We start from the raw sequence: 56,955 nt of genomic DNA, 5'->3' as shown, positions 1-56,955 counted from the left end.
CGATCCTGCTGAAGGTCTGTTACTGGAACCGCTGGCTGACGCCATCCGCTGCCACCGTCCCGCGGCCGTCCTGGCCTCGCCCACCGTGCAAAACCCATTGGGTGCCAGCATGCCCGTCGCGCGCAAGCAGGAACTGGTTGCTCTGCTTGAAGAAGCCGGTATTCCTCTGATTGAGGACGACGTTTACGGTGACCTGGTCGGTGACGGACAACGTCCTCCGGCCTGCAAAGCCTTCGACCAGAACGGGAATGTGATTTACTGCAGCTCCCTGTCTAAAACGCTTGCACCGGGGTGGCGAATCGGCTGGATTGCCGCCGGACGCTATTACCCGCAGGTCTTGCAGGCCCGCATGGCCGGAGACTGGGCCGGCGCGCCGCTGCTGGAAGCCGCGACGAGCGAGATGCTGGCAAACGGCGACTACGACCGTCACCTGCGGCGGCTAAAGCGGCGGATCGCAGAGGGAATCGCCGCCGTCGTGGCGCGGGTCAAGGCCAGTTTTCCCCCCGGTACCCGCGTAAACGTCCCCGCAGCTGGCTTTCTGCTGTGGGTCGAACTTCCTCCGCAGGTCAACGCGCTGGAGGTGCATCGCCGCGCGCTGGCGCGGGGTATTGGCGTCAGCCCCGGCCCCCTGTTTTCCCCTGGCGCAGAACTCACGCACTTTCTGCGGCTAAACTGTGCAAACGAACCGACGCCCCGCCTGCTCAATGCCGTGGAGCAGATTGGTGCGCTATGCCATGAGCTGGCCGCTTTCACACCAGACTCTCCAGCCATTCGGTAAATACCCGTACCTTGCGGGAGAGATGGCGGTGTGGGTAGAGCAGTGACAGTTTGCGGTCCGGCGAACGATATTCAGGCAGGACCTCAACCAGCAGGCCGCGGTCAATGTAAGGCTGGAGAAAAAGATTCATTCCCTGCATTATCCCCAGCCCGGCCAGACCTGCCGCGATGTAGGCCTCGGAGTTATCCACCACGAGCTTACCGGGTAGCGCGATCTCCGCAACGCCCTCTGGCGTGGTAAACGTCCACGGCTGAACGTGCCTGCTGCTGTTGTTAATCCAGTTAATCGCCTGATGCTTGCGTAAATCCTCCAGCGTTTCTGGCGTACCGTGTTCAGCCAGCCAGGCCGGGCTGGCGCAGGTCGTGATTTTAATGTTCCCGATTTTACGCGCGATATAGTCGCCGTCGTCCAGCTCGCCCACCCGCAGCACGCAGTCCAGACCGTCCCGCAGCATATCCCGACGGCGGTCAGAGCTGCTCAGGATGATGTCGATCTCAGGATGCTGACGATAAAAATCAGGCAGGTTGGGTATCACCCGCAGTGCCGCAAAAGAGATGGGCATATCCACACGCAGCTGGCCGTGTATCGGTCGATCGGCGCCAAACGACTCCAGTAATTCGTCCGCCTGTGCCAGCAGGGGTTTACTGCGGCGATAAAAGGCTTCCCCATCCGGCGTCAGGCTAATCCGACGCGTGGTGCGCTGCAGGAGCCGCGTGCCGCTGTGTTGTTCCAGAAGCTGCAGCGCTTTGGTCACTGCCGGGCGATGGACCTGCAGATTTTCCGCCGCCTGGGTAAGGCTCCCCGAGTCGACAATTTCAATAAAAATCCGAATAGATTCAAAGAGGTTTATTTGCATAAGGGATGTCTTGCCGCGAGCGGGAGAAAATGATTGTTATTAATTTTATAACAGTGATGAATCTTTCTGGCTATTTTTCCTAACAATCTTCCTCTCTACACTCTCCCTCATTCAAACGTAAGGGAGAGTCTGCTATGAAAAATAACCGTATCTGTCAGATCCTGGGTATCGAAAAGCCCGTTATTCAGGGGCCGTTATCCTGGCTTACTGATGCCCGTTTAGTGGCCGCGGTCAGCAATGCCGGAGGACTCGGTGTGCTGGGTCCCAACGCAGGGTTAACCGCCGATACTGCGGTCTCCACGCCGGAAGCAACCGCCGAAAAAATGCGGGAAGAAATTCGTAAAACCAAACGGCTGACCGAAAAACCCTTCGGCGTCAACCTGATCCCCACCGCCGTTAATGACGTCTGGACCGGGCCAATTCTTAAGGTGGTAAAAGAGGAAGGCGTCAGGGCCGTGGTGTACACGGGCTATGGGGAAGGCAGCATTATTCCCGCGCTGTTTAGTGAGTTAAAAGAGGCGGGTATCGCCATTATCTACCGCGACATCAATCCCACGCCGGAAAACACCCTTCTTGCTGAAGAGATGGGGGCAGACATCATCGTCGCCACCGGTTTTGACGAGGGTGGGACGCTACCCGCGACGGCGCTGGGTACCTTTTCCATCGTGCCGCTGATTGCCGATGCCGTGAAGCACGTCCCGGTGATGGCCGCGGGCGGTATTACCGATAATCGCACCGCCAGAGCGGCGCATGCATTGGGGGCGGAAGGCGTGTTTGCCGGTTCGGTCTTTATCAGTACCGAAGAAAGCCGCGTGCCGCAGGGGGTCAAAGAGAAAATTGTTGCCGCCAACGGTCTGGACCTGCTGCTTTTCCGCACAGTCCCCCACTACTATCGTTCTCTCCCCGGCAAGCTGGCGGAAAAACTGGCGGCGATGGATAAAGCGGGCGCAAGCAACGAAGCGCTGGGCAAGGCGATGGGCGGATTACGGGGCCTGCGCCTGGGCATGCTGGAAAATAACACCGATGAAGGGTATATCGCGCTCGGCACGGGGATTGGGAATATCCGCAGCGTGAGAAGCGTGGCCGAGGTTGTCGATGCGTTAACGGTTGAGTAAGCCCTTAACCCTGATGCTATGGACGCTGCACAGGAGCAGCGTCCGCAAACCGTCTGCGGTCCTTTTTCATAGATTGAGGATTGCGCGTTCTTTAACCACAGCGTCAGGATTGGCACGTTTTACCGCTGCCAGAAAAGCCGTGAAGTTATGATTCCAGAGGGTAAGATTGTTATAAAACTGCACCTGCTTTTCATTAACACCGTCGCGGTAAATAACAATCCAGACCCGTCTGCTATTTATCTCGGTATTCCCCGGTCTGATTTTAATGATGTTAGCCAGCGCAATTTTACGGGTGGCGTTGTTTTTAACTTCATATAAAAACTGGTCATCATAAAACCAGGTTTTACCTCCATTCCCGCCAAATATTGAGGGACTGGCAGAGATCTTTTTCATCCCGTTACGGTCTGAAATGATACGTTTTGCCTGGCGAATGCGTCTGACCAAAAAGCTTAACAGAATGAGAAGCGCAATGAGGGGCAGAGCGACTGATATCATTTTTAGACTTTCGTGCATATCCCTGCCCCACAATACATTCATTTTAACGCGTGAGTATAACGCGCCGATCGTTGATGACAACAACCCTTACGGTCAGGGAATAATCCGCGCGGCTCTCAACTGCGCAAACAGGTGGAAAAACATCTCATCCGTCGCCTGCATTTGCGTAAAGCCCGCCCTGCGCAGCTTGCTCCCGTCACCAAACATGTCGTAATTCCAGCTTAAGACAAAATCGGCAAACCGCCCGTCGCTCAGCTGCAGAATATCCGCTTCCACCAGCCGCTCTCCGGCAAGCTCGCGCCATACGCCGCGATAGTCCGTAAACAGCTGATGAAATGACAGCCTCACCGGCGGTGCAGAGTCCAGGTCAAACCAGCGTGCGATGCGCGGCCAGAGCTCGCTCCAGCGCCAGATATCGCCATTATTCACGTTGAACGCCTGATTCTGTGCCGCAGGTGACGCGGCGGCCCACAGCGTTGCCTCGGCCAGCAGCCCGGCGTCGGTATGGTCAACGATACTGTGCTAGGTCTGTTCCGAACCGGGAAAACGCAACGGTAAACCCAGCGCCTTGCACAGGGAGGCGTACAGGGCAATGCTCAGCGCAAGGTTCATGGCATTGCCCGGTACCGCACTCCCTACCACGCCCGGCCTGATGGCATTCCAGTGCCAGCGCTTTCCCCGCTGAAACTGGCTGAGCCACGCAAGCTGCGCGGCGTTAAATTCGGCACCCGGTACGACGGGATCGCTTTCGCGCGCCGGGGTTTTAAACGGCCCCAGATGCGCGCCGTAGACCTTGTACCCCTGCATCAGGCTTACCGTCTGCAAAGGTGCCGTTTTTTCGAGGATGCTGACCAGATTACGCAGCATGGTGACGTTCGGCTCAACCATGTCTTCCCAGTTCGCCGCGTTCGCCCAGGCGCTGTAAAAGAGATGGGTGGCACCGTCCAGGGAGCGCAGCGCCCGGGCGCTGTCCTTTTCATCCAGTAAATCGATCTTGACCATCGGAATGCCGTCAGGATGCGACCCGGCATGGCGGCTAAGGCCGATCACCTGCCACTGATGGTGCAGGAGCGTGTTGACCATCTGTCTGCCGACAATGCCGCTGGCGCCCGCGACCAGGGCGACGTTGTGTTGCTTCCTATTATTCATGGTATTTCTCCGGAAAGGGTGACAGACGCAGTGTGATATATTATTTTTTCTGGAGATATCCCATGAAACCGATGGCACTTATAAGCAAAATCATTAAATGAATAATAAGCTCAATGCCATTTCTACCTTTCTGCGCGTCGCTGAAGCGGGCTCGTTTTCAGCGGCTGCCCGTCAGACCGGTATTAAGCAGTCCGCCGTCAGTCAACAGATCGCGGCGCTTGAGGAAGAGCTTGGCGTGGTACTGCTGCACCGTACGACGCGTACGATGAAGCTGACCGAACAAGGGGAGCGCTACCGGCATGATATGCAGCTCGTGCTGGACGCCATGGGGGAAGCGGAGAGGCGTTTACATCCTGTCGATCATAGCGTTCAGGGACGCGTCCATGTCCAGTTGCCGAGCGGCCTGGGGCAGATCATTTTGCCGCATCTGCTGGCGTTACAGCGCCTGCATCCCGAGCTGCAGCTGATGCTTTCCCTGGATGACCGCCTTGCCGATCTGGTGGCGGAGGGCGTGGATGTCGCGATACGGCTGAGCAGCGAGCCTCCGCAGGCGCACGCGGCTCGCGTGCTGGGACGGATTGAAGCTGCACTGTTTGCCGCTCCCGGTTTTCAGGCGGTACACGCGGTCAGCGAACTGGCGACGCTGCCACACGTACGGTTCAGCGGCATTCCGCCGGATGCTCCCCTGCGCCTGATGTCTGACGCGGAGACGGTCGAGGTCAACGTGAATACCGTTTTCCGTGCCAACACCAGTGAGGCGCTGCTGCAGGCGCTGGAATCCGGCATGGGTATCGGCGGCATGCAGCGACCGCTCGTGGCCAGGGCTCTGCAGGCGGGCACGCTGGTACCGGTGCTGCCCGACTGGCGGTTACCCGATCGCTTCCTCTATGCCGTTTATCCTGATGCCCGCTTTATTCCGCAGCGCGTCAGAAAGGTCGTCAGCGTGATTGAGCAATTACTGCCTGAGATCGCGACCCACAACGCCACAAAATAACCGCCTTTTACCTCGCCACCGGTAAATCCGCGTACCGCGTCGTATAGGCCGGTGACAACATCTCTCGCTTCATGGCCCACGGTTTCTCAATCCCCTGCCCGGCGAACCATATCTTCCCTTTGCCGGAGTGATTGACGCTGTCGATCATCTCCATCAGCGCCGCGCTGTTGGCGCGCAGGCGATTGTCGTCAAACAGATTAAGCTGAGCGACGCCGCTGCTGAAAAAGTCCGCCAGCATGACCCCAGCCTTCATATAGCGATACCCGTCGAGCCATATCCGCCCCAGCGCCTCCGTGGCGGCACGGATGATATCCCGCGAGTCATTGGTGGGCGTCATCAGGGTGACCGAAGCCTGATTACCGTAATAAATTTCGTTGTCCGCATGCGGGCTGGTGCGCACAAACACGCTGATAAAACGACAGTATTGATGCTCGCCGCGCAGTTTCTCTGCGGCGCGTTCCGCGTAGGCGCAAATCGCCTGGTGCATCTCTTCATATTGCGTAATGCGATGACCAAACGAACGGCTACAGATGATTTGCTGCTTCGTGGGGGTGTACTCTTCCAGGTCAAGACAGGGCTCACCGCGAAGCTCGCGCGCCGTACGCTCCAGCACCACGTTAAAATGTTTGCGAATGACCCACGAGGAGGCCTCCGCCAGTTCCAGCGCCGTGGTAATCCCCATCGCGTTCAGTTTTTTCGTGATGCGCCGCCCTACGCCCCATACCTCCTCTACCGGAACCTTTGCCAGCAGTTTACGCTGCCGCTCGCGGCCCGACAGATCGACCACGCCGCCGGTACTGGCCCAGCGTTTCGCCGCATAGTTGGCCAGCTTCGCCAGCGTTTTTGTCGGGGCAATGCCGACGCCAACGGTTAAACCCGTGTTTTTAAAGACCTGCGTGCGCATCTGGTGTCCGAACGCGTCCAGCGACATGCAGTTACCGATCCCTGAAACGTTCACGAACGCCTCGTCAATCGAGTAAATTTCTATGGCCGGAGCCAGATCCGTCAGCGTCTGCATCACCCGACTGCTGAGGTCGGCATACAGCGCATAGTTCGAACTGAAGACGTAAACCCTCGCCGGAAAAAGCTTCTCTTTGAATTTAAAATAGGGCTCACCCATTTTTATGCCGAACTGCTTTGCCTCCCGCGAGAGTGAAATTATGCAGCCGTCGTTGTTGGACACCACCACGATGGGCTTCCCCTCCAGATCGGGGCGGAATACCTTCTCGCAGGAGGCATAGAAGCTGTTCACATCAACCAGCGCGAACATGTTTATGCGTTTTAAGCGTGTGGGTGACGACGCCGAAGATCTGCAGCTCCTCTTCGGACTGAAAGGTAATCGGCTGATAGCGGGCGTTATGTGGCAACAGCCTCAGAACCGGGCGCGTCTGTAGCTCTTTCACCGTAAACTCACCGGCGACCGACGCCACGACGATATCCCCATGTTCGGCATTTAACGAGCGGTCAACCACCAGCAGATCGCCGTCGCCAATCCCCGCGCCAATCATGGAGTCTCCACTCACCTTGATAAAATAGGTCGCACTGGGGTGCCTCACTGCCAGCCGGTTAAGATCGAGACGATCCTCCACATAATCCTGCGCCGGGCTGGGAAACCCACAGGCAACACGTTCTAAAAACAAAGGTAGTTCAATGATTTGTTTTGGTTGATAAGAAAAGAGAGTGTCCATGATGCCTTTCTCGCCATATACTGTATATAAATACAGTATTACGGATTATGGTCAGGGATCAAGGTCATTTCCGGAAGCGAACCCAAACGCGTTGAAGTGTCAGAAGATTTAAAACGCGCAAAGCCCGGAAGCACATGTCGGGCTTTGCGCCTGTGACGATCAGTCCATCAGCGTATTCAATGTTTCCAGCGCGTCAGGCGGCAGCTGCAGTTCCCCCGCCGCGAGGTTTTGCCGCAGATGCGCCACGGAAGAGGTGCCCGGGATCAGCAGGATATTCGGAGAACGCTGCAGCAACCATGCCAGCGCAACCTGCATTGCCGTGACGCCCAGTGAATCCGCGACAGCCTTCAGCCCGGACGATTGCAGCGGCGTAAAGCCGCCCAGAGGGAAGAACGGCACATACGCAATCCCCTGCTGCGCGAGCAGATCCACCAGCGCATCGTCACCCCGGTTCACAATGTTGTACATGTTCTGCACGCACACCACCGGCACCATCTTCTGCGCTTCCGCGACCTGGGTGGCCGTGACGTTGCTCAAACCAATATGCCGCACCAGCCCCTGCTGCTGTAATTCTGCCAGGGTGGAGAGCGGTTCAGCAATCGACCCTTCCGCTGGCCCGTGCGCGCTAAACATGATCCGCAGGTTCACCACGTCCAGCACGTCCAGCTGCAGATTACGCAGGTTGTCATGCACCGCCTGCGTCAGCTCCTGCGCAGAAAAGGCCGGCAGCCAGGCGCCTTTGTCGTTGCGACGGGCGCCAATCTTGGTGACGATCGTCAGATCGTCCCGGTAAGGATGAAGCGCCTCGCGGATCAGCTGGTTCGTGATATGAGGACCATAAAAATCACTGGTATCAATGTGGTTCACTCCCGCCGCCACGGCCTCGCGTAACACGTCCAGCGCGGCCTGCTTATCCTTCGGTGGCCCAAAGACGCCCGGCCCGGCCAGCTGCATCGCGCCGTAGCCCAGCCGTTTCACCGTCCGCGTCCCGAGCGCGTATGTCCCGCTTTTATCAATGCTGCTCATGTTGACCTTCCTCATAAAAATGATCCGGATTTACAACAGGTTCCCAAAAGGGCCCCTTAGTTAAGCGCGAGTTAATTAAAGTTTACATTCTCTACGACGATAGTAATGAAGTAACCCTGCATCTTCTCTAACGGACGACCGCTATGCTGAAAAATCTGCACGTGATTACCGGTATTATCTTTGCCCTCACCATATTCTGCCTGCTGCAAGTTGTCACGGGAGGGTTGTTCTACTCTGCCGTCAGTAACGATCGCCATAACTTCCAGAACTCCGGCGTGCTCAATGCCCAGCAGGAAAGCCTGAGCGACAGCGTGAACACGCTGGTGAAAACGCGCGTCACCGTCACCCGCGTGGCGATCCGCTACCTGAAAAACCAGCGTGACCCGGCTTCCCTGGCGGCGATCAATAAACTGCTGGGCACCGCAGGCGACTCGCTGGCAAAAGCCGAAGCCTATAACAAAGAGTGGCAGAAACTGCCGCAGGTTAAGGGCCAGGAGGCGGCATTGACCGACGAGATGCAGAAATCCTGGAACCAGATGCACGAAGTCATGCGTTTATCGATTGAGTATCTGCGCGCCGACAACTATCAGGCCTATGGCGATCTGGATGCGCAGCAGGCGCAGGACGATATGGAAGCGGTCTATAACCGCTGGCGCGCCGAAAACAACACCCTGCTGAAGGCCGCAACCGAAGAGAATCAGAGCAGCTTCACGCAGATGCAGTGGACGCTGGCGGCAATTCTGCTGGCCGTTATCGCGGTTCTGGTGGTCATCTGGCAGGGTTTACAGCACCTGCTGTTAAAACCACTCCACTCCATTATGGACCATATTCGCGCCATTGCAGGAGGCGACCTGACGCAGGAGATCGCTATCTCGGGCCGCAATGAGATGGGTCAGCTGGCCGCGGGCCTGCATGAGATGCAGCAGTCGCTGGTGACCACCGTCAGCGCCGTACGCGGAAGTACCGATTCCATCTACACCGGCGCAGGCGAAATTGCCGCAGGAAGCAACGATCTTTCCGCCCGCACCGAGCAGCAGGCCGCCTCGCTCGAAGAGACCGCCGCCAGCATGGAAGAGCTGACCGCGACGGTTAAACAGAACTCCGATAACGCCCGTCAGGCCACGCTGCTGGCGAAAAACGCCTCTGAAACGGCCGCGCGCGGCGGTCACGTCGTGGATAACGTGGTTCGCACCATGAACGAGATCGCCGACAGTTCGCAGCAAATTGCGCATATTACCGGCGTGATTGACAGCATCGCGTTCCAGACGAACATTCTGGCGCTTAACGCCGCGGTGGAAGCGGCACGCGCCGGGGAACAGGGGCGTGGCTTTGCGGTTGTCGCAGGGGAGGTCCGGACCCTGGCGAGCCGCAGCGCGCAGGCGGCGAAAGAGATCAAAGGGCTTATCGAGAACTCCGTCAGCCGCGTGAATACCGGTTCTGAGCAGGTTAGCGAGGCAGGCACCACCATGAAGGAAATCGTCGCCGCCGTGACCCGCGTGACCGATATCATGGGCGAGATTTCCTCTGCCTCTGACGAGCAGAGCCGCGGCATTGAACAGGTGAGCCTGGCCGTTTCGCAGATGGACAGCGTGACGCAGCAAAACGCCGCGCTGGTGCAGGAGTCCGCCACGGCGGCAGCGGCGCTGGAAGATCAGTCCGAACAGCTGCGCCAGGCGGTGGCCGCGTTTCGTCTGAACGGCAAAGAAAAAGCGGTAGCTCCACGTCCGGCCAGCGTGAAAACGCCTCAGCTGTTGCGCCCGGCAACCGCAAACGCCGCCACCGACAGCAACTGGGAAACCTTCTGAATCACCGGCGGGCGAGGAGATCGCCCGCTAGCGGCTGCGCTTGGCGTGCCGCTCCCAGTTCTCCTGTTTTGCTTCATCGGATTTACGCAGTGAAACGTAGCATGCCCCGCTGCCGCCGTGATGCGGCAGCGCCACGCAGAAGGCCTGCACTTCCTCGAACTCCGTTAACCAGCGCGCCAGATAGCTGCGCACCACATTAGGATGCGAGTTCTGCTCGCGCCCTTTTCCGTGAATGATAATCAGATTGCGTAACCCGTCACGTCCGGCCTGGCGAATAAAAGAATAGAGCATCTGACGGCAGCGTTCGGCGGGCTGACGCAGGAGGTTTAAGCTGGCCTGGCGGGCATATTTACCCGAGCGCAGCTTCTCGATAACGCCCTGCTGCACCCCTTCGCGCTGGAACGCCAGCGGTTCTTCCAGGGGAAGAAGGTCAAGAAAGTCCAGCGTCAGGAAGTTATCCAGCTGTTCACTATCCACCTCCTGGCGCGCCCGCGTATTGCGGCTGGGCTGCCAGTGAATATCCGGGCCACGCTTCAGCGGCTGGACATCTTCCATGGCGTCAAGAAAAAAGGATTTGTCGTCAGGGTTCATGGATATCCTCCGGCTACAACTGAGGACGGTACTATACCTGTGCCCGAGACAGGCCTCAATCACCGTTACAGGCCGTCGTGCGCAACAAATATTAACCTGATGAATATATATAGTATTTATAAAATGGATTTAAATACAACTTAACTAAAATTTCAGCAAAGATGAAATAAGTGATTTGTGTTAAATTTTCGTAAAATCAAACACTCGACATCCTTTCTTTTTGCGGAAAAGGTGTTATACCTAAATATACCTGCTTCATGGATATAATATTCAGGATTGGCGAAAGGACGCACTGCTGTGTGTACTGGAGGATCTGTCTGATGTCGGGCAGATCCTGTTTTTTTATTATCTCACTTTCACGCCACGATTATTTTTCTCGCTTCCCGTCTGAACTGCGTAATTAATGATTCAGCCAGGGGCGTCTGACGTGAATCACGGCGCTGAATTAAATAATATGCTGCTTTTGGAAGCGATTCGACAACCGGCAGCATGACCAGACGGTGCGCCAGAAGCGGGTCACAGCCTAACTCCTGCGGCAATATGCTTAGAAAATCACTTTGCGCAACCAGGCTTATGCAGGAAGAAAAGGTTTCGCAGACCACACCAATTCGCGGTATTTGCGAGCGATGGCTAAATACCTCTTCTAACTGCTTATAATAACTTCCCCGCGGCGTCGGCATTGTCCAGTTATAATGCAGAAGTTCGTTAATCGACGTTGCCCCCGTTGCCGGATGCCCTTCGCGACAAAATACCGCAAATGGCTTCTCAAAGAGTTTTTCAAGCGTAAATTCCTGATCGTAAGGTCCCTGATAATAAGTATTGATGGTGAAATCCAGCTCTCCCTGCCGTAATTCGTTGATCATCGACACCAGCTGCCCTTCCATTATCCGCACTTTGACCTGCGGATGTTGGGCATGAAAGCGGGTAATAACCGCGGGCATCAGGCTGCGCGAAACGCTGGCCCCCATCCCGATGTTGATCTGCCCGGCCTGTTCCCCCTGCCGCTGACGAATGTCATCCTGCGCCGCGCGCAGCTCTTCCAGAATTAACCGGGCGCGCTGGTAAAAGCCCTCACCGCATTCGGTCAACGCCACGCCCTTACTCCTGCGCACGAAAAGCTGCGCCGCCATGCCCTCCTCCAGCTCTTTGATGGATTTGGTCAGCGCCGGCTGCGAAAGATTCAGCGTCCTGCTGGCACCGCGAATGCTGCCCTGACGTGCGACTTCAACAAACGCCCGGAGATGATGGAATTTAACCTGAAATGACATAGCCCGACCGATAACCGTTGTTTATCAGAGTAAAGAAACTGTCATCTACTTTACTGGAAAGGGATGTGCGAGGGTAATTCCTGAACGGTTAAAACTGTGAAAAATCGGTTAGTGATAAGTAAAAACTATCACAGCGTGAAGCAGTTCACATATTTTCATGATGACAGGAACAGATATGGACACACTGGCGCAGTACATCCAGACGTTAACCCCGCAGCTGAGCGCGTGGCGTCGCGATTTTCACCATTTTGCGGAATCCGGCTGGGTAGAGTTTCGTACCGCCGCGAAAGTTGCGGAGACCCTGAACTCGCTGGGTTACGAACTGGCGATGGGGCGTGACGTGGTCGATGCCGAAAGCCGGATGGGGCTGCCCGACGAGGCAACCCTGGCGCGAGAGTTTGCCCGCGCGCGGGCGCAAGGCGCGCCTGAGAAATGGCTGGCGCCGTTTGAAGGCGGCTTTACCGGCATTGTCGCCACCCTGAATACTGGCCGCCCTGGCCCAACCCTGGCGTTTCGCGTGGACATGGACGCCCTTGATTTAAGCGAAGCGCTCGACGACAGCCATCGCCCGTTCCGCGACGGGTTTGCCTCCTGCAATCCGGGCATGATGCACGCCTGCGCGCACGACGGCCACACCACCATTGGTCTGGGACTGGCACAGGTGCTTAAGCAGAATGCAGCCCGGCTCAACGGCACCATTAAGCTGATCTTCCAGCCTGCTGAAGAAGGCACGCGCGGCGCGCGCGCCATGGTTGCCGCCGGGGCGCTGGATGACGTGGACTATTTCACGGCCATTCATATTGGTACCGGCGTCCCTGCCGGTACGGTGATCTGCGGCAGCGATAACTTTATGGCCACCACCAAGTTCGACGTGAGCTTCACCGGCGTGGCCGCACACGCGGGCGGTAAGCCGGAGGACGGGCGTAACGCCCTGCTCGCCGCCGCGCAGGCCGCCCTCGCCCTGCACAGCATCGCCCCGCACAGCGACGGCGCATCCCGGGTGAACGTCGGCGTGATGCAGGCGGGCAGCGGGCGCAACGTGGTGCCCGCGAATGCCCTGATCAAAGTTGAAACCCGCGGCGAAAGCGAAGCGATTAATCAGTATGTCTTTGAACGCGCGCAGGCCGTCATTACCGGCGCGGCGGCGCTCTATGGCGTGAGCGCGGAGATGCGCCTGATGGGGGCTGCCACCTCCAGCGCGCCGACACCGGCGTGGGTGGATTATCTGCGCGAACAGGCGAGCCAGGTTTCCGGGGTTGTTCATGCCATCGATAAGGTGAAAGCGCCAGCGGGTTCCGAAGACGCCACGCTGATGATGGCCCGCGTGCAGCAGAACGGCGGCATGGCGTCCTATATGGTGTTTGGCACGGATTTGAGCGCCGGACATCACAACGAAAAATTCGACTTCGATGAGCAGGTCATGACTATCGCCATCGAAACGCTGGCGCGAACAGCGCTCAATTTCCCGTGGACGCGAGGTGTGTGATGCAGGAGAACTACGCTTTTATTGCCGATGCGATCGACACGCGATGTCGGACGTTAACCGATATTGCCGACGCGATCTGGGATCGTCCCGAAACCCGCTTTGAAGAGTTCTGGTCCGCCGAACGGCTGGCCAGCGAGCTGGAAGCAGAAGGCTTCACGCTGACCCGCGAGGCAGGCGGTATTCCCAATGCCTTTATCGCCAGCTTCGGCAGCGGGAAACCGGTTATCGCCCTGCTGGGCGAGTACGACGCGCTGGCCGGGTTAAGCCAGCAGGCACACTGCGCGACCGCGCAAACCGCCACGCCGGGGGCTAACGGCCATGGCTGCGGACATAACCTCTTAGGCACCGCGGCGCTTGCGGGCGCGGTGGCGGTGAAAAGCTGGCTGGAGCAGCACGGCGGCAGCGGAACGGTGCGTTTTTACGGCTGTCCCGGTGAAGAAGGCGGCTCCGGGAAAACCTTTATGGTGCGCGAAGGGCTGTTTGATGATGTCGATGCCGCCGTCACCTGGCACCCGGAAGCCTTTGCCGGGATGTTTAACGTCAGCACGCTGGCGAATATTCAGGCCGCCTGGCGTTTTCACGGCGTGGCGGCGCACGCGGCCAACTCTCCTCACCTGGGACGCAGCGCCCTGGACGCCGTGACGCTGATGACCACCGGCACCAACTTCCTTAACGAACACATCATCGAGAAAGCGCGCGTCCATTACGCCATTACCGACACCGGCGGGATTTCGCCCAACGTGGTGCAGGCGCAGGCCGAGGTGCTGTACCTGATCCGCGCCCCGGAGATGGCGGATGCGCAGCAAATCTACGAACGCATCGAGAAAATCGCCCAGGGCGCGGCGATGATGACCGAGACCACCGTCGAGTGTCGCTTTGATAAAGCCTGCTCCAGCTACCTGCCGAACCGCACGCTTGAGGCGGCGATGTATCGCGCCCTGCAGCACTACGGCACGCCGGAGTGGACCGACGAAGAGCGAGAGTTTGCCCGCGAGATCCGCGCCACGCTGACGCCCAACGATCTGCAAAATAGCCTGAAAAATATTGCCGCCACGGGTGGTGAAGCGGGTAAAGCCTTTGCCCGTCGTCATCAGGCGACGCTGCTGGTGGATGAAGTCGCGCCTTATGCCGTCACCGACAACGTGCTGGCAGGCTCAACCGACGTGGGTGACGTCAGCTGGAAAATGCCGGTCGCCCAGTGCTTCAGCCCCTGCTTTACCGTCGGCACGCCGCTGCATACCTGGCAACTGGTATCTCAGGGGCGAACCTCTATTGCCCACAAGGGCATGCTGCTGGCCGGGAAAGTGATGGGCGCGACCGCGCTGAATCTGCTGCAGGACGCGGCGCTGCTGAAAAAATGCCGTGAAGAGTTCGAACAACAACTAGAAGAAAAACCGTACGCGTGTCCGATCCCACCGGGCGTGACACCGTCACCTTTAAAATAAAAAAACACAACACAACAACACTCCCGAGGAACGCCCATGAGTATGTCATCCATACCTTCGCATTCCCCATCCGGTAAGCTCTATGGCTGGGTTGAAAGGATCGGCAATAAAGTGCCGCACCCTTTCCTGCTTTTTATCTATCTGATTGTGATTTTGATGGTCGCCACCGCCGTGCTCTCCGCCTTTGACGTCAGCGTGCGCAGCCCGGCCGACGGCAGCCTGGTGGCGGTGAAAAATCTGCTGAGCATTGAAGGGCTGCACTGGTTTTTACCCAACGTGATTAAAAACTTCAGCGGCTTCGCCCCGCTCGGCGCCATTCTGGCGCTGGTGCTGGGCGCCGGGCTGGCCGAACGCGTGGGCCTGTTGCCCGCATTGATGGTGAAGATGGCTTCTCACGTCAGCGCGCGCTACGCGAGCTACATGGTGCTGTTTATCGCCTTCTTCAGCCATATCTCCTCCGACGCCGCGCTGGTGATCATGCCGCCGATGGGGGCGCTGATCTTCCTCGCCGTCGGGCGCCATCCCGTGGCGGGCCTGCTGTCCGCGATTGCGGGGGTGGGCTGCGGTTTTACCGCTAACCTGCTGATCGTGACCACCGACGTGCTGCTCTCGGGCATCAGTACGGAGGCGGCGAAAACCATTGATGCGGCCATGCACGTCAGCGTGATCGACAACTGGTACTTTATGGCAAGCTCGGTCATTGTCCTGACGATTGTCGGCGGGCTGATTACCGATAAGATCGTCGAGCCGCGGCTGGGTAAATGGGAAGGCCGCAGTGATGAAAAGCTGGAAACCCTGAGCAAAGAGCAGCGCTTCGGCCTGCGCGTGGCGGGGATTGTCTCGCTGGCGTTTATTGCCGCGGTGGCGCTGATGGTGGTACCGGAAAACGGCATATTGCGCGATCCGGTTAAACATACGGTCCTGCCCTCGCCGTTTATTCAGGGCATCGTGCCGCTGATTATCCTCTTCTTCTTCATTGTTTCGCTCGCCTACGGTATCGCCACCGGCAAAATCCGCCGCCAGAGTGACCTGCCGCAGCTGATGATCGAGCCGATGAAGGAGATGGCGGGCTTTATCGTGATGGTGTTCCCGCTGGCCCAGTTTGTGGCGATGTTTAACTGGAGCAACATGGGCAAGTTTATGGCCGTGGGCCTCACCGACGCGCTGGAGGCTGCCGGGCTAAGCGGCGTGCCGGCGTTTGTCGGTCTGGCGCTGCTGTCATCCCTGCTGTGCATGTTTATCGCCAGCGGCTCCGCCATCTGGTCGATTCTGGCCCCGATCTTCGTGCCGATGTTTATGATGCTGGGGTTCCACCCGGCTTTCGCGCAGATCCTGTTCCGCATCGCGGACTCTTCGGTTATCCCGCTGGCGCCGGTTTCGCCGTTTGTTCCGCTGTTTTTAGGCTTCCTGCAGCGCTATAAACCCGAGGCCAAACTGGGTACCTACTATTCGCTGGTTTTACCCTACCCGCTTATCTTTTTAGGGGTATGGCTGGTGATGCTGGTGGCGTGGTATCTTGTCGGCCTGCCGATTGGGCCGGGGATCTACCCGAGGCTGAACTAAGGGAATGAGGATGCTGAGATTACTCGAAGACAAGATTGCGACGCCGCTTGGCCCGCTGTGGGTGATCGCGGACGAGCAGTTTTGCCTGCGCGCCGTTGAGTGGGAAGAGCACAGCGACCGCATGGAAGAACTGCTTGCGATTCACTACCGCTCACAGGGGTATGAACGTATCCGCACCACCAATCCGGGTGGACTGAGCGACAAGCTTGCGGCGTACTTCGAAGGCGATCTCAACATCATCGACACGCTGCCCACCGCCACGGCAGGCACCCCTTTTCAGCGCGAAGTGTGGCAGGCGCTGCGGGCCATTCCCTGCGGACAGGTGATGCATTACGGCCAGCTCGCGGCGCAGTTAGGTCGCGCTGGGGCCGCACGTGCCGTAGGCGCCGCGAACGGCTCTAATCCGGTCAGCATCGTGGTGCCCTGCCATCGCGTTATTGGCCGCAACGGCACCCTGACCGGCTATGCCGGTGGCGTGCAGCGAAAAGAGTGGTTGCTGCGTCACGAAGGGTATCTCTTACTCTAGTTCCCAGGCTTTTTGTGCTTAATTTTCTTCCGGTTAGGCTAAAAATCCATAATCAAGCTGTGGAATTTCAAGAAGATGGCGACACATTGCCGTCTCTTGTCCTTATTGAGGGTTTGTCAGGCTTACGTACTTACCAAAAAGATGTTAAAATTGACCAATATCAATTAAGGCTTGAGCAAACCTATGATCCCGGAAAAGCGAATTATACGACGCATTCAGTCTGGCGGTTGTGCTATCCATTGCCAGGATTGCAGCATCAGCCAGCTCTGTATCCCGTTTACCCTGAATGAGCATGAACTCGATCAGCTTGATAATATTATCGAGCGTAAAAAGCCTATTCAGAAAGGGCAGACGCTGTTTAAAGCGGGAGACGAACTGAAATCGCTCTATGCTATCCGTTCTGGCACCATCAAGAGCTACACCATTACCGAACAGGGCGATGAGCAGATCACCGGCTTCCATCTGGCGGGTGACCTGGTAGGCTTTGATGCCATCGGTACGGGCCACCACCCGAGCTTTGCTCAGGCACTCGAAACCTCGATGGTTTGCGAAATTCCGTTTGAAACCCTGGACGATCTGTCCGGCAAGATGCCTAACCTGCGTCAGCAGATGATGCGTCTGATGAGCGGTGAGATCAAAGGCGATCAGGACATGATTCTGCTGCTTTCTAAAAAGAACGCAGAAGAGCGTCTGGCCGCGTTTATCTACAACCTCTCCCGCCGCTTCGCCGAGCGTGGCTTCTCGCCGCGTGAATTCCGTCTGACCATGACGCGTGGCGATATCGGTAACTACCTGGGTCTGACCGTGGAAACCATCAGCCGTCTGCTGGGTCGTTTCCAGAAAAGCGGGATGCTGGCCGTTAAGGGTAAATACATCACTATCGAAAACGGTGAAGCGCTGGCCGTTCTTGCCGGGCACGCCCGCAACGTGGCGTAAACGCCATACGTATACTGCCAGACCGATAAATTTTCCTGATTTATGGGTCTGGCCTGTTACCCCGTCTTATATCTGCCCTTTTCACCGTAGCACGTCCCCACACAGCACCCAAAAGGGTCTCGTTGAGGTTATGAATTGAGAGAAAGTTTGTTTTTCGTTTCAGTCGTGATTGCCTCAGTGACCTTTATCTTCATCTGGATCATGCTTGTCGGCCCAATGAAGGGGGAGGAAAAAACCTACGTTCAGGACTCCACGACCTTTGCGATAGCGGTGATGGTGCTGCTGTTTATTGCGTTTATCGCGGTAACGACCACGGTGCTTTTCCTCTGATAAATTTTCATGAATTATTGATCTGGCAAAAGCTCTCCTCTGTTTCATTCAGGATATATAGGTTACTCTTTTAATTACAGACTGTGGTGACAGTAGTAAGGAGACCTGTATGGCCAAGTATCAAAACATGCTGGTAGCAATCGATCCGAATCAGGACGATCAGCCGGCATTACGACGTGCTGTGTATTTGCATCAACGGATTGGTGGCAAAATCAAAGCGTTTTTGCCGATCTATGACTTCTCGTATGAGATGACCACCCTTCTGTCGCCTGACGAGCGCACCGCTATGCGTCAGGGCGTCATCAGCCAGCGTACCGCGTGGATTCGCGAACAGGCGAAGTATTACCTGGAAGCGGGCGTGCCCATTGATATTAAAGTGGTCTGGCACAACCGACCTTTCGAAGCCATCATTCAGGAAGTCGTTGCCGGTGGGCACGATCTGCTGCTGAAGATGGCGCACCAGCACGACAAGCTGGAATCCGTGATCTTCACCCCGACCGACTGGCACCTGCTGCGTAAATGCCCTTGCCCGGTCTGGATGGTGAAAGACCAGCCGTGGCCTGAAGGCGGGAAAGCCGTTGTGGCGGTAAACCTCGCCAGCGAAGAGGATTACCATAACTCGCTGAACGAGAAGCTGGTGAAGGAGACCCTCCAGCTTGCCGACCAGGTCAACCACACCGAAGTGCATCTGGTAGGTGCCTATCCGGTTACCCCGATTAACATCGCCATTGAGCTGCCGGAATTTGACCCGAGCGTGTATAACGACGCCATCCGCGGTCAGCACCTGCTGGCCATGAAAGCGCTGCGCCAGAAATTCAGCATCGATGAGAAGATGACCCACGTGGAAAAAGGGCTGCCTGAAGAGGTGATCCCGGACCTGGCTGAACACCTGCAGGCGGGGATTGTCGTGCTGGGTACCATTGGCCGTACCGGTATTTCTGCCGCCTTCCTCGGCAACACCGCCGAGCAGGTGATCGACCATCTGCGCTGCGACCTGCTGGTTATCAAGCCGGATGAGTACCAGACGCCGGTTGAGCTTGACGATCCGGAAGACGATTGACCCGCAAGATGAAAAAAAACCGTCGGCGAACCGGCGGTTTTTTTTGCCGGGTGGCGGCTACGCCTTACCCGGCCTACGGGTTTGGTAGGCCCGGTAAGCTTGCGCCACCGGGCTTTACCCTGTCAGAGCGCTTTCAGAATCGCATCCACGCTGGCTTTGGCATCGCCAAACAGCATGTGGGTGTTCTCTTTGAAGAACAGCGGGTTCTGCACCCCGGCATAGCCGGTATTCATTGAGCGCTTAAACACGATCACGTTCTGCGCCTTCCACACTTCCAGAACCGGCATCCCGGCGATTGGGCTACGCGGATCGTCCTGCGCCGCCGGGTTAACGGTGTCGTTAGCCCCAATGACCAGCACGGTGTCGGTGTCGGCGAAATCATCGTTGATCTCGTCCATCTCCAGCACGATGTCGTAAGGCACTTTCGCTTCCGCCAGCAGGACGTTCATGTGGCCTGGCAGACGCCCCGCCACCGGGTGAATACCAAAGCGCACCTTGATGCCGCGCGCTCGCAGCTTCTCGGTGATTTCCGCCACCGGATACTGCGCCTGCGCCACCGCCATGCCGTAGCCCGGGGTGATAATGACCGAGTGAGAGTTTTTGAGCATCTCGGCGGTATCTTCCGCACTGATCTCACGGTGCTCACCCACTTCCTCATCGGAACCGGTAGACGAGCCGTCAGAACCAAAGCCACCGGCGATGACGCTGATGAACGAGCGGTTCATCGCCTTACACATGATGTAAGACAGGATCGCACCCGAAGAACCCACCAGCGCACCGGTAACGATCAGCAGGTCGTTGCTCAGCATAAAGCCCGCCGCCGCCGCCGCCCAACCGGAGTAGGAGTTCAGCATGGAGACCACCACTGGCATATCCGCACCACCGATGGACGCCACCAGATGCCAGCCGAAGGCCAGCGCGATGATGGTCATCACCAGCAACGCCAGCACCTGCAGACCGACGCTTTCGGTACGCACGAAGACCACCAGCAGCACAAACGACACCACCAGCGCCGCCAGGTTCAGCTTATGGCGGTTTGGCAGCATCAGCGGCTTAGAGGAAATCTTCCCGCGCAGCTTGCCGAACGCGACAATGGAACCGGTGAAGGTGACCGCACCGATGAAGATACCGAGGAACACTTCCGTCAGGTGAATATTCACCAGAATCGGTTCCAGACCAGGCGTGTGGTACAGGTAGCTGTTGAAGCCCACCAGCACCGCGGCCAGACCCACAAAGCTGTGCAGAATCGCCACCAGCTCCGGCATCTCGGTCATTTCAACGCGTTTCGCCAGGCGAATACCAATCGCACCGCCGATGATCATCGCCACCAGGATCCACGCCACGTTGCCGGTGTCCGGCCCGAAGATGGTGGCAATCAGCGCAATCGCCATCCCGGCGATACCAAAGTTATTCCCCTGCTGAGACGTTTCGTGTTTGGAAAGCCCCGCCAGACTGAAAATAAACAGGATTGCAGCAACAATGTATGCGGCTGTCACTAATCCTCCAGACATATGCTACCCCTTAGCCTTTACGAAACATTTTCAGCATGCGCTGAGTCACGGTGAAACCACCGAAAATATTGATACTGGCGATCAGCACCGCGATAAAGCTCAGGAAGCTGATCCAGCCGCCGTGGCCAATCTGCAGTAACGCCCCCACCACGATGATCCCGGAGATGGCGTTGGTTACCGACATCAGCGGCGTATGCAGCGCATGGGAGACGTTCCACACCACGTAGTAGCCCACGACGCAGGAGAGCGCGAAGACGGTAAAGTGGCCGAGGAACTCTTTCGGCGCGACGTCAGCCAGCCAGCCGAACAGAATAATCACCAGCGCCATGATCGCGTATTTGCGCCACGGGGAAGCCGGTTTGGCAGGTTCTTTTGGTTCAGGCGCCGCTTTAGGCGCTGCCTGAGGCTGGGCCGAAACCTGAATCGGTGGCGCAGGCCAGGTAATTTCACCTTCACGCACCACGGTCACACCGCGCACCACCACGTCGTCAAAATCGACGGTGATGTTGCCGTCTTTCTCTTTGCAAAGCAGCTTCAGCAGGTTGACGAGGTTGGTGCCGTACAGCTGAGACGATTGCGTCGGCAGGCGACCCGGCAGATCGGTATAGCCGATCACCTTCACGCCGTTTGCGGTCGTGGTCACCTGATTCGCTACGGTATATTCGCAGTTGCCGCCGTTTTGCGCGGCCAGGTCGACAATCACGCTGCCCGGCTTCATGGAGTCCACCATCTCACGGGTAATCAGCTTCGGCGCCGGTTTACCCGGGATAAGCGCGGTGGTCACAATGATGTCGACATCTTTCGCCTGCGCGGCGAAGAGTTCCATTTCGGCTTTGATAAAGGCTTCGGACATCACCTTCGCATAACCATCACCGCTGCCCGCTTCTTCCTTGAAGTCCAGCTCAAGGAATTCGGCCCCCATACTCTGGACCTGTTCCTTCACTTCAGGACGGGTATCAAACGCGCGAACGATAGCGCCCAGGCTGTTTGCCGCACCGATGGCAGCAAGTCCCGCCACGCCCGCGCCAATCACCATCACCTTCGCCGGAGGGACTTTACCCGCCGCGGTGATCTGACCGGTAAAGAAGCGACCAAATTCGTGGGCCGCTTCAACGATGGCGCGGTAGCCCGCAATGTTTGCCATCGAACTTAAGGCGTCCAGCGACTGGGCGCGCGAAATACGCGGCACGGAGTCCATCGCCATCACGGTGACGCCGCGCGCGGCCAGTTTTTCCATCAGCTCAGGATTTTGCGCAGGCCAGATAAAGCTCACCAGCGTGGTGCCCGGATTCAGCAGCGCAATCTCACTCTCTTCCGGTGCGTTGACCTTCAGAATAACCGGCGACTGCCACACGTCGGCACTGTCCACCACTTCCGCGCCAGCCTGAATAAAGGCCTCGTCATCGAAACTCGCCAGTTTGCCCGCGCCGCTTTCAACTGCGACGGTAAAACCCAGCTTAAGCAGTTGCTCCACCGTTTTCGGTGTTGCCGCTACGCGGGTTTCATTGGCTAACCGTTCTTTTGGTACCCCAATACGCATAGTTTTCCCTTCCATCGGTTTTTGATGATGGTTTAACGATAAGTGCCCGCGGTTTGTATCATTTTTCGCCATCACGCAAGCAATGAGACACAATTCACCCCGGAAAATAAAACAGTAACAAACTGTCTATAACCTACTGAAAATAGCGGCCGTGATCTACCGCCAGAAAACACTATTTCTTACTTTATCTGTGAAAAATAAGCGATCGGCGTCACTGACAGTGATATTTACCTTAAATTCATCGCCAGAACCGATAATTCGCGCAAGCGAAGCGGTAAAAACATGATATAGCGCCATAAGAGAACAACTTATTAACATTAAATTAACTTGTAAAAGTCATAAGCTTTATCAGTTTTACTTGTCAAACGCGTGTTTTTTCAACATATCACTAAATGTTATCGAATAAGGTGATTCAGTGAGCACAGGCAGTGAAAAATGGCGCAGACAGCGACGGGTTTTAAATGCCATAATCGGGACCGTCTCAAATTAACAACAATACCAGTACATGGTTTGCGCAAGGCGAAGGATCATTTTTATGAAGCTTAAGAACACACTCCTGGCGTCCGCACTTCTCTCCGCGACCGCCCTGTCTGCGAATGCCGCAACAGAGTTAACGCCGGAGCAAGCGGCAGCGTTAAAACCTTTTGACCATAAGGTCATTGTGGGTCGTTATAATTCTATTGGCGACGCCGTCGCCGCTGCATCAAAGGCCGCTGATAAAAACGGGGCAGCCTCGTTTTATGTTGTTGACCAGTCTGATAACGGCAACAGCGGTAACCAGCGCGTGACCATTGCGCTGTATAAGGACAACGCGCCAAAAGCTGACGCGCCGAAAAACCGCGTGATCAACGGTGTTGTTGAACTGCCGAAAGATCAGGCAATTGCGCTGGAACCGTACGACACCGTCACCGTTCAGGGCTTTTACCGCAGCCAGCCTGAAGTGAACGATGCCATCACCAAAGCCGCGAAAGAGAAAGGGGCCTACTCTTTCTACATCGTGCGTCAGGTCGATGCTAACCAGGGCGGCAACCAGCGTATTACCGCGTTCATCTATAAAGAAGATGCGAAGAAACGCGTTCTGCAGAGCCCGGATGCGATTCCGGCAAACTCAGAAGCCGGTCGCGCGGCGATAGCGAAAGGCGGCGAAGAAGCGAAGAAAGTGGAAATCCCAGGCGTCGCAACGACGGCTACGCCAAGCGCTGAAGTGGGCCGTTTCTTTGAAACGCAGTCCACGAAAGGTGGCCGTTATTCGGTTACGCTGCCAGACGGTACCAAAGTTGAAGAGCTGAACAACGCCACTGCCGCGCAGATGGTGCCGTTCGACAGCATCAAATTTACCGGCAACTACGGCAACATGACGGAAGTCTCTTACCAGGTCGCGAAGCGTGCGGCGAAGAAAGGGGCGAAGTTCTACCACATCACCCGCCAGTGGCAGGAACGTGGTAACAACGTGACCATCAGCGCCGATCTGTACAAGTAACAAAATCGTTTAAGAAAGGCGGCGCAATGCCGCCTTTTTTGTTACTTTTTTTGAATTTCTGCCACACGTCATTGCATGCTTTCGTTACACTCCGTAAAATCCCGCGCCTTAGTGTGATCCACCATTTTTATGCGCCTGAGCGAAATAATTATTCTGGATTTTGACCTTTCATAACAGGAAGCCAATGGAAAAGAAACTTGGCCTGAGTGCTCTGACTGCACTCGTTTTAAGCTCAATGCTGGGTGCAGGCGTATTCAGTTTGCCGCAAAATATGGCGGCCGTCGCCAGCCCGTCTGCCCTCATCATTGGCTGGGGCATTACGGGTGTCGGAATATTGCTGCTGGCCTTCGCCATGCTGCTGCTGACGCGCATTCGCCCGGATCTGGACGGCGGCATTTTCACCTATGCCCGGGAAGGTTTCGGCGAGCTGATTGGCTTCTGCTCCGCCTGGGGATACTGGCTGTGTGCGGTGATCGCCAACGTCTCCTATCTGGTGATCGTTTTCTCGGCCCTCAGTTTCTTTACCGATACGCCTGAGCTGCGCCTGTTTGGCGACGGGAATACCTGGCAGTCTATTGTGGGCGCCTCGGTGTTACTGTGGTTCGTCCACTGGCTGGTGCTGCGTGGCGTACAAACGGCCGCCAGCATTAACCTGGTGGCGACGCTCGCGAAACTGGTTCCGCTCGGCCTGTTTATCGTTCTGGCCTTCATTGCATTCCGCATGGACGTGTTCACGCTCGATTTCAGCGGCGTTGCGCTGGGCGTCCCCGTCTGGGAGCAGGTGAAAAACACGATGCTGATTACCCTGTGGGTGTTCATCGGTGTTGAAGGCGCGGTTGTGGTTTCTGCCCGGGCCCGAAATAAACGCGATGTGGGCCGCGCCACGCTGCTGGCGGTACTGGCCGCGCTCGGGGTCTATCTGCTGGTAACGCTGCTGTCGCTGGGCGTAGTGGCGCGTCCTGAACTGGCTGAAATGCGTAACCCGTCAATGGCGGGCCTGATGGTGAAAATGCTCGGCTCCTGGGGCGACGTGGTGATTGCGGCGGGTCTTATCATCTCCGTCTGCGGAGCCTACCTGAGCTGGACCATCATGGCGGCTGAAGTGCCCTTCCTGGCCGCGACGCACAAGGCGTTTCCACGCCTGTTTGCGCGTCAAAACCAAAACAGCGCGCCGTCTGCCTCACTCTGGCTGACCAACATCAGCGTTCAGGTCTGTCTGGTGCTGATCTGGCTCACAGGTTCAGACTATAACACGCTGCTGACCATCGCCTCGGAGATGATTCTGGTACCCTATTTCTTAGTAGGTGCGTATCTGTTAAAAATTGCCACACGCCCGGCGCATTATGTCGTGGGTGTCGGAGCCTGTATTTACGGCCTGTGGTTGTTGTATGCTTCCGGACCTATGCATCTGCTGCTGTCGGTGGTGCTGTACGCACCGGGTCTGCTGGTGTTCATCTACGCCCGCCGCACGCATCAGCTGGAGAACGCGCTGAAACGCCGTGAGATGGCCTTAATTGGACTGTTACTGGTTGCTGCCGTGCCGGCAACCTGGATGTTAGTGGGATAGCATCGCCTTTCCCATTGTTGAACTGTAAAGGAGAATACGATGGGAAATGCACCGCTTCGCCCCATACTGATCACCGGCGGAGGCCGCCGTATCGGCCTCGCCCTCGCCCATCATTTTCTCAACCTTCGCCATCCGGTCATTGTCAGCTACCGCACGGAATACCCGTCGATTGAAGGGCTGCGCAAAGCCGGGGCGGTTTGCATTCAGGCTGATTTTTCAACCGATGAAGGCATTCTGGCCTTTGCGGAAAAGGTGAAATCCACCACAACGGGTCTGCGCGCCGTGCTCCATAACGCCAGCGCATGGCAGGCCGAAAAGCCGGGTACCTCACTCAGCGAAACGCTCTCCGCCATGCTGCAGATCCACGTCAATGCCCCTTATCTGCTTAACCACGCTCTGCAGGATCTGCTCCGCGGCCACGGGCATGCTGCGGGCGACATCATTCACTTCACGGATTATGTGGTGGAGCGCGGCAGCGACAAGCACATTGCCTATGCGGCCAGTAAAGCCGCGCTGGATAACATGACCCGCTCGTTTGCCCGCAAGCTCGCCCCCGAAGTGAAGGTGAACGCCATCGCCCCGGCAATGATCTTATTCAACGAAAACGATGATGCGGAGTATCGCCAGCAGGCGCTGAATAAATCGCTGATGAAAATTGCCCCAGGCGAGAAAGAGGTCATCGACCTCGTGGATTACGTGCTCACCAGTTGCTACGTCACCGGCAGAACCTTTGCCGTGGACGGCGGCCGACCGCTGCGCTAGTGAAAGCGGCTCCAGAAGAAAATTAACACCCAGGCGCTGAGCCCCCAGCAGACCACCGCCCCGCCCAGCGCCAGGGGAAGACGCAGAAAACCGGTGAAATACCACAGCGAAAGCAGGTAGAGAAAATACGGGATGATTGACCACATGCCAAACACGATGGTCGTGCGTAACGCTTCCGTGCCGCGTTCGGACGCCACAATATAGTGGGCAATGAGTGCAAAAGTCGGGAAGAGAGGGATCAGCCCGGCAATATAGTAGTTTTTCGTTTTTGCCAGAATGCCAATCAGCAACACCACCAGCGCACCCAGCGCGGCTTTGATCACCAGAGCCATCGTTTTCCTTATAATAATCAACTCACCCTATGGGCCAGAATAACGGAACCGGCGTTAATTTTGAAAGATTAATGGAAGGTTAAGGTTTCGCGGTGTATGTTGGCTTTTTTCACGAAAACAGACGCTGTATGAATAAGATTGTTTATGTTGAAGACGAACCCGAAGTCGGGCAGCTGATCGCCGCCTATCTGGGTAAACATGATATGGACGTCATTGTTGAACCTCGTGGCGATCGTGCCGAAGAGGTGGTCGTCCGTGAAAACCCGGATCTGGTGCTGCTGGATATCATGTTGCCGGGCAAAGACGGCATGACGCTCTGCCGCGACCTGCGCGCCCGGTGGGAGGGCCCTATCGTCCTGCTCACCTCACTGGACAGCGATATGAACCATATTTTGTCGCTGGAGATGGGTGCCAATGATTACATTCTGAAAACCACACCGCCTGCCGTCCTGCTCGCTCGCCTGCGCCTCCATTTACGCCAGCACGCCAGCATCGAACGCGAAGCACCGGCGCCGTCTCTGACGCCGCACAAAGCGATGCGCTTCGGTACGCTGTCTATTGATCCGATTAACCGTCAGGTGCTGCTCTCTGGCGAGCTTATCGCCCTTTCCACCGCAGATTTTGACCTGCTGTGGGAGCTGGCAACGCATGCCGGGCAGATCATGGATCGTGACGCGCTGCTGAAAAACCTGCGTGGCGTAAGCTATGACGGAATGGACCGCAGCGTGGACGTGGCGATTTCGCGTCTGCGCAAAAAACTGCAGGATAACGCCACCGAGCCCTACCGTATTAAAACCGTGCGTAATAAGGGCTATCTGTTTGCCCCACATGCGTGGGAAACCTGATCGCCGGACAGGATAACCTGCGCGAAATAAAGGCATTACGCGACAATGCCCTTCTTTCGCGCGTTTATTTTTACGTTTGCGCAACAATTAACTTGCTAAGCACGCAAACTATTCCATAATTACCTTCTCGACTCTCCTTTCTTCAGCTCGCCCCGCTCTTGCGATTGTTTTACTCATTTTCGCCGTGAAGCTTTCACGACATCTCTCCAATAAATCTTGAAATGAGGATTTAAGCTCATGAATTATGTATAGCTACGGTCAGGTAGAAGCGATAAAAACCAATCTTGAGTGGATTGTTAATCAGGCAACCCTGAACCACGCCTCCCCCTCACGCACCGATCAAAAAGCGCTCTTTGACCTGCTGGAACTCATCCAGTCTTACGAAATACTGCTGGATCTCATCAGCGAATACGGAACGGATGTGATTGATACGCACATTGCAGAAGGCCTGGCCATGACGGAAAAATTCATCGCCAAGGTAAAAAACAGCGCGAAAGCCGTCTAACACGCTCGACAGACGTGAAAAACTCGAAGGGTTTTCATGTATATTCTGCACATAGCGTTTTTGCGGTGAGATCCAATGAAAAAGCTGTTTGTGCAGTTTTATCTTTTGCTGTTTGTCTGCTTCCTGGTGATGACCATGCTGGTCGGGCTGGTGTATAAATTTACCGCCGAACGTGCGGGCAGGCAGTCTCTGGACGACCTGATGAAAAGCTCGCTCTATCTGATGCGCAGCGAGCTGAGAGAGATCCCGCCACACGACTGGGCGAAAACCCTGAAAGAGCTGGATCTCAATCTGTCATTCGATTTACGTATCGAGCCGTTGAAAGATTTCGATCTGGACCCGCCCGCCATGCAGCGTCTGCGCGACGGGGATATCGTCGCGCTGGATGAGAAATACACCTTTATCCAGCGAATTCCGCGCAGCCATTACGTGCTGGCCGTCGGGCCGGTGCCCTATCTCTATTATCTGCATCAGATGCGCCTGCTGGACATGGCGCTGATGGCCTTTATCGCCATTTCACTCGCGTTTCCGGTTTTTATCTGGATGCGCCCGCACTGGCAGGACATGCTGAAACTCGAATCCGCCGCGCAGCGTTTTGGCGAGGGGCATTTTACAGAGCGTATTCACTTCGACAGCGGTTCCAGCTTTGAACGTCTGGGCGTGGCCTTTAACCAGATGGCCGATAACATCAATGCCCTTATCGCCAGCAAGAAGCAGCTGATCGACGGAATTGCGCACGAGCTGCGCACGCCGCTGGTGCGCCTGCGCTATCGTCTGGAAATGAGCGAGAACCTGACGGAAGCGGAGTCTCAGGCCCTTAACCGCGATATTGGTCAGCTTGAAGCGCTGATTGAGGAGCTGCTGACCTACGCGCGCCTCGATCGCCCGCAAAACGAACTGAACCTCAGCACGCCGGACCTACCCGCGTGGCTGCAAACCCACATTGACGACGTTCAGAGCGTGAACCCGCAGCGTACGCTGTTGACGCGCGTCACGCCGGGTGACTACGGCGCACTCGATATGCGCCTGATGGAACGCGTGCTGGACAATCTGATGAACAACGCCATGCGCTACAGCGAAAGTACGCTGCAGATTGGGCTGGATCTGCAGGGCAATCAGGCCCGCCTGACGGTAGAGGATGACGGACCGGGGATTGCCCCGGAAGCACGCGAAACCGTGTTTGAACCGTTTGTCCGCCTCGATCCCAGCCGCGATCGCGCCACCGGCGGATGCGGTCTGGGGCTGGCAATCGTCCACTCTATCGCGCAGGCGATGGGCGGCACGGTGCATTGCGAAGAGAGCGAGCTCGGCGGCGCGCGCTTCTGCTTTAGCTGGCCGGTGTACCATAACATCGCCCTTCCCGTCCCTGCCTGACTTCAACCGCACGCTGGCCTGACCCGGCGTGCTGTGCTATATGATAAGTATGTTGTAACTAATGAGAGTGCTTATGGCGACCTACGATCTTATCGAACGGCTGAACAGCACGTTTCGGGAAATAGAACACGAGCTGCTGACCCTGACAGAACGTTTGCAGACCTGCCGCCTGCTGGCCGCGCGCGTCTTTACCCTGCCCGAGGTGGCCAAAGGGGCCGAGCACGATCCGCTGGACACCATCGACGTGAAGCAGCACATCGGCAAGGTCGCACTGGAGCTGGCGATGAAGCACTATCGCCATCTTTTTATCCAGCAGCAGTCTGAACAGCGCAGCAGCAAGGCGGCCGTGCGGCTGCCGGGCGTGATCTGTCTGCAAACCGATGCAGTAGCGCGCGAGGCGCTGGAAAGCCAGATTGCCCATATCAACAGTCTGAAAGCGGCATTTGAGAAGATCGTTACCGAAGAGTCGGGCCTGGCCCCCGCCGCCCGGTTTGAGTGGGTGCACCGTCAGCTTCCGGGGTTAATTACCCTGAATGCCTATCGCACGCTGACGGTTCTGCGCCATCCCGCCACGCTGCGCTTCGGCTGGGCGAATAAGCACATCATTAAAAACTTCACCCGGGATGAAATTCTGGCGCAGCTGGAAAAGAGCCTGAAGACGCCGCGCACCGTCGCGCCGTGGTCGCGTGAGCAGTGGATCGAGCGCCTGGAGCAGGAGTACCACAGCATCGCCTCGCTGCCAGCGGATACGCGCCTCAAAATTAAGCGCCCGGTGAAGGTGCAGCCTATCGCCCGCGTCTGGTATTCCGGCCAGCAAAAACAGGTGCAGTATGCCTGTCCAACGCCGCTGATTGCGCTCTATGATGCCGATCAGGGGGCTATCGTGCCGGATATTGGTGAGTTGCTGAATTACGATGCTGAAAATGTCCAGCACCGTTACCGACCTCAGGCGCAGCCGCTTCAGCTCATTATTCCGCGGCTGCACCTGTACGTGGCGAGTTGATTATTTCAGACTGCCAACCATCGCCTCAGGGCGCACCCAGGCATCAAACTCCGCCTCCGTCAGATAGCCCAGCGCCAGGGCGGAGGCTTTCAGCGTCAGCCCCTCCTTATGCGCTTTTTTGGCGATCTCGGCGGCTTTATCGTAGCCGATATGGGTATTGAGCGCGGTCACCAACATCAGCGACTCGTTCAGCAGCTGGCTGATGCGCTCGCGGTTTGGCTCGATCCCCACCGCGCAGTGTTCGTTAAAGCTCTCCATGCCGTCCGCCAGCAGACGAATTGATTGCAGAACGTTGTGGATCACCATCGGGCGATAGACGTTCAGCTCGAAGTTGCCGGATGCACCGCCCAGGTTGACGGCCACGTCGTTGCCCATTACCTGACAGCAGAGCATGGTCATGGCTTCGCACTGGGTCGGGTTGACTTTACCCGGCATGATGGAGCTGCCCGGCTCGTTTTCCGGAATGCTGATTTCACCGATGCCGCAGCGCGGGCCCGAGGCCAGCCAGCGCACGTCGTTGGCGATTTTCATTAGCGACGCCGCCAGCCCTTTCAGCGCGCCGTGGGTGTGGACCAGCGCATCGCAGGTCGCCAGCGCTTCGAACTTGTTGGGCGCCGTGATGAACGGCTGTCCGGTTATGGCCGCAAGCTCCTCCGCCACGCGCACCGCATACTCCGGATGAGTGTTTAACCCGGTGCCGACCGCCGTGCCGCCGAGCGCCAGCTCCGCCAGGTGCGGCAGGCTGTTTTCAATATGCTTCAGGTTGTGTTCCAGCATCGCCACCCAGCCGGAAATCTCCTGGCCGAGCGTCAGCGGCGTGGCGTCCTGCAGGTGCGTACGGCCAATTTTGACGATGTCGCGGAAGGCCTGCGCTTTCTCGTTGAGCGTGGATTTGAGGACGTTGAGCTGGGGGATAAGCTGCTCGCGGATAGCAATCACCGCCGCCACGTGCATGGCCGTGGGGAAGACGTCGTTAGAACTCTGGCTCTTGTTGACGTCATCGTTCGGGTGGACCTTGCGCTCCATGCCGCGCACGCCGCCCAGCAGTTCGCTGGCCCGGTTCGCCAGCACTTCGTTCATGTTCATGTTGCTCTGGGTGCCGGAACCGGTCTGCCAGATGGCGAGCGGAAATTCGTCGGGATGCTTGCCCGCCAGCACTTCGTCGGCGGCATTTATGATGGCGGTGGCCTTGTCTGCCGCCAGCAGGCCTAAATCCTGGTTTACCTTCGCGGCTGCGCGTTTGGTGAGCGCCAGCGCCTGAATCAGCGAAACGGGCATTTTTTCAGTCGAGATACGGAAATGCTCCAGCGAACGCTGGGTTTGCGCGCCCCATAGCTTGTCGGCCGGGACGTCGATGGCGCCCATCGAGTCTTTCTCATGGCGTACCGTGGTCATTACTTTCTCCTTGATAACACTGTCGGGATTGCTCACATGCTTAAGGGATAAGTATTGATGACTTCTGAGAAACGGTATGGCGCTTTGTGCGCTCTTTTTGGTGTCGGGTGGCGGCTTCGCCTTACCCGACCTACGAGAATGTAGGCCGGGTAAGGCGAAGCCGCCACCCGGCATTTTCTTCAGACTACTTCACACACGCCGAACACTGAGAAGACTGGATCTGTTTGAAGAAGTCGTTGCCTTTGTCATCCACGAGGATAAACGCCGGGAAGTCTTCCACCTCAATTTTCCAGATCGCTTCCATGCCCAGTTCCGGGTATTCCACGCACTCCAGGCTCTTGATGCTGCCCTGCGCCAGCACCGCAGCCGGGCCGCCGATGCTGCCGAGGTAGAAGCCGCCGTGCTTGTGGCAGGCGTCCGTTACCTGCTGGCTGCGGTTGCCTTTCGCCAGCATGATCATGCTGCCGCCGTTAGCCTGCAGCTGGTCGACGTACGAGTCCATACGGCCCGCCGTGGTTGGGCCTAATGAACCAGAGGCATAACCTTCAGGCGTTTTCGCCGGTCCCGCGTAGTAGATTGGGTGATCTTTAATGTACTGCGGCAGCCCTTCGCCGTTGTCCAGACGCTCTTTCAGCTTCGCGTGCGCAATGTCGCGGCCCACGATAATCGTGCCGTTCAGGGAGAGACGGGTCGAGACCGGATACTGAGACAGCTGCGCCAGGATCTCTTTCATCGGACGGTTCAGGTCCACGCGAACCGCTTCCCCCTCGCCCGCTTTACGCAGTTCTTCCGGGATGTATTTGCCCGGGTTGTTTTCCAGCTTTTCGATCCACACGCCTTCGCGGTTGATCTTGGCCTTGATGTTGCGATCCGCAGAGCAGGAGACGCCCATCCCGACCGGACAGGATGCACCGTGACGCGGCAGACGGATCACGCGCACGTCGTGGGCGAAGTATTTACCGCCAAACTGCGCGCCGAGGCCCAGATTGCGCGCTTCTTCCAGCAGCTCCTGCTCAAGCTGCACGTCGCGGAACGCCTGGCCGTGCTCGTTACCTTCGGTTGGCAGGCCATCGTAGTATTTGGTTGAGGCCAGCTTCACGGTCTTCAGCGTGCTTTCCGCCGAGGTACCGCCAATCACAAACGCGATATGGTACGGCGGGCACGCCGCGGTGCCGAGGGTGCGCATCTTCTCAACCAGGTAGTTCTTCAGCTTGCCCGGGGTGAGCAGCGCTTTGGTCTCCTGATAGAGATAGGTTTTGTTGGCCGAACCGCCGCCTTTGGCGATGCAGAGGAATTTGTACTCGTCACCGTCGACGCTATAGAGATCGATCTGCGCCGGCAGGTTGGTGCCGGTGTTCACCTCTTTATACATATCCAGCGCCGCGTTTTGCGAATAGCGCAGGTTGTCTTCGGTGTAGGTGTTGTAGACACCGTGCGCCAGCGCCGCTTCATCGCCGCCGCCGGTCCAGACGCGCTGGCCTTTTTTACCAACGATGATCGCCGTGCCGGTATCCTGGCAGGTAGGCAGAATGCCTTTCGCCGCGATATCGGAGTTACGCAGGAACTGCAGGGCAACGTACTTGTCGTTTTCGCTGGCCTCCGGGTCGCTCAGGATATCGGCAACCTGCTGCTGGTGCGCAGGACGGAGCATAAACGAGGCGTCGTGGAAAGCGTGCTGCGCCAGCAGCGTCAGCGCCTGCGGATCCACCTTGAGGATCTCTTGTCCTTCAAACTCAGAGACGGAGACGTGATCGCGGGTTAACAGGTAATACTCGGTCTGATCCTGACTGAGGGGGAAAGGATCCTGATAATGGAAGGGTTTATTCGACATTGGTCTCTCACTTACTGCTTCGGTCTGTTTATTCAGGGCAGATGTTCCGCTGCCCGGCTTAAAAGCGAGTCAGCTTATCCTACACAATTTTTTAACAAAAACTGAGACTAGTACGACTTTTTACATCCACAGGTTACTTCCATGTGGTTTATTGCTTTAATACCCGGAGTTTATTCCACATTTGAATCAGGGCTTGATAATGCAAAAACTCATCAACTCAGTGCAAAACTACGCCTGGGGAAGTAAAACTGCGTTAACGGATCTCTACGGTATCGCGAACCCAAACAACCTGCCGATGGCAGAACTGTGGATGGGGGCGCACCCGAAGAGCAGCTCAAAAATTGAAGACGCCAGCGGCCAGGCACGCAGCCTGCGTGACGTAATTGACGCCGATAAAGCCGCGCTGCTGGGCAACAAGGTGGCTCAGCGCTTTGGCGAACTGCCGTTCCTGTTTAAAGTGCTGTGCGCTGACCAGCCGCTCTCCATCCAGGTTCATCCGAACAAGCAAGCGTCTGAAATCGGCTTTGCGAAAGAGAACGCGGCGGGTATTCCGTTAGACGCCGCCGAGCGTAACTACAAAGATCCTAACCACAAGCCGGAGCTGGTGTTCGCGCTGACGCCGTTCCTGGCGATGAACGCGTTCCGCGAATTTTCAGAGATTATCTCCCTGCTGCAGCCGGTCGCGGGTGCCAATAACGCTATCGCGCATTTCCTTGAAAACCCGAATGCCGAGGCGCTAAGCCAGCTGTTTGCCAGCCTGCTGAACATGCAGGGTGAAGAGAAATCCCACGCCCTGGCGGTACTGAAAGCCGCCCTGGAGAGCCAGCAAGGTGAACCGTGGGAGACCATCCGTCTTATTGCGCAGTTCTATCCGGACGACAGCGGCCTGTTCTCCCCTCTGCTGCTGAACGTGGTGAAGCTGAATCCGGGTGAAGCAATGTTCCTGTTCGCGGAAACTCCGCATGCCTATCTGCAGGGCGTGGCGCTGGAGGTGATGGCCAACTCTGACAACGTGCTGCGCGCGGGCCTGACGCCGAAATACATCGACATCCCCGAGCTGGTTGCCAACGTCAAGTTCGTGGCGAAACCTGCCGCGGAGCTGCTGACTCAGCCGGTGAAAAACGGCGCAGAGCTGGACTTCCCGATTCCGGTTGAGGATTTTGCTTTCTCCCTGCACGACCTGAGCCAGACAGAAACGACCATCGCACAGGAAAGTGCGGCGATCCTGTTCTGCGTGGAAGGCGAAGCGACGCTGCACAAAGGCGAACAGCATCTGGTGCTTAAGCCCGGTGAATCAGCATTCGTTGCAGCCAATGAGTCTCCGGTTAGCGTAAGCGGCACCGGTCGACTGGCGCGCGTTTTCAATAAGCTTTAAGCACTTACTGAATTTTTTAACAACTCTTGCTAAGCTAGTTGCAGGCTTAATATCTCCAGGCGGTTTTTACCGCCTGGTTTCATTTTAGGGATAGTCGCAATGAAAAAATCGGTCGTAGCGGTAGGAGTGATTGTAGCGTTAGGCGTGGTCTGGACGGGTGCCTCCTGGTTTACCGGGAAACAGCTGGAAGGACGCCTGGCTGAGATGGTGGCGCAGGCTAACGGAGAGATTAAGCGCAGCGCGCCGGAAGCGGGCCTTGAGCTGAGCTACCAGAATTATGAGCGCGGCGTGTTTACCAGCCGTATGCAGGTAGTGGTGAAGCCGGTTGCCGGTACGGAAAACGGCTGGCTGAAACCGGGTCAGAGCGTGGTGCTGGATGAAGTGGTGAGCCACGGTCCCTTCCCGCTGGCGCAGCTAAAGTCGTTTAACCTGATCCCGTCAATGGCGTCCGTTCACACGGTCCTGGTGAATAACGACGTCACCAAACCGCTGTTCGACCTGGCAAAAAATACCTCACCTTTCGAAATCGACACCCGCATCAGCTATGCCGGTGACACCAGTTCCGATATCGCGCTGAAAGCGCTGAACTACGAGAAAGAGAATGAGAAAGTCGCCTTTAGCGGTGGTCACTTCAAACTTGACGCGGACCGCGACGGGAACGTGTTCTCCCTGACGGGTGAAGCGGAAAGTGGCCTGGTCAACGCCGTGAACGAATACAATCAAAAAGTTCAGCTCACCTTCAACAACCTGAAGGCCGACGGCAACAGCCGCATGACCGATTTTAAAGAGCGTATCGGCGATCAGAAACTGTCTCTCGATAAAGTCGCCATTGCGGTTGAAGGGAAAGAGATGGCCGTGCTGGAAGGCATGGACGTCAACGGCAAATCCGACGTGTCCAAAGACGGTAAGAGCATCAATACCCAGCTGGATTACACGCTGAAGAGCCTGAAAGTGCAGAATCAGGATCTGGGCACCGGCAAACTGTCGCTGAAGATCGGCAACATCGACGGCCAGGCGTGGCACGAATTTAGCCAGAAATACAGCAAAGAGAGCCAGGCGCTGCTGACCGATGCCGCGCTGCAGCAGAACCCGGAAGTGTACCAGCAGCAGGCGATGGCGGTGCTGTTCAACAACCTGCCGATCCTGCTGAAAGGCGAGCCGGTGATCACCGTTGCGCCGCTGAGCTGGAAAAACAGCAAAGGCGAAACCAGCTTTAACCTGTCGCTGTTCCTGAAGGATCCGGCCACCGCCACGGGTGAACCGCAGACGCTGGCGCAGGAAGTGGATCGCAGCGTGAAGTCGCTCGACAGCAAGCTGACCATCCCGATGGATATGGCGACCGAGTTTATGACCCAGATTGCGAAGCTGGAAGGCTACGGCGAAGAAGACGCCGGCAAGCTGGCGAACCAGCAGGTGAAAGGTCTGGCGGCCATGGGCCAGATGTTCCGCATCACGAAGGTGGACAACAACACGATTTCCACCAGCCTGCAGTACGCCAACGGCCAGGTCACGCTCAACGGCGACAAAATGCCCCTGGAGGATTTTGTCGGCATGTTTGGCATGCCTGCTCTGGGGATGCCGGAACCGGCTGAACCGGCAGCGCCAGCCGAACCGGCGGCACCGCAGCAGTAAACGTCAAAACCCCTCGCATGAGGGGTTTTTTATTGCCGGGTGGCGCTGACGCTTACCCGGCCTACGATCCCGGGCCGTTGCAGGCCCGTGCAAGCGCAGCGCCGCCGGGCGATGTGCAGCGGAGATTATTTCACCGTCACCAGGCGCGCCGCCACAATCTGGTGCCCGGCCTGAACGTCCGTATTGTCGATGCGCTGCATGATCCTGTCCGCCAGGGTGTAGCCCATCTCCCGCGCTGGGGTCGTGGCCCAAACGATCGGCAGATCGTCGAGCGCGTTTTCACCGACGTCGGCGAACGCCCCCAGCGCCACCTGGTGGCCGAAGAAGGTTTCAACGCCCCCTTCACCGCTCTGACGCCCGGCGCGGATCAGTCCAAACCAGGCGCCCATGGCGATCACATCGTTATAGCAAATGACGGCGCTGATGGTCGGGCTGCTGCGCAGCAGCGCGCCTATCGCTTCCGCCGCCATCTTCTGGCTGGACTCACACTCAACAACCCACTCGCTGTGGAACGGCAGGCCGTATTTAATCAGCGTCGCGCAGTAGCCGCCGACCCGTTCGGCGCGGGTCAGGGACGAGCTTTTGCCGCCCAGCCAGGCAATGCGCTGATGGCCGCGACGAATAAGATGCTCGGTCAGCATTTGCGCCGCCTGCATGTTATCCGGGCGCAGCGTATCGGCTTCATCGAGGTAGCTGGCGCGTGAAGCAAACACCAGCGGCACGCCTTTTTCAGCGGCACGCTCGCACAGCTCGCTGCCCACGCCCGACGCCCCGGCGACGATCACCCCGTCCACACCCTGATTCAGCAGCATATCGAGCCGGGAAAGCAGCTGATCGGCCTCGCGACCGCCGTGAAGCAGAAAGACCATCCGCCCCTGCGCTTCAAGCGCTTCGGTTAAGCCGGCGGTCAGCTCCGCATAGAACGGTGACGTCAGGTCACGGACAATCAGGCCAATCACCCCGCTTTGCCCGCCGCGCAGCGCCGACGCCTGGCGGTTTCGCACAAAGCCCAACTGCTCAACCGCCTCGTTCACCCGCTGACCGGTCGCGGGAGAGATGCGTCCTTTTCCGCTCAGTACCAGAGAAACGGTGCTGACGGAAACCCCCGCCGCCAGCGCGACATCGTTGATGGTGACTTTTTTCGCTACAGCCATGTGTTGGCGTGACTCCCTGAAAAATGAGATCGGTAAAACGTTTTATCAATACGTTATCTTTATACTACCAGTCAAAGCCTGAGAATGTGATTTAGCGCGCACTAAACTTTGATAAAACGTTTTATCTTCTCGCAGCATTGAAGCAGACAAACTGATTTTAACAATAAAGGAGTCGTTTTATGACGGCGAAAGCAGCACAAAAAATATCGCTGTGGGAATTTTTCCAGCAACTGGGTAAAACCTTTATGCTGCCCGTGGCGCTTCTCTCGTTCTGCGGGATCATGCTCGGGATCGGCAGCTCGCTCAGCAGTAAAGACGTCATCACGCTGATCCCCTTCCTCGGCGCGCCCGTGCTGCAGGCGATCTTTATCTGGATGAGTAAAGTCGGCTCCTTTGCCTTCAGTTTCCTGCCCGTGATGTTCTGTATCGCAATCCCGCTGGGCCTGGCCCGCGAGAACAAAGGCGTCGCGGCGTTTGCCGGTTTTGTGGGCTACGCGGTGATGAACCTGGCGGTTAACTTCTGGCTGACCGCGAAAGGCATACTGCCGACCACCGACGCCGCCGTGCTGAAGGCCAACAATATTCAGAGCGTGATTGGCATCCAGTCTATTGATACCGGGATCCTCGGGGCGGTGATCGCCGGGGTAATTATCTGGATGCTGCACGAGCGCTTCCACAATATCCGCCTGCCGGATGCCCTGGCCTTCTTCGGCGGCACCCGCTTTGTCCCAATTGTGACCCTGGTGGTAATGGGACTGTTTGGTCTGATTATTCCGCTGATTTGGCCAGTTTTCGCTATGGGCATCAACGGCATTGGCCGCATCATTAACGGCGCGGGAGATTTTGGTCCGATGATCTTCGGCACCGGCGAGCGTCTTCTGCTGCCGTTTGGCCTGCAGCATATCCTGGTGGCCCTGATTCGCTTCACCGAAGCGGGCGGCACCATGGAGGTGTGCGGTCACGACGTGAGCGGCGCGCTGACTATCTTCCAGGCGCAGCTGAGCTGCCCGACGACACACGGCTTCTCCGAAAGCGCAACCCGCTTCCTGTCTCAGGGTAAAATGCCTGCCTTCCTCGGCGGCCTGCCGGGTGCTGCGCTGGCAATGTACCACTGCGCGCGCCCGGAAAACCGTCATAAAATTAAAGGCCTGCTGATTTCCGGCGTGATCGCCTGCGTCGTGGGCGGTACCACCGAGCCTATCGAGTTCCTGTTCCTGTTCGTCGCGCCGGTGCTGTATCTGATTCACGCGGTGCTGACCGGTCTGGGCTTCACCGTGATGGCGGTGCTGGGCGTCACCATCGGCAACACTGACGGTAACGTGATCGACTTCGTGGTGTTCGGGATCCTGCACGGCCTGTCGACTAAGTGGTATCTGGTCCCGGTCGTGGCGGCAATCTGGTTTGCGGTGTACTACGGGATCTTCCGCTTCGCCATCACCCGCTTTAACCTGAAAACGCCAGGACGCGATATTGATACGGCCACCAGCGTTGAACAGGCGGTTGCCGGTACCGTGGGCAAATCCGGCTATAACACCCCTGCCATTCTGGCGGCGCTGGGCGGTGCGGATAACATCACCTCGCTGGATAACTGCATTACCCGCCTGCGTTTGTCGGTGGCGGATATGTCGAAAGTGGATACCAACGCCCTCAAGGCCAACCGGGCCATCGGCGTGGTACAGTTAAACCAGCACAATTTGCAGGTGGTTATCGGCCCGCAGGTACAGTCAGTGAAAGATGAGCTGGCGACCCTGATGCGAACAGTAGAAGCCTGATGCCTCCGCCCCCTCACCATGAGGGGGTTTTACGTTAAGGATTAAAGCATGTTTGATTTCTCAACCGTCGTGGATCGACACGGCACCTGGTGTACGCAGTGGGACTATGTCGCCGACCGCTTTGGCGCGGCGGATCTGCTGCCCTTCACCATCTCGGATATGGATTTCGCCACCGCCCCCTGCATAACCGACGCGCTGCAACAGCGCATTCATCACGGCGTGTTTGGCTATAGCCGCTGGAAAAACGACGAGTTTCTCGCCGCCGTCGTACACTGGTTCCAGCAGCGCTTTAACACCCGAATTGATACCGAAAGCGTGGTTTATGGCCCCTCCGTCATCTACATGGTCTCGGAACTGATTCGCCTCTGGTCACAACCCGACGACGGCGTGGTGGTTCACACCCCGGCATACGATGCCTTTTACAAAGCCATAGAGGGTAACGGGCGTCGTGTTGTGGCGGTTGAAATGGAAAAACAGGCCGCTGGCTGGCAGGGCAATATGGCAGCCCTGGAAGCGGCGCTGGCGAAACCGGAAAACAAAATTATGCTGCTGTGCAGCCCGCAGAATCCGACCGGCAAGGTCTGGACGCGGGATGAATTGACGCAGATGGCGGAACTCTGCGAGCGCTATGACGTGGCGGTTATCAGCGATGAAATCCATATGGACATGGTGTGGGGAGAACATCGTCACACGCCGTGGACCGCAGTGGCGCGGAGCAAATGGGCGCTTCTGACCTCCGGCTCGAAAAGCTTTAACATTCCGGCGCTGACGGGGGCTTATGGCCTGATCGGCGATGAAGAGAGCCGTAACGGCTATCTCAGCGCGTTAAAAGGTCGGGACGGGCTCTCTTCCCCTTCCGTGCTGGCGCTAACGGCGCATATCGCCGCCTATCAGCAAGGGGGGCCGTGGCTGGATGCCCTGCGGGGTTATCTGGAAGAGAATCTGTTGTATATCGCTCAGGAAGTAAACCGCGCTTTTCCGAAACTCAACTGGCAGCCGCCGGAAGCGACCTATCTTGCCTGGATCGATCTGCGTCCGCTGAACATTGACGATCGGGCGCTGCAAAAAGTGCTGATCGAGCAGCAAAAGGTCGCCATCATGCCGGGATATACCTATGGAAAAGAGGGAAATGGCTTCGTACGCCTGAATGCTGGCTGCCCGCGCAGCAAGCTGGAGCAAGGGGTTCAACGCCTGATTGCCGGCATTAATACGCTTCTATAATCAATTTGCGCAACGGAATATTCCCTTGCGCAAATAGCTTTTTACCCCGTTTTGTTTTTATAATATGGCGCACTTTAACCAGAAAAGAGTGCGACCATGATTGATACACGCCTGCCTTTAACTGATATTCATCGTCACCTTGACGGTAACATTCGTGCCCAAACCATCCTCGATCTTGGCCGCCAGTTCAATTTAACGCTTCCTGCTCAGACCCTTGAGTCCCTGATCCCTCACGTACAGGTGACCTCTAATGAACCGGACCTGGTCAGCTTCCTGAGCAAACTCGACTGGGGCGTGAAAATGCTGGCGTCGCTGGATGCCTGCCGCCGCGTGGCGTTTGAGAACATCGAAGATGCCGCCCGCAACGGCCTGCACTACGTCGAGCTGCGCTTCTCGCCGGGCTACATGGCGATGACCCACAACCTGCCCGTTGCAGGCGTCGTGGAAGCCGTCATTGAAGGCGTCCGCGAAGGGTGTAAAACCTTCGACGTTCAGGCTCGCCTGATCGGCATCATGAGCCGTACCTTCGGTGAAGCCGCCTGCCTGCAGGAGCTGGAAGCGCTGCTGGCCCATCGCGATGCCATCACCGCCGTCGATCTCGCCGGTGATGAACTGGGCTTCCCGGGCAGCCTGTTCCTCTCCCACTTCAACCGCGCGCGCGATGCCGGCTGGCACATTACCGTGCACGCGGGTGAAGCGGCTGGCCCGGAAAGCATCTGGCAGGCTATTCGCGAGCTGGGTGCCGAGCGTATCGGCCACGGCGTGAAGGCGGTTGAAGACCGCGCGCTGATGGATTTCCTGGCGGAGCAGCGCATCGGCATTGAGTCGTGCCTGACGTCCAACATTCAGACCAGCACCGTGGCAACGCTGTCGCAGCACCCGCTGAAAACGTTCCTTGAACACGGCGTGCTAGCCTCGCTGAATACGGACGATCCGGCGGTTCAGGGCGTGGATATCATTCACGAGTACAACATCGCCGCACCGCAGGCGGGTCTGAGCCGCGAGCAGATCCGTCAGGCGCAAATCAACGGGCTGGAGATCGCCTTCCTGACGCCTGCGGAGAAGCAGGCGCTGAAAGATAAAGTGGCTCGCGGTTAACACCGTTGCCGGGTGGCGCTGACGCTTACCCGGCCTACAAAATATTAAAAAACTATGCCAGACAGAGCGTCGCGCGATGTTTGGCAGATTCGATCCCCAGCTCAATCAGCTCCATAATCTGTATTGCCTGGCTGGCCGGAACCGGATTCTCTCCCGTGCCGTTCAGCGCATCGCGGATAGCGGCATAATACGCCGGATAGTTACCCGGTATCGTCAGCAAGGTCTCCTCGACCAGCTCTTCGCCTTCCACCCGCGTGACGACGCCGTCGCGCATATCATAGCCCCAGTCTTCCTGCGGCAGACGCTCACCGTTTTTCAGCCTGTCTTCCTGCGGATCGAGACCAAACTTCACGTAGCTGCCGCGCGTGCCGTGAATAATGTAACGGGCAGATTCTGCCGCCGCGACCATCGTCCCGTGCAGCACAATTCGCCGCTGCGGGTAACTGAGCACCGCGTGGAAGTAATCGGTCGTCTGCGCACCGGGCCTGAGCTGGGCCAGATCGACCGTCATGCTCACCGGCAGACCAAAGAGATTGACGACCTGATCCAGCAGATGCGGGGCTAAATCATACCAGATACCGCTGCCAGGACCGGCCTGCTCGCGCCAGCGGTTTCGTACCTGCGGGCGAAAGCGGTCAAAGTGCGACTCAAAAAAGAGGATCTCCCCTAACGTACCTTCACTGAGAAGCCGTTTTACCGTCAGAAAATCACTGTCCCAGCGGCGGTTATGGAACACCGACAGCAGTCTGCCCAGACTCTTTGCCAGCGCATCCAGCTCGCGAGCCTGTGACAGTGTCACGGTAAAGGGCTTATCGACAACCACATGCTTCCCGGCTTCCAGCGCGGCCTTTGCCAGCGGAAAGTGGGTATCGTTCGGCGTGGGAATGACGATTAAATCAATGTTTGGATCGTTGAAAAGATGTTTTGGCTCGGAGACAACCGGCACAGAAGGCCAGTCTGCATGGACTTTAGCAGCGTCGCTGCTGGATACCACCGCCAGCGCCATCCCCGGCGTCCCGGCAATCAGAGGCGCATGAAACGTTTTGCTCGCGTACCCGTAACCAATAAGCCCAACGCGGATATTATCACTCATAGTGTCATCCTCTTTTAAGTCGTTCTTATTTCACACTGGCTAGTCTGGCATTAGCACGGATTAATAATGTGCCGTATGACGTAAAATAGCAGGTTATACGGATTGTTTTTGTTACATAGTATTAACCTACTGATTTTGTTTAAGGGAACCGTTCCCAAAGCCCTTGCCGTCAGGGAAACGTCGCTGTAACATTTGCGCCCTGTCTTTATGGATAAAGTACAATTACACATCATGACGTCAATTATTAATCGAATCATTGAATTAGCGGGATGGATTGTCCTTGGGGTGTCGGTCATTTTGCTGGGCGTTGCCAGCCATATCGATAACTACCAGCCGCCGGAGCCTGTCACCGTCGCTCAACCTAAGTAACCGGTTACTGCAATAAAGAGTGACATAATATGTCAGTTACTTATTGCCAGCCCTGGTGAACACGGTTAACCTTCTCTTCCAGGCATCGTCTGATGCCTGAATTTCAGCAAAGAAAACTCCTAATTTCGTCGCGTTACCTGAGTGGGCTGTTTACGTCTTTATTAATCCGTTTATTATTCGAACGAATTACCTTAACTGGTATTACTCACTTTTATATGGAAACTTATTAATATGACAGTTCAGGACTATTTATTAAAATTTCGCAAGATCAATTCGCTTGAGAGCCTGGAAAAACTGTTTGACCATCTGAACTACACCCTGTCGGATAATCAGGAAATCATTAATATGTATCGCGCCGCTGACCATCGCCGTGCGGAGCTGGTCTCCGGTGGCCGTTTGTTCAACGTCGGCGAAGTGCCAAAGTCCGTGTGGCGTTACGTTTTATAAGAAAGTAGCCATCCGCGCGAAATGTTATATACTCTCCGCCCTGCCAACTGGCTGTACAACATTTCGCGCAGATTATGGGAGAGTTCATGACCGCAACGCCTGGAGAACGCATTGGAGGCTGGTTAATCGCCCCACTGGCATGGCTGCTGGTTGCCTTATTAAGCGCATCACTTGCGCTACTGCTTTATACCACCGCACTGATTACCCCTCACGCCATTCAGACCCTGTTGTCGCAAAGCGTGCCTAATATTGCTTTGTGGTTTGTGTCGTTCGTTTTCGCGATCGGGATGTGGTACTACACACTGTGGCTGACCATCGCCTTCTTTAAGCGCCGTAAGAATGTGCCTAAGCACTACATTATCTGGCTGCTGGTTTCGGTCCTGCTGGCGGTGAAGGCGTTTGCTTTTTCGCCCGTTTCAGACGCGCTGGCCGTTCGTCAGCTGCTTTTCCCGTTGCTGGCCGCGGCGCTGCTGGTGCCCTACTTCAAGCGTTCGACACGGGTGAAAAACACTTTCGTGAACCCGTAATAACCCTACAGATAACCTGTTGTCGCCTGCCTGGGTTTGTCCGATAATAGGCGGCTTTTTTATTTCAGGCTAAATAATGACCGATTACTTACTGCTCTTTGTCGGCACCGTGCTGGTTAACAACTTCGTTCTGGTGAAGTTCCTTGGCCTGTGTCCGTTTATGGGCGTTTCCAAAAAACTGGAAACGGCAATGGGCATGGGGCTGGCGACGACCTTCGTCATGACGCTGGCGTCCATCTGCGCGTGGTGGATTGATACCTGGATCCTCATCCCGCTGGGGTTAACCTATCTCCGTACGCTGGCCTTTATTCTGGTTATCGCGGTGGTGGTGCAGTTTACCGAAATGGTGGTGCGCAAAACCAGCCCGGCGCTCTATCGCCTGCTGGGCATCTTCCTGCCGCTGATCACCACTAACTGCGCCGTTCTCGGCGTGGCGCTACTGAACATCAACCTGGGCCATAACTTTATGCAATCGGCGCTGTATGGTTTTTCTGCGGCTGTCGGTTTCTCTCTGGTGATGGTGCTGTTTGCCTCTATTCGCGAGCGCCTGGCAGCAGCGGATATTCCTGCGCCCTTCCGCGGTAACGCGATTGCGCTGGTCACCGCCGGTTTAATGTCTCTGGCCTTTATGGGCTTTAGTGGTCTGGTGAAGTTGTAATGAATGCTATCTGGATTGCCATCGCCTCTATCAGCGTCCTGGGGTTGGTGTTTGGCCTTATCCTGGGTTACGCCTCCCGCCGTTTCGCGGTAGAGGACGATCCCGTTGTTGAGAAAATTGATGAGCTTCTGCCGCAAAGCCAGTGCGGGCAGTGTGGCTACCCGGGCTGCCGCCCTTACGCTGAAGCGGTAGGGGTTCAGGGCGAAAAAATTAACCGCTGCGCCCCCGGCGGCGAAGCAGTCATGCTGAAAATTGCCGCCCTGCTTAACGTTGATCCGCAGCCGGTTGATGGCGACGCGGACGTGCAGGAGCCGGTCCGCGCGCTGGCCGTGATCGACGAAGCGAACTGCATCGGCTGTACCAAATGTATTCAGGCCTGCCCGGTCGACGCCATTGTTGGCGCCACGCGCGCCATGCACACCGTGGTGGCGGACCTGTGCACCGGCTGTAACCTCTGCGTAGCCCCCTGCCCGACGCAATGTATCGAGCTGCGCCCGGTTGAAACGACTACCGAAAGCTGGAAATGGGATCTTCAGACCATTCCGGTTCGCAATATTCCTGTGGAACAACATGCTTAAGTTATTTTCTGCTTTCAGAAAAGAGAAGATTTGGGACTTTGACGGCGGTATTCACCCACCGGAGATGAAAACCCAGTCTAACGGCACGCCGCTGCGTCAAATTCCGCTGGCGACCCGTTTCGTCATGCCGCTCAAGCAGCACATTGGCGCTGAGGGTGAGCTGTGCGTGAAAGAAGGCGATACGGTTCTTCGCGGCCAGCCGCTGACCTTTGGTCGCGGACGTATGCTGCCGGTGCACGCCCCCACCTCCGGTAAGGTGGTCGCTATCGCGCCTCATACGGTGGCGCATCCGTCAGCGCTCGCAGAGCTGAGCGTGATTATTGAAGCCGACGGCGAAGACCGCTGGATCGACCGCGATGGCTGGAGCGACTACCGCTCCCGCAGCCGCGAGGCGCTTATCGAACGCATTCATCAGTTCGGCGTTGCTGGCCTGGGTGGCGCAGGCTTCCCGACCGGCGTCAAGCTGCGCGGCGGTGGCGATAACATTCAGACGCTGATTATCAACGCCGCCGAATGCGAACCGTACATCACCGCCGACGATCGTCTGATGCAGGACTGCGCCGCCCAGGTGGTGGAAGGCATCCGCATCCTCGCGCACATTCTGCAGCCGCGGGAAGTGCTGATCGGTATCGAAGACAATAAACCGCAGGCTATCTCAATGCTGCGCGCCGTGCTGGCGGGCAGTCACGATATTAGCCTGCGCGTTATCCCGACCAAATACCCCTCTGGCGGTGCTAAACAGCTGACGCAAATTCTCACCGGTAAGCAGGTTCCGCACGGCGGACGCTCTTCAGATATCGGCGTGCTGATGCAGAACGTCGGGACCGCGTACGCCGTGAAGCGCGCGGTGATCGACGGCGAGCCGCTGACCGAGCGCGTGGTAACGCTGACCGGGGAAGCGGTCTCTCGTCCGGGCAACGTCTGGGCGCGTCTGGGTACGCCGGTGCGTCACCTGCTGGAGCAGGCTGAGTTTTGCCCGTCCAGCGACCAGATGGTGATCATGGGCGGCCCGCTGATGGGCTTTACTCTGCCGTGGCTCGATGTGCCGGTAGTCAAAATCACCAACTGCCTGCTCGCCCCTTCCCCGACCGAGATGGGTGAAGAGCAGGAAGAAAAAGGCTGTATTCGCTGCAGCGCCTGTGCCGACGCCTGCCCGGCGGATCTGCTTCCGCAGCAGCTGTACTGGTACAGCAAAGGCCAGCTGCACGACAAGGCGACAGCCCATAACCTGGCCGACTGCATCGAATGCGGCGCCTGCGCCTGGGTCTGCCCTAGCAACATTCCTCTGGTGCAGTATTTCCGCCAGGAGAAGGCGGAAATTTATGCCATCTCCATGGAAGAAAAACGCGCGGCGGAAGCCAAGGCACGCTTTGAAGCGCGCCAGGCGCGACTGGAGCGTGAAAAAATCGCCCGTCAGGAGCGCCATAAGCAGGCCGCCGTTCAGCCCGGAGAGAAAGATCAGGATGCGATTAACGCCGCACTGGCCCGCGTTCGCGAGAAAAAAGCGACCGCGGCGCAGCCTGTGGTGATCCCGGCTGGCGAGAAGCCGGACAACAGCGAAGCCATTGCGGCGCGTGAAGCGCGTAAAGCTCAGGCTCGCGCCCGTCAGGCTGAAAAAGCGCAAACGGTCCAGACGGATGCTGAGATCGACCCGCGTAAAGCGGCCGTTGAAGCGGCAATAGCCCGCGCCAAAGCGCGCAAAGCCGGCGAGCAGAACGTGGTGGTTGAGCAGGAAGCGGTCGACCCTCGCAAAGCGGCCGTTGAGGCGGCGATTGCCCGTGCCAAAGCCCGCAAAGCGGCGCAGCAGACGCCAACCGCAGAACCCGACGCGCCGGTCGATCCGCGTAAAGCCGCCGTCGAAGCGGCGATTGCCCGCGCTAAAGCCCGCAAAGCGGCGCAGCAGGATGAGCAGCCGCAGGCCGCCAACGATGACCCGCGCAAAGCCGCCGTCGCCGCCGCCATTGCGCGCGTTCAGGCAAAGAAAGCCGCACAGCAAGCAGTTAACGAGGATTAAATGGTTTTCAGAATCGCAAGCTCCCCTTACACCCACAATCAGCGCCAGACATCGCGCATCATGATGCTGGTCTGCCTGGCGGCGCTGCCGGGCATTGCCGTTCAGTGCTGGTTTTTCGGCTGGGGAACCCTGTTCCAGATAATCCTGGGCTGTGCCAGCGCCTTAGCGGCGGAAGCCCTTGTCCTTAAGCTGCGCAAAGCGGCGGTCTCCCGCATTCTGGCCGATAACTCCGCGCTGCTGACCGGGCTGCTGCTGGCGATCAGTATCCCGCCGTTTGCTCCATGGTGGATGGTGGTCCTCGGCACCGTGTTTGCGGTGATCATTGCCAAACAGCTGTATGGTGGACTGGGCCATAACCCGTTTAACCCGGCGATGATTGGCTACGTGGTGCTGCTGATCTCCTTCCCGGTACAGATGACCAGCTGGCTGCCACCGCACGAGATTGCGGCCACGGTTCCGGGCTTCATGGATGCTCTGCACGTGATCTTTACCGGTCATACGGCACTCGGTGCGGATATGAACGCACTGCGCATGGGCGTGGACGGGATCAGCCAGGCGACGCCGCTTGATACTTTTAAAACGTCCCTACACGCCGGACACAGCGTTGAGCAGATCATGAAATCCGCCATCTACAGCGGCGTACTGGCGGGTGCCGGCTGGCAGTGGGTCAACCTGGCGTATCTGCTGGGCGGCCTGTTCCTGCTGCAGCAGAAAGCCATCCGCTGGCATATTCCGGTCAGCTTCCTCGTGACGCTGGCGGTCTGCGCCACGCTGGGCTGGGTATTCTCTCCTGAATCACTGGCCAGCCCGCAGCTGCACCTGCTCTCCGGGGCGACCATGCTGGGTGCCTTCTTTATCCTGACGGATCCGGTGACGGCCTCAACGACTAACCGCGGGCGCCTGATCTTCGGCGCGCTGGCAGGCCTGCTGGTCTGGCTCATCCGCAGCTTTGGCGGGTACCCGGACGGCGTGGCTTTTGCCGTCCTGCTTGCCAACATTACCGTTCCGCTCATCGACTATTACACGCGTCCGCGCGTGTACGGCCATCGCTAAGGGTCTCGCCATGTTCAAAACGATGCAAAAACACGGCGTCACGCTGGCTGTCTTCGCCGCGGTCCTGACAGGGCTGACGGCGCTGGTAAATGCGCTGACCAAAACGACCATCGAAGAGCAGGCCTCGAAGCAGCAAAAGGCGCTGTTCGATCAGGTGATCCCGGCGGAATTCTACGATAACGACCTGCAAAAAAGCTGCTTTGTGGTAGACGCGCCGCAGCTTGGGAAAGGCCCGCACCGCCTCTTTATTGCCCGTAAAGGGGATAAACCGGTTGGCGCGGTGATGGAAGCGACGGCGCCTGACGGCTATTCCGGTGCCATTCAGCTGCTTGTGGGCAGTGATTTCTCCGGCACCATACTGGGCACTCGCGTGACGGAACACCATGAAACGCCGGGTCTTGGCGATAAAATTGAAACCCGTCTGAGCGACTGGATTTTGCACTTTGCCGGTAAAGTGATCCATGGTGAAGATGACACCGCGTTTGCGGTGAAGAAAGATGGCGGCGAGTTCGACCAGTTCACCGGGGCGACCATCACGCCACGTGCGGTGGTGAATGCCGTAAAACGAGCCGGGCTATACGCTGAAACGCTGCCCGCGCAAATCAACAATCTTCCGGCCTGTGAGGAGTAATCATGAGCCAGGTTAAAGAGGTTATTGTCCAGGGGTTGTGGAAAAACAACTCCGCGCTGGTACAGCTTCTGGGGATGTGCCCACTGCTGGCGGTGACATCCACCGCCACCAACGCGCTCGGTCTGGGTCTGGCAACCACGCTCGTATTGACCCTGACCAACCTCTCCATCTCTGCCCTGCGCCGCTGGACGCCGTCGGAAATTCGTATTCCTATTTACGTCATGATCATTGCGTCGGTGGTCAGTATTGTTCAGATGCTGATTAACGCCTACGCGTTTGGTCTGTACCAGTCGCTCGGGATCTTCATTCCCCTTATCGTCACCAACTGTATCGTGGTCGGGCGTGCGGAAGCCTTTGCGGTGAAAAACAGTCCGGCCATGTCGGCGCTGGATGGTTTTTCCATTGGCATGGGCGCCACGTGCGCCATGTTCGTGCTGGGATCCCTGCGTGAAATCCTCGGCAACGGTACGCTGTTTGACGGCGCAGATGCGCTGCTGGGCGGCTGGGCCAAAGCGCTGCGCATTGAAGTGTTCCACACCGATACGCCATTCCTGCTGGCGATGCTGCCGCCCGGTGCGTTTATTGGCCTTGGCATGATGCTGGCGATAAAATACCTGATTGATGAGAAACGTAAGCGCCGCGCGGCTGAGCGCAGCGTTCTGGAAGGGACACCCGAGAAGGCCTCATGAATAAAGAAAAGCGCATTGCGATCCTGACCCGTCTGCGGGACGAGAACCCGCACCCGACGACGGAGCTGAATTTTACCTCCCCGTTTGAGCTGCTGATCGCCGTGTTGCTCTCTGCACAGGCTACCGACGTGAGCGTCAATAAAGCTACCGCCCTGCTCTATCCGGTCGCCAATACGCCGAAGGCCATGCTGGAGCTGGGCGTGGAAGGCGTGAAGTCCTATATCAAAACCATCGGCCTGTTTAACAGCAAAGCCGAGAACGTCATCAAGACCTGCCGAATTCTGCTGGAGCAGCACGGAGGCGAAGTGCCGGAAGACCGCGCTGCGCTGGAAGCCTTGCCGGGCGTGGGTCGTAAAACCGCGAACGTGGTGCTCAATACCGCGTTTGGCTGGCCCACTATCGCCGTCGATACGCATATCTTTCGCGTGTCTAACCGGACCAACTTCGCGCCGGGAAAAAATGTCGAGCAGGTCGAAGAGAAGCTGCTGAAAGTGGTTCCAGCGGAATTTAAGGTTGACTGCCATCACTGGCTGATTCTGCACGGTCGTTACACGTGTATTGCCCGTAAGCCTCGCTGCGGCTCCTGCATTATTGAAGATCTCTGCGAATACAAAGAAAAAGTATATCCCTGAGGCATCTCAATCCCCTGATTAATGAAGGGCTTTCAAACGCTCTTCTTTTGACCGTTATTTGTTCGCCTTTCGTTTCGCCTCACCTGTCACTTATTCGGCCCTTTAACGCTGAAACAGGTTAATAGTTTTTTCATAGCCGAAAATTTCTATACATCTGTGATCGCGATCACCCTGATAACTTCATGTTGTATTTTTGTTGTCAAAATCGACCTAAACCCTTTATCTGACAAGACACTCCTCTTTCTTTGCCGACGATAAGACCAGCTATTTTTCAGAATATGGGCTATATCACTGCCACAAGCGGCAAATAGCAGAACATATCGCCAACAGCCCGTACTGACCGGTGATTACCAGTCGAAAAAACTACCTTTACTCAGCGTATGAAATTTAACGCTGAATAACATTTGCATGAACCGACGATTATACCATTCAGGATATATGTAACAGATTATTACAAACGTATTGCCAGATGGGGCAGGATAGTGAACATTACCCGCCGTTTCTCCTCCCAATATAACTATAAGGCGTATGGACTACGGCCATCACGCTATGAACACCCCCGTTAATATGGGATGTAAAAAAAGAGGTATATGTGTCGACTGCAAACAATAAACCAACAGATGAAAGCGTGAGTCTGAACGCTTTTAAACAACCTAAAGCGTTCTATCTCATCTTCTCTATCGAGTTATGGGAGCGTTTTGGTTACTACGGCCTGCAAGGGATCATGGCGGTTTACCTGGTGAAACAGCTGGGTATGTCCGAAGCCGATTCCATCACGCTGTTCTCCTCCTTCAGTGCTCTGGTGTACGGTCTGGTCGCTATCGGCGGCTGGCTGGGCGATAAAGTCCTCGGAACTAAACGTGTCATCATGCTGGGCGCCATTGTTCTGGCGATTGGCTATGGACTGGTAGCATGGTCAGGGCATGATGCCGCTGTCGTGTATATGGGCATGGCCACGATCGCCGTGGGTAACGGTCTGTTCAAAGCGAACCCGTCTTCCCTGCTCTCTACCTGCTACAGCAAAGATGACCCGCGTCTGGACGGTGCATTTACCATGTACTACATGTCCATCAACATCGGTTCGTTCTTCTCGATGCTGGCAACCCCATGGCTCGCAGCAAAATTCGGCTGGAGCGTGGCGTTTGCACTGAGCTTCGTCGGTATGATGATCACCGTGGTGAACTTCCTGTTCTGCCGCAGCTGGGTTAAAAACTACGGTTCAAAACCAGACTTCGAGCCTGTGCATATGGGCAAACTGCTGGCGACCATCGTAGGCGTTGTGGTCCTGGCGGCCATCGCTACCTGGCTGCTGCACAACCAGGGTATCGCACGTGCCGTTCTGGGCGTTGTGGCGCTGGGTATCGTGGTTATCTTCGCGAAAGAAGCATTCGCTATGCAGGGTGCTGCCCGTCGTAAGATGATCGTGGCCTTCATTCTGATGCTGGAAGCGATTATCTTCTTCGTGCTGTACAGCCAGATGCCAACCTCTCTGAACTTCTTCGCCATTCGTAACGTTGAGCACTCTATTCTGGGCATCGCGTTCGAACCGGAGCAGTATCAGGCACTGAACCCGTTCTGGATCATGATTGGTAGCCCGATTCTGGCCGCGATCTATAACAAGATGGGCGACCGTCTGCCAATGCCGCACAAGTTTGCTATCGGTATGGTGCTGTGTTCCGGCGCGTTCCTGGTGCTGCCGCTGGGTACCAAATTTGCTACCGACGCCGGTATCGTATCCGTTAACTGGCTGATCCTGAGCTACGCGCTGCAGTCTATCGGCGAACTGATGATCTCTGGTCTGGGTCTGGCAATGGTTGCACAGCTGGTTCCGCAGCGTCTGATGGGCTTCATTATGGGTAGCTGGTTCCTGACCACTGCCGGTGCAGCAATTATCGCCGGTAAGATTGCGAACCTGATGGCCGTGCCGGAAAACGTCACTGACCCACTGGTTTCCCTGAACGTCTACGGTACCGTGTTCATGCAGATTGGTATCGCGACTGCCGTTATTGCCGCTCTGATGCTGCTGACCGCACCGAAACTGAATCGCATGACTCAGGACGACGACAAGACCGCTAAGGCGACCAAAACCGCTACTGCGTGAAATCCGTGAGAAACGACTGACCAGAAGCCGCTAATTGATTAGCGGCTTTTTTTTTATCCGTTTGCGCACTAACATAGCTGAAACCTCAGCGAAAAGGAGTTACCGATGAAACTGTTCTACAAACCGGGCGCGTGCTCTCTTGCTTCCCATATCACCCTGCGCGAGAGCGGCAAAGATTTCACGCTGGATGGCGTTGATCTGATGAAAAAACGTCTGGAAAACGGCGATGACTTTCTTGCCATTAACCCGAAAGGACAGGTTCCGGCGCTCCTGCTGGATGACGGTACCCTGCTGACCGAAGGCGTGGCGATTATGCAGTTCCTGGCCGATAGCGTGCCCGATCGCCAGCTGCTGGCCCCGGTCAGTACCATTTCTCGCTATAAAACGCTGGAATGGCTGAACTACATTGCCACCGAGCTGCACAAAGGCTTTACCCCCCTGTTCCGCCCGGATACGCCGGAAGAGTTTAAGCCGACCCTGCGCGCCCTGCTGGAGAAAAAGCTGCAGTACGTTAACGAATCGCTGAAAGACGAACAGTGGATTGGCGGCTCGCGCTTCACGATCGCTGATGCGTACCTGTTCACCGTGCTGCGCTGGGCACGTGCGGTTAAGCTGAATCTGGAAGGGTTAGACCACATTGCATCGTATATGAAACGCGTGGCTGAACGTCCTGCGGTGGCTGCGGCGCTGAAAGCGGAAGGTCTTAACTAATATCGCCCGGCGGCGCTTCGCTTGCACGGGCCGACGGGTTTTGTAGGCCGGGTAAGCGCAGCGCCACCCGGCATCGTTTAAAGCTGGGTTGCGCTGAAATAGTGCTCCGGCTTCGCGATACGATCCTGAGCCGCAACCACCTGCAGTTCATATTCCTGCATCTCTTTCGTCGCAATCATAATTTCGTACACCGCTGCCGTAACGTGCTCCAGCGCGTCCCTCACCGTTGCACCCTGAAGCAGTTTCACCAGCAGCAGCCCGCTGGTCACATCGCCCACGCCCACCGGCTGACGCGGGCCAAAATCCACCAGCGGGCGGCTGATATGCCAGGCATCCTCTTTCGTCACCAGCAGCATCTCAAAGCGATCCTGGCTTAGCCCTGCGCGCGCGAGGTGTTTTACCAGCACAACTTCAGGCCCCTGCGCGATCAGCTCGCGTGACGCGCTTACGGCCTCTTCTACGCTGTTAACCGGATGCTCGCAGAGAATTTCCAGTTCGACCAGGTTTGGCGCAATGATATCGCTGGCGGGCAGCGCATGGCGAACGTGGAATTCTGCCACGCCTGGCGCCACAATACAGCCTTTCTCCGGATGGCCCATAACGGGGTCGCAGAAGTATTTTGCCGACGGGTTGGCAGCCTTTACCTGACGCACGATGCCGAGGATATGTTCCCCCTGCTCCGCTGAACCAAGATAACCGCTCAATACGGCGTCACAGCGCTTGAGCTGGTCGATATCGGCAATGCCCTGCACAACCTCGGTGAGGTGCGAAGGCGGCATCACGCAGCCGGTCCATTTGCCATACTGCGTGTGGTTAGAGAACTGAACGGTATTGAGGGGCCAGACGTTGACGCCGAGGCGGCGCATCGGGAATTCCGCAGCGCTGTTGCCAGCATGTCCAAAAACAACGTGGGACTGAATGGCGAGGATGTTCTTCATTTTATGCTTACCAAACCCTGAAAAAACAAAAGGGGCGTGGTTTCCCACGCCCCTCGAGACTGTTAATTATTTCCAGCAGACAAGGCAGTAGTTTTTCTTACCGCGACGCAGCAGGGTGTAGCGGCCATACAGACGGTCGCCATCAACAAAGGTGTATTCCGGGTCAGCCTGCTTTTCACCGTTGATGGTGATCGCGTTTGAGGCGATGGTTTTACGCGCCTGACCGCGGGAAGGCTGCAGCTCAGAATCCACCAGCGCCTGCATCAGGTCAGCCCCTTTCTCCATCTCAACCATTGGCACGCCGTCCTGCGCCAGCTGTTCGAAGTCCGCTTCGCTCAGATCGCTCAGGGTACCGTTGAACAGGCTTGCAGTAATGCGTTTTGCCGCGGCCAGACCTTCTTCACCGTGAACCAGTTTGGTCACTTCATCTGCCAGCACGTACTGCGCGCGTGGCGCTTTACCGCTGTTCTTGTCTTCTTCTTCCAGCGCATTGATGTCTTCAATATCCATAAAGGTGAAGAACTTCAGGAAGCGATAAACATCGGCATCCGCCGTGTTGATCCAGAACTGGTAGAATTTGTACGGGCTGGTTTTCTTCGGATCGAGCCATACCGCGCCGCCTTCGGTTTTACCAAATTTGGTACCGTCAGCTTTGGTAATCAGCGGAACGGTCAGACCAAAGACCTGATTCTGGTGCAGGCGACGGGTCAGGTCGATACCGGAGGTGATATTACCCCACTGGTCAGAACCGCCAATCTGCAGGGAAACACCGTGCAGTTTGTTCAGGCAGGCAAAGTCATACCCCTGCAGCAGGTTGTAGGAGAACTCGGTAAAGGAGATACCCTGGTCGTCACGGTTCAGACGCTGCTTCACGGCCTCTTTGTTAATCATCTGGTTAACAGAGAAGTGCTTGCCGATGTCGCGCAGGAAGGTCAGCACGTTCATGCTGCCAAACCAGTCGTAGTTGTTCGCGGCAATCGCGGCGTTATCGCCACAGTTGAAGTCGAGGAACGGTGCAACCTGTTTGCGGATCTTATCGACCCACTCCTGCACGGTATCTTCGGTGTTCAGTTTACGCTCAGCGGCTTTGAAGCTTGGGTCACCAATCAGACCGGTCGCGCCGCCCACCAGGGCAACAGGCTTATGGCCCGCCATCTGGAAGCGTTTCAGGCATAACAATGGAACAAGATGCCCCAAATGCAAGCTGTCAGCGGTGGGATCGAAGCCGCAATAGAGCGCGATCGGGCCTTGCGCCAGTCGCTCTGCTAACGCTTCCTCGTCCGTCACCTGGGCCACGAGGCCCCGCTCTTGCAATTGTTTAATCAAGTTACTGCTTGCCATCAAATTCTCCATGTATAAACGACTGCACCTTTGCCGGTACACGACTTTTCGCCTGATGCGAAAGGACCATAGAATAAAGCGCAAGCGCGGTGTGCGCTAGCGCTTAAATCAACAAATTTCGGGGATTACGGCGCCAGTCTGTCGATTTTCCAGCCGCCATTCTCGCGCTGGTATAAAAAGCGGTCGTGCAGGCGATGTTCGCCCCCCTGCCAGAATTCGATTTGCTCAATCGGGATGCGGAAACCACCCCAGAAGCTCGGCAGCGGGATTTCACCCTGCTGGAACTTCTGCTTCAGCTCGAGGAATTTACTTTCCAACACGCCGCGGGCGGAAATGCGGCTGGACTGTTTTGATACCCAGGCGCCAATCTGGCTGTCACGCGGACGACTGTGGAAATACTTCACCACTTCCAGCGTCGAGAGACGTTCCGCTTTGCCGGTCACCATCACCTGACGTTCCAGCATGTGCCACGGGAACAGCAGGCTGATACGCGGATTGTTTTCCAGATGGTGCGCTTTGCGGCTGCCAAGGTTGGTATAGAACACCAGCCCTTTCTCGTCATAATGCTTGAGCAATACGATACGCTGATACGGTTGACCGTTTTCATCTACCGTTGCGACAACCATCGCCGTTGGGTCGGCAAGTTTCGCTTCGCAGGCCTGTTTCAGCCAGCGTTCAAAAAGCACGAGGGGTTCAGCGGGAAGATCCTGGCGACGCAGGCCGCCTTTGGTGTATTCACGGCGCAGATGCGCAATTTGCTGCAGTTCGTCGTTATCTGACATGGCGTTAGCTGACATTGAGAGTGGGTGGCGCTATTGTGCGCCGCCCCTGTAAAAATCTCAACGCTTCGGATTTTCGAGCTGGCAATTGTTCAGCACAATACGGTCGCGTTTGTAGACCGTGGCGCTGTCGCCTTTCGACCAGAAGACATAGATACCGTCGGTGTAGCGTGCGCCCGAGGCCGAAATGCCCTGCTTCAGCGTCAGCAATTTATTGTCGTAAACAAAACTGGCTTCCTGGCGCGGATTGTTCAGCTTCACGGTCAACGGTTTTTCGTCGCAGCGATACTCCAGGGTATCGGTCTGCATGCGCTCAACGAGCTGGTTGTAGACGCTGCATCCTGACAGCAGCAAAGGGGCGGCAATAAGAAGAAGTTTTTTCATGGGCATATTCCGAAGACTATCCTGGTCCTGGAGGGCATGGCTGCCCCCCTGTTTCGTTCCATTCTAACGACGACGCGCCGCGCTGAATTTCAGTTAACTCTGATTATGACGCGGATTTGCCGGGAAAATCGCCCCAAGAACGCTCGCCTCGCGCGCGCCGGTTACCGACGGTAAATTGCCCGGCAGCCCGGCAACGGTGCGCCAGGCAAGCCAGGCAAAGGCCAGCGCCTCCATATCATCACCGCTGATGCCGGCCTCATCGGTCGTCGACACTTCGGTACCCGGCAGCAGCCCGGCAAGACGCGCCATCACCAGCGGGTTACGGCTTCCCCCGCCGCACACCAGCAGGCGTTCACATCCGCCGCTAAGCAGCACCTGTTCAGAAATCGACACGGCCGTAAGCTCGGCAAGCGTCGCCTGAACATCCTGCGGCGCGAGCGCCGGGAATGACGCCAGCTGGCGCTCAAGCCAGCCAAAGTTGAAGTATTCACGCCCCGTGCTT

At 56.9% G+C, this 56,955-nt stretch carries 54 protein-coding genes and 1 pseudogene (2 of these 55 running past the window's edge); 35 read left to right on the top strand and 20 right to left on the bottom strand.

What is annotated here, in order from left to right; genetic code table 11:
• On the top strand, window positions 1–778 hold the 3' portion of the coding sequence (locus tag BFV67_RS09400; protein ID WP_069598191.1) for an aminotransferase-like domain-containing protein. The gene continues 668 nt to the left of window position 1, outside the view; the window shows 778 of its 1,446 coding nt (coding positions 669–1,446); its start codon lies off the left edge, out of view; the stop codon is at window positions 776–778.
• Here BFV67_RS09400 and BFV67_RS09395 read toward each other — a convergent pair.
• Window positions 750–1,634, bottom strand: a complete 885-nt coding sequence (locus tag BFV67_RS09395) for a LysR family transcriptional regulator (RefSeq protein ID WP_039025404.1) — start codon at window positions 1,632–1,634, stop codon at window positions 750–752. The genes BFV67_RS09400 and BFV67_RS09395 overlap by 29 nt on opposite strands.
• Before the next feature lie 134 nt (window positions 1,635–1,768).
• On the opposite strand from BFV67_RS09395, the gene BFV67_RS09390 reads away from it, so the two are divergent.
• Window positions 1,769–2,749: an NAD(P)H-dependent flavin oxidoreductase gene (locus BFV67_RS09390; protein ID WP_069598190.1), complete on the top strand. Its 981-nt coding sequence runs from the start codon at window positions 1,769–1,771 to the stop codon at window positions 2,747–2,749.
• 66 nt (window positions 2,750–2,815) lie between these two features.
• On the opposite strand, the gene BFV67_RS09385 is transcribed toward BFV67_RS09390, so the two are convergent.
• On the bottom strand, window positions 2,816–3,262 hold the full coding sequence (locus BFV67_RS09385; RefSeq protein WP_031274987.1) for a hypothetical protein: 447 nt from the start codon (window positions 3,260–3,262) through the stop codon (window positions 2,816–2,818).
• A gap of 75 nt (window positions 3,263–3,337) precedes the next feature.
• Window positions 3,338–4,393: pseudogene (locus BFV67_RS09380) on the bottom strand (SDR family oxidoreductase).
• A 97-nt stretch (window positions 4,394–4,490) separates the two neighbouring features.
• On the opposite strand from BFV67_RS09380, the gene BFV67_RS09375 reads away from it, so the two are divergent.
• Window positions 4,491–5,387 (top strand): LysR family transcriptional regulator, encoded by an 897-nt coding sequence (locus tag BFV67_RS09375; protein WP_069598189.1) that lies wholly within the window; start codon window positions 4,491–4,493, stop codon window positions 5,385–5,387.
• Between the two features lie 7 nt (window positions 5,388–5,394).
• On the opposite strand, the gene umuC is transcribed toward BFV67_RS09375, so the two are convergent.
• The 3 genes from umuC to BFV67_RS09360 form a co-directional block, all read right to left on the bottom strand.
• On the bottom strand, window positions 5,395–6,657 hold the full coding sequence (gene umuC / locus BFV67_RS09370; RefSeq protein ID WP_008500531.1) for a translesion error-prone DNA polymerase V subunit UmuC: 1,263 nt from the start codon (window positions 6,655–6,657) through the stop codon (window positions 5,395–5,397).
• Window positions 6,641–7,075: a translesion error-prone DNA polymerase V autoproteolytic subunit gene (gene umuD / locus BFV67_RS09365; protein WP_008500532.1), complete on the bottom strand. Its 435-nt coding sequence runs from the start codon at window positions 7,073–7,075 to the stop codon at window positions 6,641–6,643. The genes umuC and umuD overlap by 17 nt, the downstream gene beginning before the upstream one ends.
• A gap of 159 nt (window positions 7,076–7,234) precedes the next feature.
• Window positions 7,235–8,101: an aldo/keto reductase family oxidoreductase gene (locus BFV67_RS09360; RefSeq protein ID WP_046091847.1), complete on the bottom strand. Its 867-nt coding sequence runs from the start codon at window positions 8,099–8,101 to the stop codon at window positions 7,235–7,237.
• Between the two features lie 143 nt (window positions 8,102–8,244).
• On the opposite strand from BFV67_RS09360, the gene tcp reads away from it, so the two are divergent.
• Window positions 8,245–9,906, top strand: coding sequence for a methyl-accepting chemotaxis citrate transducer (gene tcp, locus BFV67_RS09355; RefSeq protein WP_008500534.1), 1,662 nt, complete (start codon window positions 8,245–8,247; stop codon window positions 9,904–9,906).
• Window positions 9,907–9,933: 27 nt separating this feature from the next.
• Here tcp and smrA read toward each other — a convergent pair whose 3' ends face one another.
• A complete protein-coding gene (gene smrA, locus BFV67_RS09350) occupies window positions 9,934–10,497 on the bottom strand; it encodes a DNA endonuclease SmrA (RefSeq protein ID WP_021241163.1) in 564 nt (187 codons plus the stop codon).
• A gap of 356 nt (window positions 10,498–10,853) precedes the next feature.
• On the bottom strand, window positions 10,854–11,765 hold the full coding sequence (locus BFV67_RS09345; protein ID WP_069598188.1) for a LysR family transcriptional regulator: 912 nt from the start codon (window positions 11,763–11,765) through the stop codon (window positions 10,854–10,856).
• Between the two features lie 175 nt (window positions 11,766–11,940).
• Between BFV67_RS09345 and BFV67_RS09340 the strand changes: the two genes are divergently transcribed.
• The 7 genes from BFV67_RS09340 to uspE all read left to right on the top strand — a co-directional run bounded on the left by BFV67_RS09340 (window position 11,941) and on the right by uspE (window position 19,111).
• Window positions 11,941–13,251 (top strand): M20 family metallo-hydrolase, encoded by a 1,311-nt coding sequence (locus BFV67_RS09340; RefSeq protein ID WP_059358892.1) that lies wholly within the window; start codon window positions 11,941–11,943, stop codon window positions 13,249–13,251.
• Window positions 13,251–14,696, top strand: a complete 1,446-nt coding sequence (locus tag BFV67_RS09335) for a M20 family metallopeptidase (RefSeq protein WP_045372886.1) — start codon at window positions 13,251–13,253, stop codon at window positions 14,694–14,696. Before BFV67_RS09340 ends, BFV67_RS09335 begins: the two co-directional genes overlap by 1 nt.
• Before the next feature lie 36 nt (window positions 14,697–14,732).
• Window positions 14,733–16,259 carry a p-aminobenzoyl-glutamate transporter gene (gene abgT, locus BFV67_RS09330; protein WP_069598187.1) on the top strand — a complete coding sequence of 509 codons (1,527 nt, stop codon included), beginning with the start codon at window positions 14,733–14,735 and terminating at the stop codon, window positions 16,257–16,259.
• Window positions 16,260–16,269: 10 nt separating this feature from the next.
• Window positions 16,270–16,785 (top strand): methylated-DNA--[protein]-cysteine S-methyltransferase, encoded by a 516-nt coding sequence (gene ogt, locus BFV67_RS09325; RefSeq protein WP_069598186.1) that lies wholly within the window; start codon window positions 16,270–16,272, stop codon window positions 16,783–16,785.
• Window positions 16,786–16,968: 183 nt separating this feature from the next.
• Window positions 16,969–17,721, top strand: a complete 753-nt coding sequence (gene fnr / locus BFV67_RS09320) for a fumarate/nitrate reduction transcriptional regulator Fnr (protein ID WP_006174991.1) — start codon at window positions 16,969–16,971, stop codon at window positions 17,719–17,721.
• A gap of 147 nt (window positions 17,722–17,868) precedes the next feature.
• On the top strand, window positions 17,869–18,051 hold the full coding sequence (locus BFV67_RS09315; RefSeq protein WP_014883604.1) for a hypothetical protein: 183 nt from the start codon (window positions 17,869–17,871) through the stop codon (window positions 18,049–18,051).
• A 109-nt stretch (window positions 18,052–18,160) separates the two neighbouring features.
• Window positions 18,161–19,111: a universal stress protein UspE gene (gene uspE / locus BFV67_RS09310; protein ID WP_008500542.1), complete on the top strand. Its 951-nt coding sequence runs from the start codon at window positions 18,161–18,163 to the stop codon at window positions 19,109–19,111.
• Window positions 19,112–19,233: 122 nt separating this feature from the next.
• Here uspE and pntB read toward each other — a convergent pair whose 3' ends face one another.
• Window positions 19,234–20,622, bottom strand: a complete 1,389-nt coding sequence (gene pntB, locus BFV67_RS09305) for a Re/Si-specific NAD(P)(+) transhydrogenase subunit beta (protein WP_021241158.1) — start codon at window positions 20,620–20,622, stop codon at window positions 19,234–19,236.
• Window positions 20,623–20,632: 10 nt separating this feature from the next.
• The gene (gene pntA, locus BFV67_RS09300) at window positions 20,633–22,162 is read right to left on the bottom strand and encodes a Re/Si-specific NAD(P)(+) transhydrogenase subunit alpha (protein WP_021241157.1); all 1,530 of its coding nucleotides are present in this window, start codon (window positions 22,160–22,162) and stop codon (window positions 20,633–20,635) included.
• 535 nt (window positions 22,163–22,697) lie between these two features.
• On the opposite strand from pntA, the gene ydgH reads away from it, so the two are divergent.
• The 3 genes from ydgH to folM all read left to right on the top strand — a co-directional run bounded on the left by ydgH (window position 22,698) and on the right by folM (window position 25,971).
• Window positions 22,698–23,642: a DUF1471 family protein YdgH gene (ydgH, locus tag BFV67_RS09295; protein WP_008500545.1), complete on the top strand. Its 945-nt coding sequence runs from the start codon at window positions 22,698–22,700 to the stop codon at window positions 23,640–23,642.
• A 184-nt stretch (window positions 23,643–23,826) separates the two neighbouring features.
• On the top strand, window positions 23,827–25,209 hold the full coding sequence (locus BFV67_RS09290) for an amino acid permease (protein ID WP_069598185.1): 1,383 nt from the start codon (window positions 23,827–23,829) through the stop codon (window positions 25,207–25,209).
• Window positions 25,210–25,248: 39 nt separating this feature from the next.
• Window positions 25,249–25,971, top strand: a complete 723-nt coding sequence (gene folM, locus BFV67_RS09285) for a dihydromonapterin reductase (RefSeq protein WP_069598184.1) — start codon at window positions 25,249–25,251, stop codon at window positions 25,969–25,971.
• Here the strand turns inward: folM and BFV67_RS09280 are convergent.
• Window positions 25,968–26,303: a GlpM family protein gene (locus tag BFV67_RS09280; RefSeq protein WP_021241155.1), complete on the bottom strand. Its 336-nt coding sequence runs from the start codon at window positions 26,301–26,303 to the stop codon at window positions 25,968–25,970. The two genes, folM and BFV67_RS09280, sit on opposite strands and share 4 nt — an antisense overlap.
• A gap of 128 nt (window positions 26,304–26,431) precedes the next feature.
• Here BFV67_RS09280 and rstA point away from each other — a divergent pair, with 128 nt between their 5' ends.
• The 4 genes from rstA (at window position 26,432) to tus (ending at window position 30,030) form a co-directional block, all read left to right on the top strand.
• A complete protein-coding gene (gene rstA, locus BFV67_RS09275) occupies window positions 26,432–27,148 on the top strand; it encodes a two-component system response regulator RstA (RefSeq protein ID WP_021241154.1) in 717 nt (238 codons plus the stop codon).
• A 244-nt stretch (window positions 27,149–27,392) separates the two neighbouring features.
• A complete protein-coding gene (locus BFV67_RS09270) occupies window positions 27,393–27,653 on the top strand; it encodes a hypothetical protein (protein ID WP_069598183.1) in 261 nt (86 codons plus the stop codon).
• Window positions 27,654–27,728: 75 nt separating this feature from the next.
• The gene (rstB, locus tag BFV67_RS09265) at window positions 27,729–29,027 is read left to right on the top strand and encodes a two-component system sensor histidine kinase RstB (RefSeq protein WP_008500552.1); all 1,299 of its coding nucleotides are present in this window, start codon (window positions 27,729–27,731) and stop codon (window positions 29,025–29,027) included.
• A 73-nt stretch (window positions 29,028–29,100) separates the two neighbouring features.
• Entirely contained in the window at window positions 29,101–30,030 is a 930-nt protein-coding gene (gene tus, locus BFV67_RS09260) for a DNA replication terminus site-binding protein (RefSeq protein WP_023343988.1), read from the top strand.
• Here the strand turns inward: tus and fumC are convergent, their stop codons facing one another.
• Complete coding sequence (gene fumC, locus BFV67_RS09255) at window positions 30,031–31,425, bottom strand: class II fumarate hydratase (protein WP_069598182.1); 1,395 nt, start codon at window positions 31,423–31,425, stop codon at window positions 30,031–30,033. It lies immediately after the preceding gene.
• Window positions 31,426–31,609: 184 nt separating this feature from the next.
• Window positions 31,610–33,256, bottom strand: coding sequence for a class I fumarate hydratase FumA (gene fumA / locus BFV67_RS09250; RefSeq protein WP_021241151.1), 1,647 nt, complete (start codon window positions 33,254–33,256; stop codon window positions 31,610–31,612).
• Window positions 33,257–33,455: 199 nt separating this feature from the next.
• Between fumA and manA the strand changes: the two genes are divergently transcribed.
• Together manA and BFV67_RS09240 are read left to right on the top strand one after the other, a co-directional pair.
• A complete protein-coding gene (manA, locus tag BFV67_RS09245; protein WP_069598181.1) occupies window positions 33,456–34,631 on the top strand; it encodes a mannose-6-phosphate isomerase in 1,176 nt (391 codons plus the stop codon).
• A 99-nt stretch (window positions 34,632–34,730) separates the two neighbouring features.
• Entirely contained in the window at window positions 34,731–36,263 is a 1,533-nt protein-coding gene (locus BFV67_RS09240; protein ID WP_069598180.1) for a YdgA family protein, read from the top strand.
• Between the two features lie 125 nt (window positions 36,264–36,388).
• On the opposite strand, the gene BFV67_RS09235 is transcribed toward BFV67_RS09240, so the two are convergent.
• Complete coding sequence (locus BFV67_RS09235) at window positions 36,389–37,417, bottom strand: Mal regulon transcriptional regulator MalI (protein ID WP_021241148.1); 1,029 nt, start codon at window positions 37,415–37,417, stop codon at window positions 36,389–36,391.
• Window positions 37,418–37,596: 179 nt separating this feature from the next.
• On the opposite strand from BFV67_RS09235, the gene malX reads away from it, so the two are divergent.
• The 3 genes from malX to add all read left to right on the top strand — a co-directional run bounded on the left by malX (window position 37,597) and on the right by add (window position 41,508).
• The gene (gene malX / locus BFV67_RS09230; RefSeq protein ID WP_023343984.1) at window positions 37,597–39,189 is read left to right on the top strand and encodes a maltose/glucose-specific PTS transporter subunit IIBC; all 1,593 of its coding nucleotides are present in this window, start codon (window positions 37,597–37,599) and stop codon (window positions 39,187–39,189) included.
• A 48-nt stretch (window positions 39,190–39,237) separates the two neighbouring features.
• Window positions 39,238–40,410 (top strand): MalY/PatB family protein, encoded by a 1,173-nt coding sequence (locus BFV67_RS09225; RefSeq protein ID WP_069598179.1) that lies wholly within the window; start codon window positions 39,238–39,240, stop codon window positions 40,408–40,410.
• A 96-nt stretch (window positions 40,411–40,506) separates the two neighbouring features.
• Window positions 40,507–41,508, top strand: a complete 1,002-nt coding sequence (gene add / locus BFV67_RS09220) for an adenosine deaminase (RefSeq protein ID WP_039266205.1) — start codon at window positions 40,507–40,509, stop codon at window positions 41,506–41,508.
• Between the two features lie 52 nt (window positions 41,509–41,560).
• Here the strand turns inward: add and BFV67_RS09215 are convergent, their stop codons facing one another.
• The gene (locus BFV67_RS09215; RefSeq protein WP_069598178.1) at window positions 41,561–42,601 is read right to left on the bottom strand and encodes an oxidoreductase; all 1,041 of its coding nucleotides are present in this window, start codon (window positions 42,599–42,601) and stop codon (window positions 41,561–41,563) included.
• A 243-nt stretch (window positions 42,602–42,844) separates the two neighbouring features.
• Here BFV67_RS09215 and blr point away from each other — a divergent pair, with 243 nt between their 5' ends.
• From blr to gstA, 12 genes are all read left to right on the top strand, one after another.
• A complete protein-coding gene (gene blr / locus BFV67_RS09210) occupies window positions 42,845–42,970 on the top strand; it encodes a division septum protein Blr (protein ID WP_168112406.1) in 126 nt (41 codons plus the stop codon).
• 231 nt (window positions 42,971–43,201) lie between these two features.
• Window positions 43,202–43,417, top strand: coding sequence for a transcription modulator YdgT (ydgT, locus tag BFV67_RS09205; RefSeq protein WP_006174966.1), 216 nt, complete (start codon window positions 43,202–43,204; stop codon window positions 43,415–43,417).
• An 86-nt stretch (window positions 43,418–43,503) separates the two neighbouring features.
• Window positions 43,504–43,944 carry a DUF2569 domain-containing protein gene (locus tag BFV67_RS09200; RefSeq protein WP_008500563.1) on the top strand — a complete coding sequence of 147 codons (441 nt, stop codon included), beginning with the start codon at window positions 43,504–43,506 and terminating at the stop codon, window positions 43,942–43,944.
• A 76-nt stretch (window positions 43,945–44,020) separates the two neighbouring features.
• Entirely contained in the window at window positions 44,021–44,602 is a 582-nt protein-coding gene (gene rsxA, locus BFV67_RS09195) for an electron transport complex subunit RsxA (RefSeq protein WP_008500564.1), read from the top strand.
• Window positions 44,602–45,180 carry an electron transport complex subunit RsxB gene (gene rsxB, locus BFV67_RS09190; RefSeq protein WP_032651615.1) on the top strand — a complete coding sequence of 193 codons (579 nt, stop codon included), beginning with the start codon at window positions 44,602–44,604 and terminating at the stop codon, window positions 45,178–45,180. Before rsxA ends, rsxB begins: the two co-directional genes overlap by 1 nt.
• Window positions 45,173–47,194 (top strand): electron transport complex subunit RsxC, encoded by a 2,022-nt coding sequence (rsxC, locus tag BFV67_RS09185; RefSeq protein ID WP_069598177.1) that lies wholly within the window; start codon window positions 45,173–45,175, stop codon window positions 47,192–47,194. The genes rsxB and rsxC overlap by 8 nt, the downstream gene beginning before the upstream one ends.
• Window positions 47,195–48,247, top strand: a complete 1,053-nt coding sequence (gene rsxD, locus BFV67_RS09180; protein ID WP_008500567.1) for an electron transport complex subunit RsxD — start codon at window positions 47,195–47,197, stop codon at window positions 48,245–48,247.
• Window positions 48,248–48,257: 10 nt separating this feature from the next.
• The gene (gene rsxG, locus BFV67_RS09175; RefSeq protein ID WP_008500568.1) at window positions 48,258–48,878 is read left to right on the top strand and encodes an electron transport complex subunit RsxG; all 621 of its coding nucleotides are present in this window, start codon (window positions 48,258–48,260) and stop codon (window positions 48,876–48,878) included.
• A 2-nt stretch (window positions 48,879–48,880) separates the two neighbouring features.
• Window positions 48,881–49,567 (top strand): electron transport complex subunit E, encoded by a 687-nt coding sequence (locus BFV67_RS09170; RefSeq protein ID WP_008500569.1) that lies wholly within the window; start codon window positions 48,881–48,883, stop codon window positions 49,565–49,567.
• Window positions 49,564–50,199 carry an endonuclease III gene (gene nth, locus BFV67_RS09165; protein ID WP_008500570.1) on the top strand — a complete coding sequence of 212 codons (636 nt, stop codon included), beginning with the start codon at window positions 49,564–49,566 and terminating at the stop codon, window positions 50,197–50,199. The genes BFV67_RS09170 and nth overlap by 4 nt, the downstream gene beginning before the upstream one ends.
• 592 nt (window positions 50,200–50,791) lie before the next feature.
• The gene (gene dtpA, locus BFV67_RS09160) at window positions 50,792–52,300 is read left to right on the top strand and encodes a dipeptide/tripeptide permease DtpA (protein ID WP_069598176.1); all 1,509 of its coding nucleotides are present in this window, start codon (window positions 50,792–50,794) and stop codon (window positions 52,298–52,300) included.
• A gap of 105 nt (window positions 52,301–52,405) precedes the next feature.
• Window positions 52,406–53,011 (top strand): glutathione transferase GstA, encoded by a 606-nt coding sequence (gene gstA / locus BFV67_RS09155; RefSeq protein ID WP_008500572.1) that lies wholly within the window; start codon window positions 52,406–52,408, stop codon window positions 53,009–53,011.
• Window positions 53,012–53,088: 77 nt separating this feature from the next.
• Here gstA and pdxY read toward each other — a convergent pair whose 3' ends face one another.
• The 5 genes from pdxY to anmK form a co-directional block, all read right to left on the bottom strand.
• Entirely contained in the window at window positions 53,089–53,949 is an 861-nt protein-coding gene (gene pdxY / locus BFV67_RS09150; RefSeq protein WP_044596742.1) for a pyridoxal kinase PdxY, read from the bottom strand.
• Between the two features lie 66 nt (window positions 53,950–54,015).
• Entirely contained in the window at window positions 54,016–55,290 is a 1,275-nt protein-coding gene (tyrS, locus tag BFV67_RS09145) for a tyrosine--tRNA ligase (RefSeq protein ID WP_008500574.1), read from the bottom strand.
• A gap of 125 nt (window positions 55,291–55,415) precedes the next feature.
• On the bottom strand, window positions 55,416–56,072 hold the full coding sequence (pdxH, locus tag BFV67_RS09140) for a pyridoxamine 5'-phosphate oxidase (protein ID WP_008500575.1): 657 nt from the start codon (window positions 56,070–56,072) through the stop codon (window positions 55,416–55,418).
• A 57-nt stretch (window positions 56,073–56,129) separates the two neighbouring features.
• A complete protein-coding gene (gene mliC, locus BFV67_RS09135) occupies window positions 56,130–56,459 on the bottom strand; it encodes a C-type lysozyme inhibitor (RefSeq protein ID WP_085930290.1) in 330 nt (109 codons plus the stop codon).
• Between the two features lie 87 nt (window positions 56,460–56,546).
• Window positions 56,547–56,955, bottom strand: the 3' portion of a protein-coding gene (gene anmK / locus BFV67_RS09130) for an anhydro-N-acetylmuramic acid kinase (protein WP_023343975.1). Its footprint extends 716 nt past the window's final position; only the last 409 of its 1,125 coding nucleotides appear in the window; its start codon lies beyond the right edge, outside the window — the gene reads right to left on this strand; its stop codon occupies window positions 56,547–56,549.

Source organism: Enterobacter roggenkampii (assembly GCF_001729805.1).
Classification (GTDB): domain Bacteria; phylum Pseudomonadota; class Gammaproteobacteria; order Enterobacterales; family Enterobacteriaceae; genus Enterobacter; species Enterobacter roggenkampii.
Note: the sequence above shows the minus strand (reverse complement) of the source record. Positions and strands in the feature narration are given on the sequence as shown.

Excerpts from the sequence above, each read along its gene's own strand:
- BFV67_RS09395 (WP_039025404.1), bottom strand. The coding sequence starts at position 1,634 with ATGCAAATAAACCTCTTTGAATCTATTCGGATTTTTATTGAAATTGTC.
- BFV67_RS09390 (WP_069598190.1), top strand. The coding sequence starts at position 1,769 with ATGAAAAATAACCGTATCTGTCAGATCCTGGGTATCGAAAAGCCCGTT.
- BFV67_RS09385 (WP_031274987.1), bottom strand. The coding sequence starts at position 3,262 with ATGCACGAAAGTCTAAAAATGATATCAGTCGCTCTGCCCCTCATTGCG.
- BFV67_RS09375 (WP_069598189.1), top strand. The coding sequence starts at position 4,491 with ATGAATAATAAGCTCAATGCCATTTCTACCTTTCTGCGCGTCGCTGAA.
- umuC (WP_008500531.1), bottom strand. The coding sequence starts at position 6,657 with ATGTTCGCGCTGGTTGATGTGAACAGCTTCTATGCCTCCTGCGAGAAG.
- umuD (WP_008500532.1), bottom strand. The coding sequence starts at position 7,075 with ATGGACACTCTCTTTTCTTATCAACCAAAACAAATCATTGAACTACCT.
- BFV67_RS09360 (WP_046091847.1), bottom strand. The coding sequence starts at position 8,101 with ATGAGCAGCATTGATAAAAGCGGGACATACGCGCTCGGGACGCGGACG.
- tcp (WP_008500534.1), top strand. The coding sequence starts at position 8,245 with ATGCTGAAAAATCTGCACGTGATTACCGGTATTATCTTTGCCCTCACC.
- smrA (WP_021241163.1), bottom strand. The coding sequence starts at position 10,497 with ATGAACCCTGACGACAAATCCTTTTTTCTTGACGCCATGGAAGATGTC.
- BFV67_RS09345 (WP_069598188.1), bottom strand. The coding sequence starts at position 11,765 with ATGTCATTTCAGGTTAAATTCCATCATCTCCGGGCGTTTGTTGAAGTC.
- BFV67_RS09340 (WP_059358892.1), top strand. The coding sequence starts at position 11,941 with ATGGACACACTGGCGCAGTACATCCAGACGTTAACCCCGCAGCTGAGC.
- BFV67_RS09335 (WP_045372886.1), top strand. The coding sequence starts at position 13,251 with ATGCAGGAGAACTACGCTTTTATTGCCGATGCGATCGACACGCGATGT.
- abgT (WP_069598187.1), top strand. The coding sequence starts at position 14,733 with ATGAGTATGTCATCCATACCTTCGCATTCCCCATCCGGTAAGCTCTAT.
- ogt (WP_069598186.1), top strand. The coding sequence starts at position 16,270 with ATGCTGAGATTACTCGAAGACAAGATTGCGACGCCGCTTGGCCCGCTG.
- fnr (WP_006174991.1), top strand. The coding sequence starts at position 16,969 with ATGATCCCGGAAAAGCGAATTATACGACGCATTCAGTCTGGCGGTTGT.
- uspE (WP_008500542.1), top strand. The coding sequence starts at position 18,161 with ATGGCCAAGTATCAAAACATGCTGGTAGCAATCGATCCGAATCAGGAC.
- pntB (WP_021241158.1), bottom strand. The coding sequence starts at position 20,622 with ATGTCTGGAGGATTAGTGACAGCCGCATACATTGTTGCTGCAATCCTG.
- pntA (WP_021241157.1), bottom strand. The coding sequence starts at position 22,162 with ATGCGTATTGGGGTACCAAAAGAACGGTTAGCCAATGAAACCCGCGTA.
- ydgH (WP_008500545.1), top strand. The coding sequence starts at position 22,698 with ATGAAGCTTAAGAACACACTCCTGGCGTCCGCACTTCTCTCCGCGACC.
- BFV67_RS09290 (WP_069598185.1), top strand. The coding sequence starts at position 23,827 with ATGGAAAAGAAACTTGGCCTGAGTGCTCTGACTGCACTCGTTTTAAGC.
- folM (WP_069598184.1), top strand. The coding sequence starts at position 25,249 with ATGGGAAATGCACCGCTTCGCCCCATACTGATCACCGGCGGAGGCCGC.
- BFV67_RS09280 (WP_021241155.1), bottom strand. The coding sequence starts at position 26,303 with ATGGCTCTGGTGATCAAAGCCGCGCTGGGTGCGCTGGTGGTGTTGCTG.
- rstA (WP_021241154.1), top strand. The coding sequence starts at position 26,432 with ATGAATAAGATTGTTTATGTTGAAGACGAACCCGAAGTCGGGCAGCTG.
- BFV67_RS09270 (WP_069598183.1), top strand. The coding sequence starts at position 27,393 with ATGTATAGCTACGGTCAGGTAGAAGCGATAAAAACCAATCTTGAGTGG.
- rstB (WP_008500552.1), top strand. The coding sequence starts at position 27,729 with ATGAAAAAGCTGTTTGTGCAGTTTTATCTTTTGCTGTTTGTCTGCTTC.
- tus (WP_023343988.1), top strand. The coding sequence starts at position 29,101 with ATGGCGACCTACGATCTTATCGAACGGCTGAACAGCACGTTTCGGGAA.
- fumC (WP_069598182.1), bottom strand. The coding sequence starts at position 31,425 with ATGACCACGGTACGCCATGAGAAAGACTCGATGGGCGCCATCGACGTC.
- fumA (WP_021241151.1), bottom strand. The coding sequence starts at position 33,256 with ATGTCGAATAAACCCTTCCATTATCAGGATCCTTTCCCCCTCAGTCAG.
- manA (WP_069598181.1), top strand. The coding sequence starts at position 33,456 with ATGCAAAAACTCATCAACTCAGTGCAAAACTACGCCTGGGGAAGTAAA.
- BFV67_RS09240 (WP_069598180.1), top strand. The coding sequence starts at position 34,731 with ATGAAAAAATCGGTCGTAGCGGTAGGAGTGATTGTAGCGTTAGGCGTG.
- BFV67_RS09235 (WP_021241148.1), bottom strand. The coding sequence starts at position 37,417 with ATGGCTGTAGCGAAAAAAGTCACCATCAACGATGTCGCGCTGGCGGCG.
- malX (WP_023343984.1), top strand. The coding sequence starts at position 37,597 with ATGACGGCGAAAGCAGCACAAAAAATATCGCTGTGGGAATTTTTCCAG.
- BFV67_RS09225 (WP_069598179.1), top strand. The coding sequence starts at position 39,238 with ATGTTTGATTTCTCAACCGTCGTGGATCGACACGGCACCTGGTGTACG.
- add (WP_039266205.1), top strand. The coding sequence starts at position 40,507 with ATGATTGATACACGCCTGCCTTTAACTGATATTCATCGTCACCTTGAC.
- BFV67_RS09215 (WP_069598178.1), bottom strand. The coding sequence starts at position 42,601 with ATGAGTGATAATATCCGCGTTGGGCTTATTGGTTACGGGTACGCGAGC.
- ydgT (WP_006174966.1), top strand. The coding sequence starts at position 43,202 with ATGACAGTTCAGGACTATTTATTAAAATTTCGCAAGATCAATTCGCTT.
- BFV67_RS09200 (WP_008500563.1), top strand. The coding sequence starts at position 43,504 with ATGACCGCAACGCCTGGAGAACGCATTGGAGGCTGGTTAATCGCCCCA.
- rsxA (WP_008500564.1), top strand. The coding sequence starts at position 44,021 with ATGACCGATTACTTACTGCTCTTTGTCGGCACCGTGCTGGTTAACAAC.
- rsxB (WP_032651615.1), top strand. The coding sequence starts at position 44,602 with ATGAATGCTATCTGGATTGCCATCGCCTCTATCAGCGTCCTGGGGTTG.
- rsxC (WP_069598177.1), top strand. The coding sequence starts at position 45,173 with ATGCTTAAGTTATTTTCTGCTTTCAGAAAAGAGAAGATTTGGGACTTT.
- rsxD (WP_008500567.1), top strand. The coding sequence starts at position 47,195 with ATGGTTTTCAGAATCGCAAGCTCCCCTTACACCCACAATCAGCGCCAG.
- rsxG (WP_008500568.1), top strand. The coding sequence starts at position 48,258 with ATGTTCAAAACGATGCAAAAACACGGCGTCACGCTGGCTGTCTTCGCC.
- BFV67_RS09170 (WP_008500569.1), top strand. The coding sequence starts at position 48,881 with ATGAGCCAGGTTAAAGAGGTTATTGTCCAGGGGTTGTGGAAAAACAAC.
- nth (WP_008500570.1), top strand. The coding sequence starts at position 49,564 with ATGAATAAAGAAAAGCGCATTGCGATCCTGACCCGTCTGCGGGACGAG.
- gstA (WP_008500572.1), top strand. The coding sequence starts at position 52,406 with ATGAAACTGTTCTACAAACCGGGCGCGTGCTCTCTTGCTTCCCATATC.
- pdxY (WP_044596742.1), bottom strand. The coding sequence starts at position 53,949 with ATGAAGAACATCCTCGCCATTCAGTCCCACGTTGTTTTTGGACATGCT.
- tyrS (WP_008500574.1), bottom strand. The coding sequence starts at position 55,290 with ATGGCAAGCAGTAACTTGATTAAACAATTGCAAGAGCGGGGCCTCGTG.
- pdxH (WP_008500575.1), bottom strand. The coding sequence starts at position 56,072 with ATGTCAGATAACGACGAACTGCAGCAAATTGCGCATCTGCGCCGTGAA.
- mliC (WP_085930290.1), bottom strand. The coding sequence starts at position 56,459 with ATGCCCATGAAAAAACTTCTTCTTATTGCCGCCCCTTTGCTGCTGTCA.